General features: G+C 51.2%; 54 protein-coding genes and 1 pseudogene (2 of these 55 running past the window's edge). 15 read left to right on the forward strand and 40 right to left on the reverse strand.

All coding sequences use genetic code 11. The annotated features are described in order from the left end of the window. From ACFQNG_RS02850 to ACFQNG_RS02870, 5 genes are all read right to left on the reverse strand, one after another. Positions 1 to 257 carry the beginning of an acyl-CoA dehydrogenase gene (locus ACFQNG_RS02850; protein WP_379863318.1) on the reverse strand. The gene continues 883 nt to the left of window position 1, outside the view, so the window shows 257 of its 1,140 coding nt (coding positions 1-257); the start codon lies at positions 255 to 257; its stop codon lies off the left edge, out of view. Positions 258 to 303: 46 nt separating this feature from the next. Further along, a complete protein-coding gene (locus ACFQNG_RS02855) occupies positions 304 to 1,446 on the reverse strand; it encodes an acyl-CoA dehydrogenase (protein WP_379863319.1) in 1,143 nt (380 codons plus the stop codon). A gap of 28 nt (positions 1,447 to 1,474) precedes the next feature. Then, on the reverse strand, positions 1,475 to 2,329 hold the full coding sequence (locus tag ACFQNG_RS02860) for a 3-hydroxybutyryl-CoA dehydrogenase (RefSeq protein WP_379863320.1): 855 nt from the start codon (positions 2,327 to 2,329) through the stop codon (positions 1,475 to 1,477). A 15-nt stretch (positions 2,330 to 2,344) separates the two neighbouring features. After that, entirely contained in the window at positions 2,345 to 3,526 is a 1,182-nt protein-coding gene (locus ACFQNG_RS02865) for an acetyl-CoA C-acetyltransferase (protein WP_379863321.1), read from the reverse strand. A gap of 621 nt (positions 3,527 to 4,147) precedes the next feature. Then, entirely contained in the window at positions 4,148 to 6,226 is a 2,079-nt protein-coding gene (locus tag ACFQNG_RS02870) for a heterodisulfide reductase-related iron-sulfur binding cluster (protein WP_379863322.1), read from the reverse strand. 255 nt (positions 6,227 to 6,481) lie between these two features. Here ACFQNG_RS02870 and ACFQNG_RS02875 point away from each other — a divergent pair, with 255 nt between their 5' ends. From ACFQNG_RS02875 to ACFQNG_RS02890, 4 genes are all read left to right on the forward strand, one after another. Continuing rightward, the gene (locus ACFQNG_RS02875; protein ID WP_379863323.1) at positions 6,482 to 6,991 is read left to right on the forward strand and encodes a GNAT family N-acetyltransferase; all 510 of its coding nucleotides are present in this window, start codon (positions 6,482 to 6,484) and stop codon (positions 6,989 to 6,991) included. A gap of 466 nt (positions 6,992 to 7,457) precedes the next feature. Then, a complete protein-coding gene (locus ACFQNG_RS02880) occupies positions 7,458 to 8,252 on the forward strand; it encodes a ParM/StbA family protein (RefSeq protein ID WP_379863324.1) in 795 nt (264 codons plus the stop codon). After that, positions 8,249 to 8,527, forward strand: coding sequence for a hypothetical protein (locus ACFQNG_RS02885; RefSeq protein ID WP_379863325.1), 279 nt, complete (start codon positions 8,249 to 8,251; stop codon positions 8,525 to 8,527). Before ACFQNG_RS02880 ends, ACFQNG_RS02885 begins: the two co-directional genes overlap by 4 nt. A gap of 28 nt (positions 8,528 to 8,555) precedes the next feature. Then, the gene (locus ACFQNG_RS02890) at positions 8,556 to 8,909 is read left to right on the forward strand and encodes a hypothetical protein (RefSeq protein WP_379863326.1); all 354 of its coding nucleotides are present in this window, start codon (positions 8,556 to 8,558) and stop codon (positions 8,907 to 8,909) included. A gap of 288 nt (positions 8,910 to 9,197) precedes the next feature. Here ACFQNG_RS02890 and kamE read toward each other — a convergent pair whose 3' ends face one another. The 12 genes from kamE to speE all read right to left on the reverse strand — a co-directional run bounded on the left by kamE (position 9,198) and on the right by speE (position 24,117). Continuing rightward, positions 9,198 to 9,959 (reverse strand): lysine 5,6-aminomutase subunit beta, encoded by a 762-nt coding sequence (gene kamE / locus ACFQNG_RS02895; RefSeq protein ID WP_379863327.1) that lies wholly within the window; start codon positions 9,957 to 9,959, stop codon positions 9,198 to 9,200. Next, positions 9,934 to 11,538, reverse strand: a complete 1,605-nt coding sequence (kamD, locus tag ACFQNG_RS02900; protein ID WP_379863328.1) for a lysine 5,6-aminomutase subunit alpha — start codon at positions 11,536 to 11,538, stop codon at positions 9,934 to 9,936. Before kamD ends, kamE begins: the two co-directional genes overlap by 26 nt. After that, the gene (gene kamC / locus ACFQNG_RS02905) at positions 11,507 to 13,189 is read right to left on the reverse strand and encodes a lysine 5,6-aminomutase reactivase ATPase KamC (RefSeq protein WP_379863330.1); all 1,683 of its coding nucleotides are present in this window, start codon (positions 13,187 to 13,189) and stop codon (positions 11,507 to 11,509) included. Before kamC ends, kamD begins: the two co-directional genes overlap by 32 nt. Beyond that, the gene (gene kamB / locus ACFQNG_RS02910) at positions 13,134 to 14,165 is read right to left on the reverse strand and encodes a lysine 5,6-aminomutase reactivase subunit KamB (RefSeq protein WP_379863331.1); all 1,032 of its coding nucleotides are present in this window, start codon (positions 14,163 to 14,165) and stop codon (positions 13,134 to 13,136) included. Before kamB ends, kamC begins: the two co-directional genes overlap by 56 nt. Before the next feature lie 164 nt (positions 14,166 to 14,329). Then, complete coding sequence (gene kamA, locus ACFQNG_RS02915) at positions 14,330 to 15,607, reverse strand: lysine 2,3-aminomutase (RefSeq protein WP_379863475.1); 1,278 nt, start codon at positions 15,605 to 15,607, stop codon at positions 14,330 to 14,332. 95 nt (positions 15,608 to 15,702) lie between these two features. Further along, complete coding sequence (gene kdd, locus ACFQNG_RS02920; RefSeq protein WP_379863332.1) at positions 15,703 to 16,740, reverse strand: L-erythro-3,5-diaminohexanoate dehydrogenase; 1,038 nt, start codon at positions 16,738 to 16,740, stop codon at positions 15,703 to 15,705. A gap of 122 nt (positions 16,741 to 16,862) precedes the next feature. Then, positions 16,863 to 18,272, reverse strand: a complete 1,410-nt coding sequence (locus ACFQNG_RS02925; protein WP_379863333.1) for a sigma-54 interaction domain-containing protein — start codon at positions 18,270 to 18,272, stop codon at positions 16,863 to 16,865. Between the two features lie 149 nt (positions 18,273 to 18,421). Then, positions 18,422 to 19,891 carry a protein kinase domain-containing protein gene (locus ACFQNG_RS02930; protein ID WP_379863334.1) on the reverse strand — a complete coding sequence of 490 codons (1,470 nt, stop codon included), beginning with the start codon at positions 19,889 to 19,891 and terminating at the stop codon, positions 18,422 to 18,424. Positions 19,892 to 20,178: 287 nt separating this feature from the next. Further along, a complete protein-coding gene (gene argS / locus ACFQNG_RS02935) occupies positions 20,179 to 21,849 on the reverse strand; it encodes an arginine--tRNA ligase (protein WP_379863335.1) in 1,671 nt (556 codons plus the stop codon). A gap of 1 nt (position 21,850) precedes the next feature. Next, positions 21,851 to 22,267, reverse strand: a complete 417-nt coding sequence (locus tag ACFQNG_RS02940; protein WP_379863476.1) for a YwiB family protein — start codon at positions 22,265 to 22,267, stop codon at positions 21,851 to 21,853. A gap of 134 nt (positions 22,268 to 22,401) precedes the next feature. Then, the gene (gene speB / locus ACFQNG_RS02945) at positions 22,402 to 23,274 is read right to left on the reverse strand and encodes an agmatinase (RefSeq protein WP_379863336.1); all 873 of its coding nucleotides are present in this window, start codon (positions 23,272 to 23,274) and stop codon (positions 22,402 to 22,404) included. 3 nt (positions 23,275 to 23,277) lie between these two features. Next, positions 23,278 to 24,117 (reverse strand): polyamine aminopropyltransferase, encoded by an 840-nt coding sequence (gene speE, locus ACFQNG_RS02950; RefSeq protein WP_379863477.1) that lies wholly within the window; start codon positions 24,115 to 24,117, stop codon positions 23,278 to 23,280. Positions 24,118 to 24,321: 204 nt separating this feature from the next. Here speE and ACFQNG_RS02955 point away from each other — a divergent pair, with 204 nt between their 5' ends. Further along, positions 24,322 to 26,358 (forward strand): transglycosylase domain-containing protein, encoded by a 2,037-nt coding sequence (locus ACFQNG_RS02955; RefSeq protein WP_379863337.1) that lies wholly within the window; start codon positions 24,322 to 24,324, stop codon positions 26,356 to 26,358. Positions 26,359 to 26,424: 66 nt separating this feature from the next. Here the strand turns inward: ACFQNG_RS02955 and ACFQNG_RS02960 are convergent, their stop codons facing one another. From ACFQNG_RS02960 to ACFQNG_RS02970, 3 genes are all read right to left on the reverse strand, one after another. Then, a complete protein-coding gene (locus ACFQNG_RS02960) occupies positions 26,425 to 26,649 on the reverse strand; it encodes a hypothetical protein (protein WP_379863338.1) in 225 nt (74 codons plus the stop codon). Between the two features lie 223 nt (positions 26,650 to 26,872). Next, positions 26,873 to 27,382: a YwhD family protein gene (locus tag ACFQNG_RS02965; protein ID WP_379863339.1), complete on the reverse strand. Its 510-nt coding sequence runs from the start codon at positions 27,380 to 27,382 to the stop codon at positions 26,873 to 26,875. A 224-nt stretch (positions 27,383 to 27,606) separates the two neighbouring features. Then, on the reverse strand, positions 27,607 to 29,802 hold the full coding sequence (locus ACFQNG_RS02970; protein ID WP_379863340.1) for an ATP-binding protein: 2,196 nt from the start codon (positions 29,800 to 29,802) through the stop codon (positions 27,607 to 27,609). Positions 29,803 to 30,065: 263 nt separating this feature from the next. Between ACFQNG_RS02970 and ACFQNG_RS02975 the strand changes: the two genes are divergently transcribed. Beyond that, positions 30,066 to 31,427, forward strand: a complete 1,362-nt coding sequence (locus tag ACFQNG_RS02975; protein WP_379863341.1) for a PTS transporter subunit EIIC — start codon at positions 30,066 to 30,068, stop codon at positions 31,425 to 31,427. Between the two features lie 291 nt (positions 31,428 to 31,718). On the opposite strand, the gene ACFQNG_RS02980 is transcribed toward ACFQNG_RS02975, so the two are convergent. Both ACFQNG_RS02980 and ACFQNG_RS02985 read right to left on the reverse strand, forming a co-directional pair. Then, complete coding sequence (locus ACFQNG_RS02980; protein ID WP_379863342.1) at positions 31,719 to 32,309, reverse strand: hypothetical protein; 591 nt, start codon at positions 32,307 to 32,309, stop codon at positions 31,719 to 31,721. Between the two features lie 220 nt (positions 32,310 to 32,529). Beyond that, positions 32,530 to 33,282, reverse strand: a complete 753-nt coding sequence (locus ACFQNG_RS02985) for a YheC/YheD family protein (RefSeq protein WP_379863343.1) — start codon at positions 33,280 to 33,282, stop codon at positions 32,530 to 32,532. Between the two features lie 281 nt (positions 33,283 to 33,563). Here ACFQNG_RS02985 and yycF point away from each other — a divergent pair, with 281 nt between their 5' ends. The 5 genes from yycF to ACFQNG_RS03010 are packed head-to-tail and all read left to right on the forward strand — an operon-like array spanning position 33,564 to position 39,083. Further along, entirely contained in the window at positions 33,564 to 34,280 is a 717-nt protein-coding gene (gene yycF / locus ACFQNG_RS02990) for a response regulator YycF (RefSeq protein ID WP_379863345.1), read from the forward strand. Between the two features lie 16 nt (positions 34,281 to 34,296). Continuing rightward, positions 34,297 to 36,099 (forward strand): ATP-binding protein, encoded by a 1,803-nt coding sequence (locus tag ACFQNG_RS02995; protein ID WP_379863346.1) that lies wholly within the window; start codon positions 34,297 to 34,299, stop codon positions 36,097 to 36,099. 5 nt (positions 36,100 to 36,104) lie between these two features. Beyond that, a complete protein-coding gene (gene yycH, locus ACFQNG_RS03000) occupies positions 36,105 to 37,499 on the forward strand; it encodes a two-component system activity regulator YycH (protein WP_379863347.1) in 1,395 nt (464 codons plus the stop codon). A gap of 13 nt (positions 37,500 to 37,512) precedes the next feature. After that, complete coding sequence (gene yycI / locus ACFQNG_RS03005) at positions 37,513 to 38,289, forward strand: two-component system regulatory protein YycI (RefSeq protein ID WP_379863349.1); 777 nt, start codon at positions 37,513 to 37,515, stop codon at positions 38,287 to 38,289. Then, on the forward strand, positions 38,286 to 39,083 hold the full coding sequence (locus tag ACFQNG_RS03010; protein WP_379863350.1) for an MBL fold metallo-hydrolase: 798 nt from the start codon (positions 38,286 to 38,288) through the stop codon (positions 39,081 to 39,083). Before yycI ends, ACFQNG_RS03010 begins: the two co-directional genes overlap by 4 nt. 30 nt (positions 39,084 to 39,113) lie before the next feature. On the opposite strand, the gene ACFQNG_RS03015 is transcribed toward ACFQNG_RS03010, so the two are convergent. Then, positions 39,114 to 39,335, reverse strand: a complete 222-nt coding sequence (locus tag ACFQNG_RS03015) for a hypothetical protein (protein WP_379863351.1) — start codon at positions 39,333 to 39,335, stop codon at positions 39,114 to 39,116. A 339-nt stretch (positions 39,336 to 39,674) separates the two neighbouring features. On the opposite strand from ACFQNG_RS03015, the gene ACFQNG_RS03020 reads away from it, so the two are divergent. From ACFQNG_RS03020 to rlmH, 3 genes are all read left to right on the forward strand, one after another. Further along, positions 39,675 to 40,853: a S1C family serine protease gene (locus ACFQNG_RS03020; protein WP_379863352.1), complete on the forward strand. Its 1,179-nt coding sequence runs from the start codon at positions 39,675 to 39,677 to the stop codon at positions 40,851 to 40,853. A 122-nt stretch (positions 40,854 to 40,975) separates the two neighbouring features. Beyond that, complete coding sequence (locus ACFQNG_RS03025) at positions 40,976 to 41,176, forward strand: CxxH/CxxC protein (RefSeq protein ID WP_379863353.1); 201 nt, start codon at positions 40,976 to 40,978, stop codon at positions 41,174 to 41,176. After that, positions 41,173 to 41,652: a 23S rRNA (pseudouridine(1915)-N(3))-methyltransferase RlmH gene (rlmH, locus tag ACFQNG_RS03030; RefSeq protein ID WP_379863354.1), complete on the forward strand. Its 480-nt coding sequence runs from the start codon at positions 41,173 to 41,175 to the stop codon at positions 41,650 to 41,652. The genes ACFQNG_RS03025 and rlmH overlap by 4 nt, the downstream gene beginning before the upstream one ends. A gap of 88 nt (positions 41,653 to 41,740) precedes the next feature. On the opposite strand, the gene ACFQNG_RS03035 is transcribed toward rlmH, so the two are convergent. The 13 genes from ACFQNG_RS03035 to ACFQNG_RS03095 form a co-directional block, all read right to left on the reverse strand. Continuing rightward, entirely contained in the window at positions 41,741 to 43,027 is a 1,287-nt protein-coding gene (locus tag ACFQNG_RS03035; RefSeq protein WP_379863355.1) for an adenylosuccinate synthase, read from the reverse strand. 122 nt (positions 43,028 to 43,149) lie between these two features. Beyond that, positions 43,150 to 44,502, reverse strand: a complete 1,353-nt coding sequence (dnaB, locus tag ACFQNG_RS03040; RefSeq protein ID WP_379863356.1) for a replicative DNA helicase — start codon at positions 44,500 to 44,502, stop codon at positions 43,150 to 43,152. 164 nt (positions 44,503 to 44,666) lie between these two features. After that, positions 44,667 to 45,113 (reverse strand): 50S ribosomal protein L9, encoded by a 447-nt coding sequence (rplI, locus tag ACFQNG_RS03045; RefSeq protein WP_379863358.1) that lies wholly within the window; start codon positions 45,111 to 45,113, stop codon positions 44,667 to 44,669. Next, the gene (locus ACFQNG_RS03050) at positions 45,110 to 47,077 is read right to left on the reverse strand and encodes a DHH family phosphoesterase (protein WP_379863360.1); all 1,968 of its coding nucleotides are present in this window, start codon (positions 47,075 to 47,077) and stop codon (positions 45,110 to 45,112) included. Before ACFQNG_RS03050 ends, rplI begins: the two co-directional genes overlap by 4 nt. 167 nt (positions 47,078 to 47,244) lie before the next feature. Further along, the gene (locus ACFQNG_RS03055; RefSeq protein WP_379863361.1) at positions 47,245 to 48,156 is read right to left on the reverse strand and encodes a DUF2232 domain-containing protein; all 912 of its coding nucleotides are present in this window, start codon (positions 48,154 to 48,156) and stop codon (positions 47,245 to 47,247) included. A gap of 7 nt (positions 48,157 to 48,163) precedes the next feature. Further along, positions 48,164 to 48,475: a MazG-like family protein gene (locus ACFQNG_RS03060; RefSeq protein ID WP_379863362.1), complete on the reverse strand. Its 312-nt coding sequence runs from the start codon at positions 48,473 to 48,475 to the stop codon at positions 48,164 to 48,166. A gap of 114 nt (positions 48,476 to 48,589) precedes the next feature. Next, complete coding sequence (rpsR, locus tag ACFQNG_RS03065) at positions 48,590 to 48,817, reverse strand: 30S ribosomal protein S18 (protein WP_379863363.1); 228 nt, start codon at positions 48,815 to 48,817, stop codon at positions 48,590 to 48,592. A 41-nt stretch (positions 48,818 to 48,858) separates the two neighbouring features. After that, complete coding sequence (ssb, locus tag ACFQNG_RS03070) at positions 48,859 to 49,335, reverse strand: single-stranded DNA-binding protein (RefSeq protein WP_379863364.1); 477 nt, start codon at positions 49,333 to 49,335, stop codon at positions 48,859 to 48,861. 49 nt (positions 49,336 to 49,384) lie between these two features. Then, positions 49,385 to 49,675, reverse strand: coding sequence for a 30S ribosomal protein S6 (gene rpsF / locus ACFQNG_RS03075; RefSeq protein WP_379863366.1), 291 nt, complete (start codon positions 49,673 to 49,675; stop codon positions 49,385 to 49,387). 224 nt (positions 49,676 to 49,899) lie between these two features. Next, the gene (ychF, locus tag ACFQNG_RS03080; protein ID WP_379863368.1) at positions 49,900 to 51,000 is read right to left on the reverse strand and encodes a redox-regulated ATPase YchF; all 1,101 of its coding nucleotides are present in this window, start codon (positions 50,998 to 51,000) and stop codon (positions 49,900 to 49,902) included. 212 nt (positions 51,001 to 51,212) lie between these two features. Next, positions 51,213 to 51,359, reverse strand: a complete 147-nt coding sequence (locus ACFQNG_RS03085) for a hypothetical protein (protein WP_379863369.1) — start codon at positions 51,357 to 51,359, stop codon at positions 51,213 to 51,215. A 146-nt stretch (positions 51,360 to 51,505) separates the two neighbouring features. After that, positions 51,506 to 51,718, reverse strand: a complete 213-nt coding sequence (locus tag ACFQNG_RS03090) for a DUF951 domain-containing protein (RefSeq protein ID WP_379863370.1) — start codon at positions 51,716 to 51,718, stop codon at positions 51,506 to 51,508. 57 nt (positions 51,719 to 51,775) lie between these two features. Beyond that, entirely contained in the window at positions 51,776 to 52,396 is a 621-nt protein-coding gene (locus ACFQNG_RS03095) for a lysophospholipid acyltransferase family protein (RefSeq protein WP_379863371.1), read from the reverse strand. A 460-nt stretch (positions 52,397 to 52,856) separates the two neighbouring features. On the opposite strand from ACFQNG_RS03095, the gene yyaC reads away from it, so the two are divergent. After that, positions 52,857 to 53,447 carry a spore protease YyaC gene (gene yyaC, locus ACFQNG_RS03100; RefSeq protein WP_379863372.1) on the forward strand — a complete coding sequence of 197 codons (591 nt, stop codon included), beginning with the start codon at positions 52,857 to 52,859 and terminating at the stop codon, positions 53,445 to 53,447. Positions 53,448 to 53,507: 60 nt separating this feature from the next. Here the strand turns inward: yyaC and ACFQNG_RS03105 are convergent, their stop codons facing one another. From ACFQNG_RS03105 to ltrA, 4 genes and pseudogenes are all read right to left on the reverse strand, one after another. Beyond that, the gene (locus ACFQNG_RS03105; protein WP_379863373.1) at positions 53,508 to 54,653 is read right to left on the reverse strand and encodes an aminotransferase class V-fold PLP-dependent enzyme; all 1,146 of its coding nucleotides are present in this window, start codon (positions 54,651 to 54,653) and stop codon (positions 53,508 to 53,510) included. Positions 54,654 to 54,671: 18 nt separating this feature from the next. Continuing rightward, positions 54,672 to 55,529: a ParB/RepB/Spo0J family partition protein gene (locus tag ACFQNG_RS03110; RefSeq protein WP_379863374.1), complete on the reverse strand. Its 858-nt coding sequence runs from the start codon at positions 55,527 to 55,529 to the stop codon at positions 54,672 to 54,674. Beyond that, positions 55,522 to 56,163, reverse strand: a pseudogene (locus ACFQNG_RS03115) (ParA family protein); the annotation flags it as partial. The gene ACFQNG_RS03110 and the pseudogene ACFQNG_RS03115, both read right to left, overlap by 8 nt. A 203-nt stretch (positions 56,164 to 56,366) precedes the next feature. After that, positions 56,367 to 57,671, reverse strand: the 3' portion of a protein-coding gene (gene ltrA, locus ACFQNG_RS03120; protein ID WP_379863375.1) for a group II intron reverse transcriptase/maturase. It continues 546 nt past the right edge of the window; the window shows 1,305 of its 1,851 coding nt (coding positions 547-1,851); its start codon lies beyond the right edge, outside the window — the gene reads right to left on this strand; it ends in the stop codon at positions 56,367 to 56,369.

Raw genomic sequence — 57,671 nt, forward strand, 5'->3', positions numbered from 1 at the left:
GTCACTCCGGTCGATCCGCAAACACGGGACAACTCTTCCACGGCGATCACATAGCTGAGGTAATCGGCACCCGCTCCGCCCCACTCTTCCGGAAACGGAATCCCCGTCAATCCGAGCTCGCCCATCTTGTCAAAGATCTTCCTGTCAAAGCGCTCTTCTTCATCCCGTTCCGCGGCGGTGGGCGCAACTTCGTTCAAAGCGAATTCCCGCACCATCTTGCGCATCATTTCATGCTCTTCTGATAAAATAAACTGCATTTTTTACCCTCCTCATGTTGGATGGTGAACTTTCTCTATTCAATCTTCATGCAGATACAAGCTCATCCGCGATGACGATCCGTTGAATCTCATTCGTTCCCTCATAGATTTGCGTCACTTTGGCATCGCGGAACAACCGCTCCACTGGAAACTCACGTGTATACCCATATCCGCCAAAGACTTGAATCGCCTCCGTAGCCACACGCATGGCGACATCGGAAGCAAACATTTTAGCCATCGCCGCTTCCTTCCTGCAGGTCGCCCCGCGCTGACGAAGCATGGCCGCCCGATACGTTAGCAAACGGGCCGCCTCAATCTCGGTGGCCATATCGGCCAACTTAAACTGGATGGCCTGGAAACCGCCAATCGCCTGACCAAACTGCGTGCGCTCCTTGGCATATTTGAGCGCTGCCTCATAAGCGGCCCCTGCGATCCCCAATGCCTGCGCGGCGATGCCGATTCGCCCGCCTGCTAGGTTGGACAGCGCCACTTCATATCCTTGCCCTTCCAAACCCAACCGTCGGCTGGCAGGCACTTCGACTTCTTCAAAGATCAACGTGCTGGTGTTGGACCCACCCAACCCCATCTTCTTCTCCTTCTTGCCGACGATGAGGCCGGGGGTGTCCTTTTCCACGATAAAGGCGGTAATGCCCTTGGTGCCCTTGGACGGATCAGTCACAGCAAACGTCACATAGACATCGGCTTCCCCCGCGTTGGTGATAAACATCTTGGTTCCCGATAACACATACCGATCGCCGACAAGACGGGCTTGGGTGCGAATCCGCGCCGCATCGGACCCGGCTTGCGGCTCGGTCAGGGCAAAAGCTCCCAACATTTCCCCGCGGGCCATCCGGGTCACATAGGTTCGCTTCTGCTCCTCTGTCCCACACTTCCAAATCGGCATGGTTCCCACTGAAGTATGAACCGCCAAAATGACGCCTACCGTGGCACTCACTTTGGATATTTCCTCTAAGGCCAAAATATAGGACAAGAAGTCGGCTCCGGCTCCCCCCCACTCTTCCGGAATGGGAATCCCCATCAATCCAACCTCCCCCATCCGGCGAATCAACTCACGCGGAAACTGATCATGGACATCCATCGCTTCCAAAAAAGGAGGTATCTCATTCGCAGCAAAATCCCGCACCATTCTGCGCATTATTTTTTGTTCTTCGCTTAACAGAAAGTGCATCCTCTCCACTCCCTCCTGATGCGTCACATTAGCTGTATTGGTAAAACCCGCGACCGCTCTTGCGACCCAGCCATCCCGCCTTCACATATTTCCTGAGCAGCGGACAAGGCCGGTATTTGCTGTCGCCAAACCCTTCGTGCAAGGTTTCCATAATGTACAGACAGGTGTCCAGGCCGATAAAATCAGCCAACGTTAATGGGCCCATGGGGTGGTTCATCCCCAACTTCATCACCTGGTCAATCGCTTCCGGCGTGGCCACACCTTCATAAACGGCATAAATGGCTTCATTGATCATGGGCATCAAGATGCGGTTGGAGACAAAACCGGGGTAATCATTCACTTCCACCGGAGTTTTGCCCATCCGTTCCGCCGCCGCCACCACCAACCGGAACACGTCCTCACTCGTGGCCAAGCCGCGGATGACTTCCACCAGCTTCATCACGGGCACAGGATTCATAAAATGCATCCCAATCACTTGTTCAGGACGCTTCGTCGCCGCGGCGATCTCCGTGATCGGCAACGAAGAAGTGTTGCTTGCCAAAATGGTGTGGTTCGGGCAACATTGATCCAACCGCCTGAAAATCTCCGCCTTCACTTCCAACTTCTCCACGACCGCCTCAATGACAAGATCCGCTTCCTGTGCCGCCTCTTCCAGTTGGGTCGTGGTCGCGATGCGATCCAGAATCCCTTCACGTTCTTCTGCGGACAGCTTCCCTTTCTCCACATTGCGCGCCAACAAATCGGCGATTCGCTTTACTCCCGCTTGCACTTGCTCTTCTGTGGTGTCAAGCAAGACCACCTGATATCCCGCTTGGGCGGCCACTTGGGCAATCCCGCTTCCCATCTGTCCGGCTCCGATCACACTAACCCGCTTCCATTCCATCATCGATCACCCTTTCTATCCATCCACTTTCACCAAAATGGCATCCCCTTGCGCGGATCCACTGCAAATAGCCGCCACTCCCAAGCCACCGCCCCGGCGTTTCAGCTCATGGATCAAAGTCAACACGATCCGGGCCCCACTGGCGCCAATTGGATGACCCAGAGCAACCGCACCCCCATTCACATTCACCTTCTCCTCGTTGATTCCCAGCAATTTCATGTTGGCCAGGGCGACAGCGGCGAAGGCTTCATTGATCTCGTACAAATCGATCTCTTGAGCGGTCAGGCCATGCTTCCGCAACAATTTTTTCACGGCGTAAGCGGGTGTGATGGGGAAATCTTTCGCTTCCAATGCGACCGCCGCATGCCCCACAATCTTGGCCATCGGCTTGATCCCCAGCTCTGCCGCCCGTTTGGCCGAAGCCAATACGAGAGCGGCCGCCCCATCGTTCACTCCTGGCGCATTCCCCGCCGTAATCGTCCCGTTCACATCATAAACCGGCTTAAGTCCAGCCAACTTCTCCAAACTCGTATCCGCCCGGATCGATTCATCCCGATCCACCACCACTTCTTGCCGCTTCACCTTGACGGTCACCGGCACCATCTCTTCGTCAAATAGCCCGGCCTCCACGGCTGCCTGGGCCTTATGGTGACTCCTGAGCGCCCACGCATCCTGCTCTTCGCGCGAAACTTCTTGCTCTTTCGCCGTTTGGCTTCCGTGCACGATCATGTGCACATCATGAAACGCGCACCACAATCCATCATGAATCATCAGGTCCGTCAGTTCCCCATGCCCCATCCGTTGGCCAAATCGCGCCCCCTTCAATACATACGGTGCATGGCTCATGCTCTCCATGCCGCCCGCGACGATCACATCGGCGTCGCCCGCCCGAATCACCTGATCACCCAAGGTGATACTGCGCATGCCGGACGCACACACCTTATTGATCGTCTCTGTCGCCACATGCCAAGGTAACCCGGCCAGGCGTGCTGCTTGCCGGGAAGGGATCTGTCCCGCTCCCCCTTGCAACACCATGCCCATGATCACTTCTTCCACCGCTTCATCGGGAATCCCCGCCTTGGACAACGCCCCTCTGATGGCAACGCCACCCAGCTCCGCCGCCGTCACCTCTTTCAATGCTCCACCAAACTTACCAAATGGCGTACGCGCGCCTCCTAAAATCACGGTTTCTGCCATGTTCGGCACCCCCAAAGGTTATAATCTCGTTCTATCGAGCGTTCGCTCGGCACATCGGCAAAATGAAAACGCCTTCAATTCCAGATTACCTTAACCCACCCGTTTTAACAATAGTGAATCCAATTGTTCTATTCAAATAAAATATTCAATTCTGTTTGCGGATTTGTTTCGCTTGGACCCGACTTACACAAAAAATGCCGGAATCACTCCAACAGTCTTCCACATGGCGTATCCGGCGTATAAACCGGGCGCTCAAAGGGAATCGAGACAAAACAATCCTTTTCCCTTTGAGCGGAGAATGAAAAAACAGTCTAAGAGTGGCTAATTTACTGACAACGTGGCCTCCGATTTTTGAGTCTGCGTTCCTTGGTCGCCTTATCGGGAAAGGCGCTTCGTCGCCGAACTCCGGCGCAGGGCCATCCTCGTGAGTTTGAGGGCAAAATCACTGCCGTGCTTAGGGTAACCCGCTTTTCTCCTTCGTTCTTAACGAAGCTTGATTTACAACTCCCAGTAACGAAGCTTTCACCCACAAGGTACAGGCGAAAATCTTCCTCCTCTAGGGTTTGTCATTATCCTGGTAACCTCTACACTTTCACTTGGCAACCATTGATCATTCGCACCCTAGTGCACCCCGTCCGCCACTTCGGCTTCTGTGTGGAATTCAAGCGACAATGCCAGAATTTCCGCCACATCCATCGTTTTCACCTGATCTTCCACTTCTTTGGCTTTGGTTCCATCCGACAGCATCGTGAGACAGTAAGGGCATGCGCTTCCGATCATCGTCGGATTCACTTCCAGCGCTTGTTCCGTGCGCGCCACATTCACGCGCACCCCTTCCGTTTCCTCCATCCACATCATTCCGCCGCCAGCTCCGCAACACATGCCGTTTTCGCGGTTCCGCTTCATCTCGACCACTTCCACCCCGGGAATCTGGCTCAAAATATAACGGGGCGCGCTAAATACGCCATTATATCGGCCCAGATAACAAGAATCATGGTAGGTGATCCGCTCTTTCACTTCTTTTGTCGGCTTGATGCGCCCTTCTTTGATCAAATCGGCCAACACTTCGGTATGGTGGTACACTTCCGCCTTTAATCCCAAGTCGGGATATTCATTCTTAAAGGTATTGTAAGCATGAGGGTCGATCGTAATGATCTTCTTCACCTGATGTTTCTCAAACAAGGCGATATTGTCTGTCGCCAGTTGCTGGAACAGGAACTCGTTCCCCATCCGTCTGGCCGTATCTCCGGAGTTTTTCTCCTTATTGCCCAGAATGGCAAACTTGACCCCCGCATGATGCAATATCTTGGCCAGGGCCCGGCTGATCTTCTGACTGCGGTTGTCATAGGACCCCATCGAACCGACAAAGAAGAGATACTCAAATTCTTTTTCTTCTTTCACCGTGGGTACGGTCACGTCCGCGTCATCCGTCCACTTGTCACGGTCTTTGCGGCTGATTCCCCATGGGTTGCCTTGGCGTTCGATATTGGAGAACGTCCGTGAAGCCTCCGCGTTCATCTTCCCTTCGGTCATGACGAGATAGCGACGCATATCCACAATCTTGTCAACATGCTCGTTCATCACCGGACACGCATCTTCACAGTTGCGGCAAGTGGTGCAAGCCCACAGCTCTTGTTCCGTGATGACATCGCCGATCAAACTGACCGGATACTCGCCTTCCCCCGCCAAGCGGAGGGAGGATTGGTTGGTTTCCGCAAAGACGAAGCCCGGCACCCACGGTGTTTTGGAGGTGATGGCCGCCCCTTTCATGGTCAGATGGTCGCGCATCTTGACCAGCAAATCCATCGGCGACAGCAGCTTGCCCGTCCCCGCCGCGGGGCAAACATTGGTGCAACGTCCGCATTCCACACAAGCGTATAAATCAATCAACTGTTTCTGGTTAAAATCCTCAATCTTCCCAACACCATACTCTTCCACGCTTTCATCCTCGAAATCGACCAACGACAACTTGGCCGGCGGCTGCTGCCGTTTCAAAAAGACGTTGAGCGGCGCCACCAGCAAATGGAAGTGCTTCGACTGGGGCACATAGACCAAAAAGCTGAACAAGACCAGCGCATGCACCCACCAGAATATATAGAAGAGCACGTGGCCCGCACCGGTGCCCATCCAACCGAGGAATAGGCTGGCGATCACAGAAGAGATCGGGGTATCCCAAGATGGGCCATGACCCAGCCAAACCTTCTCAAACGCGGCTGACAGGAGAATGGAGGCCATCAACGAGGTCAAGAAAATGATGACCAAACCGGATTTCAACCCGCGCTTTAACCGCGGCAGTTTCTCGATATAACGGCGATAATATGCATAAAGGGTGGCCAACAAGACGAGAAATGTGGTGATTTCCTGCACCAGGGTAAATGCCGGATAAGCGGGCACAGGCAGATGGTGCCCTGGCGCCAACCCTTTGATGAAGAGGTCAATCGCCCCAAATTGGATGATGATGAAACCATAAAACATCACGACGTGCATGATTCCGCTTTTGGCATCCTTCAACAATTTCTTCTGGCCAAAGACATTGATCCACACTTCGTCTAACGCTTTTCTGATATCCATGGAGTAATCAGCGGGCTTCCCTAAGCGGACATACGTGTACCGGCGATACACCACATAGCCGAAGAGATAAAACGCATAACCCGCAACGGCGACAAACAAAATGAGGTTGATCAGTTCAAACAGCGACATCGTTTCCTCCCCTTTCACACTTGCTTTATAAATGATTGAATTCGCTTTCATACTATTTCGCTAACATTTTAACATAAAAATGAGTGGTTGTTCATTCATTTGTCATTGTATTTTTTATATAGAGAAAATATTTCCTAACAGCAATTTTGATTCTTTTGTTGCTATGATAGCTGGGAGTGGGCTTGCTGGCAATGTGAACACCAAGTTCACCCTCTTTCCATCCGCCTTCTCAAGGTTACGATAAGGAGTGATTTGATGTCTTTTCTTTCTCTGTCGCTGGATTTATCAAAAACCGTGCCTTCGTTTTCGCTCCATCATCCTGAAGTGGCCATCCATTGCCTTGCGGAAATGGCAGATTCCAAGGAAACAAGGCTTCATTTATACCAACTCGTGCGGGAAGGGGTGCTTGATGACCCCGGCAACGAATCCGGCAAGTTCGAAAGTTATGACGAATTCACGAAAAATATCTATCCCCGTTGCTACTGGGCCCAGCGGGGTGGAGTCTTTCTGGCCTTAGCCGGGACGGCTTGGGTTGGGTTAAGCTGCATCACCACACAGGGGAAAACAGGGCACAATGGGTTAACGGTCGTGACCCGGGCTTATCGGGGTAAAGGAATCGCCACTCTATTGAAAAAACGAATCATCGCTTATGGTGTAGCCCATAACCTGAGCCGGATTATGACACGGGTTGCGGAAACCAATCAGGCCATGCTCGCCATCAATCAAAAACTTGGCTTTACGCCAACTCTTCCGCCATCACCATAGATTTTTTCATTCACATTTCCGACACAACCATCTCTCCTTATACTTCAAGCGTTCTCACTTCTTGTTCACGTTTTGTTCGAAAATGTGTCCGGTTCGCGCTCCCGGTAACCGACCATCATGATTAGCCGGAAGTTCAGTCATCCCAACACTTCCCCCGCTTTTGGCCCGCGATGGTAACAAGTTGTTCTTAAAACCGGATCTCTTGTTCACATTTCGCTCACAAAGGCGTCTATATTCATTTTATAAATAATTTCACACTATAAAAACCTGATTTGCTTTATAATATTGACTATAGTCAGGACAATAGTCCTGATCATCTGCTCATTGACTGACTGAAGTCATGACTATCGTACACACCACACCCATTCGAAAGGACGACAGTCATGACTATTGTACACAAAAGAGATGAATGAATGACCACTGTCATGACGATCGTCAACACAACCTAGAAAGGTGGCACCAAATTATGTTAGTGGCAGTAGATGCTGGGCGCGCATATGTGAAAACGATTGTGGGAACCCGCAAGTTTGCATTCCCTTCCAAAGTATCGAAAGCGAGACAGCGCAACTTTATTCAAACGTTGGAAGAAGATATGGAAATCCGGTATCAAGGGAAAGACTATTTTATTGGGCAATTGGCCGAACGGGAGGGTTCATTCACCCGCCAGATGATGACGGAAAGTAAAGTGAATATCGAGACAGTCCTTCTGATTCTGACGGCCTTATTCCAAGCGGGGGCCATCGGGGATGTCAAGTTGGTAACGGGAGTCCCGATCAATATGTATAAAGATGATGAGCGGGCCCGTCTGCGTGCGAAATTGGAAGGCGAACACGAAATCATCTTGAATGGTACATACCGCAAAATCAACATCAAAAAAGCGGCCATCACGATCGAAGGCGGAGCCGCCTACTGGATTCATCGCCGGATGGGAACGGTGCGGATTGTGGACCCCGGCGCCCGCACCACCAACTATGCCACATTTAAAGACGGCATCTTCATTGACCGGGAAAGCGGCACCATTCCTAAAGGTTGGGATAATGTGCGCGAAGCCGATCCTGAAGAGATGGCAGCCATGCTGGTGGGCCATTTGGGCGGCATGTGGGACCCGACCGACGTCGTCGAACTGATCGGCGGCAAAGCGCAAGAGCTGTTGGAACCGTTTAAACGCGTCGGATTTATCTACTCCACCTCCTTTGAAGATCCGCAGTTTGCCAATGCCTTGGGATACTATGCCTTAGGAAAGGAGACGCTTGGTGAATGAGCGGATACAAGAAGCGGGAACGCCGACAAGTCTCGTTTAATACGGAAGATGCGGTTGAACTGGAACTATTGAAGTTTATTGACCGCAAGGATATCAACTTCTCCGGACTGGTGAAAAATCTGCTCTTTGCTTATTGTATGGGCCAGCTCAAAGCTGACGAACCGTCTGCCCCCTTGTTGCAGGCCGCCAGCAACGGAACGCTGAATAACTCCAAAATCGAGCAGTCCTCTTCATTTCAGCAAATTAAGGCAAGTGGTATGCCCTTTGATTTCTAATGTCAGTTGTTTGTAGGAGTGAAGTGCAGTGAAGCGATATGCGTTTAGCGTCCCCCATCATGTGGTGGAAAAATTAACCCCAAAGGAACGCTTTGTTTACTATGAATTGTGCCGCTTGGCCGCCACAGAGCTAACGAAGGATGAATACTTCGGGATCCCTCTTGATCCTGGGTCCCTCATCACCTCCCATTACCGTTTGTCCAAGTTGGTGGACTACGCTTACTCACTGACGGCGATCACCATGGACAACCTGGTTCACAAGGACTTGATTCAACTGCTTCCCATCGAACATGAAGATTACCAATCTTACTATCTCGTCCGGATCAAAGACTTTGATCAAGGGCGCAAAATAAGGCCAGAAGAACGCCTTTTCCCTTTTTGAACAAAAACGGTTTTCTCCCATTCACAAGGAGAAAACCGTTTACTAGTCGTACTTGGCGTGCGTATTTTGCGAGTTTAGTACGACTGTACTCCGCTTGCGGAGTTTCCTTTTTCCGTACTTGGCGAGCGTATTTTGCGAGGCTTAGCACGACTGTACTCCGCTTGCGGAGTTTCCTTTTTCCGTACTTGGCGAGCGTATTTTGCGAGGCTTAGCACGACTGTACTCCGCTTGCGGAGTTTCCTTTTCCCGTACTTGGCGAGCGTATTTTGCGAGCTTAAATCAAGACTTCTACGATCGCGGAATCCGGCTCCGTTCCCTCCTCGCGATCTCCTGCACAAAGTAGGAGGCCACATGCGGCGCCAGTGTGCCCGGTCCAAACCCCGCGTCAAATCCCAGCTCCAACGCCAGTTCATGATGAATCCGCGGACCACCGCAGATCAAGACAAACCGCTCCCGCAATCCCTCTGCTTCCAACAACTCCACCAGCTCCGTCAAGTTGGTCACATGCACCCCTTTTTGCGTGACCACTTGGGAAACGAGAATCACATCCGCCCGCAATTCCAACGCTTTGGCGATCAACTCTTCGTTCTCTACTTGGCTCCCCAAGTTGTACGCATCAATTTCCGGATAACGTTCCAACCCGTATTCCCCGTTATATCCCTTCATATTGATAATGGCATCAATGCCGACCGTATGGGCGTCGGTTCCCGTGCAAGCCCCGATGACGACCAGCTTCCGCCCGATTTCTTCCCGGATAAAGCGATTAATCTCATAAAAGTCCATCACTTCACTGGTCACCTTGGGTACTTCGATCCGGGTATAGTCGACAGAGGCTTGGCACTTGCCATAGACGATAAAAAAGGTATACCCTTCACCCAGGTCTTTCATGTGATACACTTGGGGTTCATCGATTCCCAATTTGGCGACCAGCTGGCGGGCCGCTTCGCGGGCTTCTTCCCCCGTCGGGACGGGAAGCGTAAAACTGAGTTGGATCACTCCATCGTTCATGGTGTCCCCATAAGGCTTAACTCTGGTAAAGTCCACGCTCATTCCCGCTTCCCTCCCGCTTTGGCAATCCCAATCTCTCGCGTAGTTCCGCTTCAAAGGGATTGTAATAATCCAGTTCTTTTTCCAACACGCCCTTAAGTCCCTTGCCACCGGACCGCGACCGTTTCACATCGGCGAACACCCCTTGCTCCAAAGCGGCAAACAAACCCGCTTCCCGAACCCGCTCCAACAGATCACCCGCCTGCTTCAGAACCTGGGCGGCCCGCTGCTCAATGCGCCCGCCTGGCCGGAACTCGATTTCTTCGCCAAGATGGCGCCCACTACGAAAAATGTACTGGGCGTTTTCCAAGGCCAACTGCCGGTCATGCATATGGGGGGTGTGCATCGCCTCCGTCATCATGCCCAACAACTGGATGCCTTGCCCCGTTAAGATGCTCACCAAATTGAATAAGCCATCCTGAATGTGCCCTTTAAAGATATTGCCCGTCATATGCTTTGTCGGCGGCATGTATTTGAGAGGGGCGTCCGGAAACAGCTCCCGCGCCAACTGGGCTTGGGCTATCTCCAACAAGAGGCCGTCCTCCAAGTCCGGATTGATTTCAAAAGCGTGGCCCAAACCCATCTGCGCCGGCGGCAGACCGGATAAGAGCGCCAATTGCTCATTGATGAACTGGGAAGCCGTCACCGTATGGGCGGCCTCCACCGCATCGGCCGTGGTCAAATAGTTATCCTCTCCCGTATTGATGACAATTCCCGCATAACTGTTGATCATGCGTGAAAACGCTTGGTCGATCAAGGTGCGCTGCATATTGATGTCACGAAAGAGGATGCCGTACAGCGCGTCGTTCAGCATCACATCCAACCGTTCCAAGGCGCCCATTGCGGCGATTTCCGGCATGCACAGCCCGGAACAGTAGTTGCACAAACGGATATAACGCCCTACTTCCGCTCCCACTTCATCCAACGCTTGGCGCATGATCCGGAAGTTTTCTTGGGTCGCAAAGGTTCCGCCAAACCCTTCGCGTGTGGCTCCGTAGGGAACATAGTCCAACAAGCTTTGTCCGGTGCTGCGGATCACGGCGATAATATCGGCCCCCTGCCGCGCCGCCGCTCTCGCCTGCACCACATCCTCATAAATATCCCCAGTGGCGACGATCACATAGAGATAAGGCTGTCTCCCCTCACCGATTCGCTTAATCCACGCTTCCCGCTCCATCCGTTTCGCCCAAATGCGATCCAACCCTGCTTGAGCCAACTCCCTGCCCCTGACCCATATCTCTTCTAGCGGGATATAGGGCACCCGCAACAAATGAAGCTCGCCATGGGCCACTTTCTCCGCGACTTCCTGAGCCGACAGCTCATAAGCCAGCATTGCTTGGATCACCCAGACAGCCGCCCCGGAAGCCAGTTTTCCTTCCGCCAGCAACTGGTCGACGATCACATTGGGAAGCGGCACCCCATCCCCGTCAATCCCGTCGATCCCCAATAACCGCAAGACAGTCCGTTCCACCGCCACCGTCGTGCGAGCGGAGATATAGCGATCCACGTCGACCGCGATCGCCTTTGCCGCCTCACGTGCCCGCACAATATCATCCTGATCCAGCCTTAGCTTCCCCCTCATCTTTCCACCCCCCCAATCGTCGTTTGGCATCCATCACAATCTCTTCCGGCAGACCCAGGAGCATGGAAAGGCGGAGGGCTTCCGCTATGCTGGTTCCCGCTTCTTCCATCGGAATCAATCGATAATCCATATGGCGGCTTAAACGCGCTCGCCAAGCCTTGCCATGTTCAAACTCTTCGCCCTCCAACGTCTCCCAACAGAGCCCCGCCACCTGATAGCGCCGGATGCCGGACAATTGATTCACTTCATGATAATGCGTGACATGAACGGTCCAACTGGAACGGCTGCTTAAATGCTTCGTTATCGCTTGCGCCAAAGCCGTTCCTTCCGCCGGATTGGTTCCCCTTCCGATCTCATCCAACAACAAGAGTCCGGCCCCTTCCTGGCCCAACCAGTGAGTTAACCGCATCACTTCGGCACCAAAACGGCTCAATCCCTGTTTGGTTGACTGCTGGTCCCCCAGCATACTGGCAATCCAGCCGACCAGCGGCAGACGACAGGATCTTGCCGGCACAAACAAGCCATAATGGGCCAGAACCGCGATCAGCCCAATCGTTTTCAACGCGACGGTCTTGCCACCCATATTGGGGCCCGTAATCACCGTCACTCCGCGCCGCACTTCCACATCGATCGGCGTGACGCCTTCCCCTTCCGCCGCCAATTCCTCCGCAATCTTCGGATGAAAAGCACCCAGCAAGCCAAAGCGGTCCGCATCCCACTCCGGTCTGACTCCGCCCCACTTCCTGCCCGCTTGATAACGGGCCCATTGCACATCAAAGTGGGTCAGTTTCCGCACCCATTGCCGCAAGCTTGGCTGTACAGGCTCAAACTGCTGGGTTAACCAAACACAAACCGCTTTTTCGCGCGCTTCCACCTGCGCTTGCAACCGCGCCAACGCTCCATCCGCCTCTTCACGCAGCCCAAACGTGACATCGTATAACGTTTCCACATGGCATACCACCCGACCGTCTTTCCGCAACATCTCTTCCAGCGGCGTGTTGCGTGGCACCACCCAGGTCCCCAGGCGGTTGCGGCGGATGCCGTATGCTTGCTCAATCGCCCGTTTGTTTTGCTCAGTCCGTTCCTGTTCCTTTATTTCCAAACGACGCAATTGTTGCCTCAACATCCGCAGATCGTCATCATAAGCATCATCAATCCAAAAGGCGGGGGTCCAAGCAGGCCCGGGATTCAGTTGCGCCAAGTACTGCTCCAGCTCGGCAAACTCTTCCGGACAAAGCAGGGAGAGAGCTGAAAATCCTTGTTCCCGCAGCGTTTTGTTCAATTGACGAAATTGCCACAAAAATTGTTTCATGTGGAACCAGTCGGTCAACCCCAACGTTTCTCCTGACCCTAATTTTTCCAATTGCACTTCGATGTCTGGCATCGCCTCCAAGCACGCTTGGATAACCGATTGATAACGGGGATGCCCCTCAATCCACGCTTGGATTTCTTCCTGTTCGCGCAACACTTGTTGCCACAAACGCTCTTCACCGGGTTGAAAGGCCCGCGCTTGCTGTTTCGCCCGTTTGCCCATGGGGGTGCATGGTTGCCATTGGTTCCAACAATAGGCCACATCCAGCTCCGCCCACGTCGTTTCATCCCAAACGATCGTGATCCCCTCCTTCCTCCAGGGAGTCCCTCCACACATCATAGACCGGCACCTGCCCGCATAGTTCAGCCACTCGTTCCTTCAGCTCTTGCGGCGGAAACGCATGCCCCTCGGGTGAAACGGGATTCACCGCCACGCCGCGCAGATGCACCGGACGCAACGTTTCAATTTTGCCGCCCCGTTCCACATAGCGGCGCAAAAGCACTGGCGCCGCAAAGATGTGCGTCCAATCGGGAACCACCAGATGGGGGCAGATCTCCACCTGCAACAACTTTCGCAGCACCCGATCCGTTAAGGCGCCCGCTATCGCCAGGGCCTCAACTTCCTTTTTTTTGAAATCGAAGGGAAGTTGCGGCAACTCGGCGAAGGATGGCATGGACAATGGTTCCCATTTTCCTGCGCGCTTGCCGTATACTCCCCGGCTGGCCAAGAGTGAAGCGAGCGGCGCTCTCTCCTCCTCCCTGCAGGCAGGCAAGGAAAAGAGAGTCATCCATTCCGCCGTCTTGGACAAAAGAGCATCCATGTTTGCACCCAAGCTGGCTCCCACCACCAAAATCACCGAATCAGTGACCCATGGACTGGCCGCCATCCGTCGGTCATAAGCTCCATCCACCACGATAAGCCTCACACCGGCCCGCTTCAACCGGTCAATCACCAGCTTCGCTTCTTCCCGGGTATGAATGCCAGCCAACTTCACTTGGGTGGGACGAGTCGTTTGCGCGATCCATACCTCACCCAAAGAGGTGATGATCTCCGTCCCTTCCCAGACCGCAAAAGAACCCGGCTGTTGATCAATGTAACTTCCCGTGGTTGCCACCCAAACGCCGCCGGGCACTTTGAGCTGCGGCTTGGCCCTCCCGCTCCAGGCGTCCCGTTCTTCCCCATCAATGCCAATGCTGCACAAGCCGAGCGGCGCATGACGGGACCACGGCTCGATGAAAGCGCTCAAAACCGTGGTTTTCCCCGCATTTTTCGCCACTCCGACGATGGCGACACTCTCGCTGTTGCGCTCTCTCACCAGCCACCACAATCCTTTTCCTTAAGCCCCAGTTCACAGGGTTGCCCGCTTTTCTCCTTCGTTCTTAACGAAGCTTGATTCACAGCTCCCAGTAATACAGCTTTCATCCACAGGGTACAGGCAAAAATCTTCCTTCTCTGGGGGGTTGTCATTATTATTCAGCCTTATCTGCTTCCCATCGCTTCATCGAGTGGTGTCCGCCGTTCTTCACGCGTTAATTGTTTGGGTTCCAGGTTGATCCGCTGGTCGCTCATAAGCGCCGCCACGCCCAATTGGTCTCCGGCCTGCCTACAATACTCGCATGAATCTTGGTCGTGAGGATGATAATGCTCCGGCTCCGGATAGCTGGAAATCACCCCTTCAAAGTTGCGCAATATCGTCTTCGTCGGACTCTGCGAAATGATATAGTTGGGGCTGAGCGGGATTTTTCCGCCACCCCCCGGCGCATCGACCACAAACGTCGGAATGGCGTATCCGGAAGTGTGGCCGCGCAAGTACTCGATAATCTCCAGCCCTTTGGACACAGGAGCCCGGAAGTGCCCGATCCCCTCCGATAGGTCACACTGATAAATGTAGTAAGGTCTTACACGTGTTTTGACCAACTCATGCATCAACTTTTTCATCACATGGGGGCAATCGTTGATCCCGGCCAGAATAACGGCCTGGTTCCCGACCGGCACGCCCGCGTCGGCCAACATCTCACAAGCCCGGCGCGCTTCCGGCGTCAACTCTTTCGGATGATTGAAATGGGTGTTGAGCCAGACGGGATGATACTTTTTCAGGATGGAGCAAAGCTCTTCGGTGATGCGTTGCGGGAAAACCACCGGGGCGCGTGTGCCGATGCGGATAATCTCCACATGCGGAATCTCCCGCAGGTTTTTCAGCAGATACTCCAAAATCCGGTCATTGACCAAGAGTCCGTCTCCGCCCGAGAGCAACACATCACGGACGGTGGGGGTGTTGCGAATGTAATCGATGCAGGCATCCATCTGCTTTTTGGGCACGCCCATCCCGATCTGCCCCGAAAAGCGGCGGCGCGTGCAATACCGGCAATACATCGAGCATTGGTTGGTGATCAGGAAGAGGACGCGGTCGGGATAACGGTGGGTTAACCCTTTCACGGGGGAATCCGTATCCTCCAACAAGGGGTCGGCCATATCATAAGCGGTGCGGTACAGCTCGGAGGATATCGGCACCGATTGCATGCGAATGGGGTCTTTGGGGTCATCCGGGTCCATGAGCAGGGCGTAGTAGGGGGTGATGTTAAGCGGAATCGTCTGGCTGCTGATATCGACCCCTTCCGTTTCTTCCGGGGTCAGGTTGATGACTTTGCTCAAGTCTTCATAGTTGCGAATGGTGTGGGTCAGTTGCCATAACCAATCATTCCACTGCTCTTCCGTCACATCTTTCCACAACTCGATCTCACGCCAATCTCGATTCATCTGATGTCCATCCCCTTTCATATTGTCCATTCTCCACAAGCGTTGCTGCGCATCGGTGCTCTCAAGCCCCATCTACGTTGGACAAACCCCCATCCTTACGAGAACCGGCGGCAAAACCAGTCATACAGTGAAGGACACTCGCGCAGGCTCTCCAGCGCCAAGGCGGCATGCCCCGGCACATACCCATTGCCGATCAGCATTCGCACATCCTTCCCCACACCTTCCGCTCCCAATGCCGCTGTCGTGAACCGGACCGCCATGCTGAAGAAAACCACGACACCGCCCTCTCTGGTCGCCAGGATCGCCGGCAGCTCGGTATGGGGGACATTGACACAGTTAATCGTCAGATCCGCCAGCCCGCCACGCGTATGTTCAGCCACCGCCTCCAAGACCCGCACCGGATCGGTCGCATCCAAACAGATCACATGGTGGGCCAATCCCAACCGCTCAATCTCCCGGCAAGCTTCGGGATTGGACTCAAGCGCAATCACGCACCCCTGTTGGCCGGCTTTTTTCCAAGCCTGGTATAAGGAAAGCAATCCCGCTTTGCCGCCCGCTCCCATAATCACCACCGTATCCGTCGCTTGAACCGATCGTGCGGTCTGTGCCGGTGCCCCGCATACATCAAGCGCGGCCAAAGCCACCGTCTCAGGCATATCCTGCGGCAACACAGCATAAGGGGCACTGGCGAACAAGACCGCTTTGCCCGCCACGCCAACCTGTCCCGTCTTAAGCGCAATGCCGTCAATCTCTTCCAACCGTAGCGGGGTCAACGTCAGTGAAACGAGAGAGGCGATCTTCATGCCCCGCTTCAATGTTTGGTCGGGAAAATCGGAGCCCACTTCCGCCACGGTGCCGATCAACATGCCGCCCGAGCCAGTGACGGGATTATGCATCTTCCCACGTGCTGCCACAATCTCGGAAATGCGCCGCTTGATGCGTTCCGGATCGCCTTCCGCTTCTTCTTTTAACTGTTGGAACGAAGCTGAATCAATATTCAGCCGCTCCACCTCAATCAATAGCTCATTCGTCCACACCTCGGGTGTGGCATCCAATTTCCAAGCCGGTTGGGGCAACACCCCTTTCGGTTCCAACACCCGGTGCAAGCCATAGTGATGACCCTGTCTGCGCAATACCCCTCCTCCTTCCCTCGGCAGTCATTCTTCTAACATGCAAAAACCATGCCACACCAAAACACGGGCGTTTCGGCATACACTTTTTCTCCACAACAAAAAAACTGCCCAATTTCAGGCAGTCATCCTCTCTTTCCCTTATTCAGCTTTTTCAGTTTATATTGCAAGGTCTGACGGGGAATGCCCAGCCGTTTGGCCGCTTGCAGCACATTCTCGTTCGCTTCCCGCATCGCCTCCCTGATCATCGTCGCTTCCACCTCTTGCAAGGCCTCCCGCAGGCAGGTCTGATTGCCTTGAAGCCGAATCACTTGGGCCGGCTTAACCGCGTGAAAATGGCGGGGCAGGTGTTCCTGGCGCAATTCCTCCTCCAACGCCAGATTTAACGCCCCTTCCACAGTATGCTCCAGCTCGCGCACATTGCCGGGCCAGTCATACCGCATAAACGCCTCCAACACCTCATCCGCGATCCGTTCCACCGGCGAATTCCATTGCCCTTTGAATTTCCTGAAGAAGTACCGGGTTAAGCACTCGATATCTTCCGGACGCTCGCGCAGGGGAGGCAGGTGAATCCCCACCACGTGGATTCGGTAATAGAGGTCGCGCCGCAACCGCCCCTCCCTGATGCTGAGGAGCGGATCTTCATTTGTCGCCACCATCACCCGCACATCAAACGACCGCAGCTCCGTGCCGCCCACCCGGCGCACCTGCCCATCCTCCAACACGCGCAACAGCTTCGCTTGCAGATCGATCGGCATGGCATGGATTTCATCCAAAAACAGGGTGCCCCCATCCGCCAACTCAACCAGTCCCGGGCGGTCTTCTGCTCCGGTGAAAGCGCCGCGCGCCGTGCCAAACAGGATGCCCTCCAACAATGAAGCGGGAATCGCCGCGCAGTTTTGGACAATGAACGGTTGACTCTTACGCGCCGAGTCGCGGTGGATCGCCTGCACAAACAACTCCTTGCCCGTCCCCGTCTCCCCGATCACCAACACGGGGGAATGGGTGCGCGCGGCACGCTTGGCCCGCTCAATCTCCCGCAACATGGACCGGTTCTGCGTCACGATGTCATCAAAGGAGTAAAAGCGTTGCGCTTCCTGCCCACGTTGCCCGCGCGGATGTCGTATCCGTTCTTGCAGGTGGAGCACTTGATCCGACAGTTCTTTCATGCGCGTCAGATCCTTGGATATCTCCGCCGCCCCGACCACCCGCCCTTGCTGGGACCGCAACGGAATCGTGCGGTTGATCGTTGTCACCCGCTTGCCGTTGCGATTCATAAACGTTTGTTCCCGCTCTTCCAGCGGCTTGCCTGTCTCCAGCACACTCAATAAGGTGCTGCTCTTTTGCGTCAAGGACGGAAACGCCTCCAACACATGCATGCCGATCACTTCTTCCACATTCATCCCATCCAGCTGCGATGCGACTCTATTGTAATAAATGGTCATGCCCTCAGCGTTGACGATATGAATCCCTTCATCCAAGCACTCCAGAAACTCTACGATCATGTCTTGCTTCATCCCAGGAGTAATCAACAAGTGAGACAACTCCTTTCTTTATCATCTATCCGAGCTGCCGAAAATTGATCAATCCATGACAAGAATTCATCCATATCCCTTCCATTTTAACGAAAGATTCTGTTATTTGTCCAGAAAACCCCCGTGTCCTTAAAAAAAGAAAAGATGCCTCACTTCTCGGCATCTTTTCGCATAAATTCGGGGAGTTCCCCTTTTAATTGCAACAAAGCTTCCGCCGCGCCGACGCGCCTTGACTCCCCGTTCACCTTCTTGGAGCGGTAGACCTCGATTTTCACAATCCCATTCTTCGTTGTTTGCAACATGCTTTTTGGGAATTTCACAGTGAAATTCGTATCCGTCCACTGCTGGTCGGCTTCTTTCTTAAAATGGACGTATCTCCCCATAAACAATGGACGTGAACTGATTTGGTCCACCACGTAAATCGTATAATGAAAACCACTGTCCAACTCATTATTCACTTTTAATGAAACATGATAATTCCCGTCTTTCCCCGACACTTTGATGTCGCGAAAATAAATGCTCTCCTTGCGTGACTCCTTGGGTATCTCTTTCCACCATTTGTAATTGCCTTCCGCATCATCGGCCGGGGCGGCGATGGCCTGTTGCGGGTTGCCCGACTGCCCCTTGGTCGAGGAAGGGGTTGAGGAGGATTCCCCCTCCAAATTGCCCAGCTGAAACCCAATAAACAACAACGACGCCGCCGCAATCCCCGCCACCGCCCACCAGCGCTTCTTCCAGTTGCGCGGGGCCCGCTCCGTCGGCTTGATTTCAAACGTTTCCACATACGCATCCACAGGTTGAAGCGAAGCCAGGACTTCCTCCAAGGCTTCCTGCATCTGCCGCGCCGTTTGGTAACGCTGCTCCGGATCTTTCGTCAGGGCTCTATGAACCACTTCGCACAATGCCGGTGGAATCTCTTTGTTGAACGTTAACGGGTCAGGCACCGGATCGTGTATATGCTTTAACGCGATGGAGACCGAATTGCCTCCGTTAAACGGCACCCGCCCCGTCAGCATCTCATACAGGACCACGCCGACAGAGTAGAGGTCGGAGGCGGCGCTCACCTTTGCCCCTGACGCTTGTTCCGGCGAAAAATAATGCACCGATCCCATCACATACCCCGTCTGCGTGATGGCTGACACCCGGGGGAAATAAGAGATGCCAAAATCGGTCACCTTATACTGGTTACCCGGCGCAACCAAGATATTGTGGGGCTTGATGTCGCGATGAATGATCCCTTTTTGATGGGCATGGTGCAATCCTTCACAAATCTGGATCGCAATTTCAATCGTCTCTTTCGGCTCGAACCGGCCACGTTTCTGGATCATGTCCATCAGGGACGGTCCTTTGACATACTCCATCACCATATAATATATCGAGTCCTCACGTCCCACATCGTACACATTGACGATATTGGCGTGTGACATGCTTGCCGCAGCTTTCGCTTCACGAATAAATCGGCGAACTGAATCTTGATCATGACTGAAAGAGCGATTCATCACTTTGATGGCCACATATCGGTCCAAAAGCAAATCTTTGCCCTTGTAGACGACGGCCATGCCCCCGCCACCGATGCGCCCCAGAACCTGGTACCTTCCAGCCAGTTTTGTTCCTTCCATCGGATTCATTCTCCTTATATCCATTACGTTCAAGTCATCAACTTAACCGGGTCTATTTTTGGTTAGTTGCTCCTATGGGTGTTCCCATCTACTAACAAACTTTCCTGCACTTCTATTATCAATCTAGATTCCCCTGATGGATGTTACATTTTTTTAAACAATTCGCCAATCTTTACTAATGGACTCGGGAAATAGATATTAAAACACAGCAAAGGAAAACCATCAAGGCGCAAAGAAACCCAACCCTGCAGTATGGCAAAGGTTGGGTTTCCGTTTATTTGATACAGTTACATCCGCTCCGGCGCCGACACGCCGATCAAGGCCAAGCCATTTTGCAACACTTGGCGCACTCCGGCAAACAGGGCCAATCGCGCTTGGGAGAGGGCCGCATCATCGGTGATGACGCGATGGGCGTTGTAATAGCTGTGGAACTGGGTCGCCAAATCATACAGATAGCGGACAATCCGGTGTGGCGCCAGTTGTTCCGCACTCGCAACCACTTCTTCCGCAAACTCACCCAGCTTTTGCAAGAGATCCAATTCCTGCTCCAAGGTGAGACGCGCCAAATGGGCCTCCCCCCACGAGGGCTGAATGCCTTTCTCCTCGGCCTGACGGAAGACGCTGGCGATGCGGGCCGACGCATACTGCACGTAGTAAACGGGGTTTTCGTTGGACTGGGACACAGCCAAGTCCATGTCAAAATCCAGATGCGCATCCGGGCTTCTCATGACGAAGAAATAACGCGCCGCATCCACCCCCACTTCACCCATCAATTCTTCCATGGTCACGGCTTTGCCGGTCCGCTTCGACATCTTGACCAATTCGCCGCCTTGGTACAGCTTCACCATCTGGGTGACAACCACTTCCAACTTATCGGCATCGTATCCAAGCGCGCTCAGCGCCGCTTTCATCCGGGGAATGTAACCATGGTGGTCGGCGCCCCAGATGTTGATCAACCGGTCATGGCCACGGTGCAACTTGTCGCGATGGTAGGCGATGTCCGGTGTCAGATAAGTAAATGACCCATCCTGTTTGATCAACACGCGGTCTTTGTCGTCGCCAAAAGCCGTCGATCGCAACCATAACGCTCCATCCTGTTCATAGGTGTATCCTTTTTCCTTCAGTTCGGCGATCGTTTGCTCAATCGCATCCGATTGATACAAGGACAACTCGCTGAACCAGACATCAAATTTCACCCGATACTTTTCCAAATCGGCTTTGATCTTGGCCAATAACTTCTGTTTGCCCACTTCTTTCACATAGGCCAACCGTTCTTCCCGCTCCAGGCCCAAGAGGCGTTCCCCTTCTTCTTGAACCAATTCCCGCGCGATATCGACGATCTCCTGCCCTCGATAACCGTCTTCCGGGAAGGCGACTTCTTGGCCCAACGCTTCCAGATAGCGCGCCTCAAGCGACAACGCCAACATGTTCATCTGGTTTCCTGCGTCATTGATATAATATTCGCGGGTCACGGCATAGCCCGCCGCTTCCAGAATATTGCACAGGGCATCACCCACCGCGGAGCCGCGGGCATGTCCCAAGTGCAGATGGCCGGTGGGGTTAGCGCTGCAAAACTCCACATTCACCTTTTCCCCTTGGCCCGCATTGGAACGGCCATAAGCGGTCCCGCTCTGTCGGATCTCTTTCAACACGTTCACCAAGAAGGACCGATCCATAAAGAAATTGATGAAGCCGGGGCCGGCAATTTGCACTTCTAGAATGTTGCCGGCGCTTCGGTTCAGCTCCGCCACGATTTGCGCGGCGATCTCGCGCGGATTCTTGCGGGCGATGCGCGTCAACTGCATCGCGATATTGGTGGCAAAATCACCGTGCGCCTTTTCCCGTGGCACTTCCAACACCACTTCCGGCACGCTCTCTTCCGGCACCAGCCCGGTGCGGATGACAGCTTGTCTGATTTCTTGCTTCAACGCTTCCTTCATCTGTTCAAGCGGATTCATCTCACTTTTCCTCCATCCACTTCAAACTCAATTGATATTTACCCAAATCCTGGCTACCCATCGACAACATAAATGAAAACTGGATCTCTCCTTCCGCCTCTTCAAGTCGACGCTGATAGGAGAGGGTGGTTACTTCCATTTCGGTCTTGCCCGCTGGGGTATGTACAATACTCTCCACCTTTTTGCCTGGACAATACGTTTGCCTATACGATACGGGTCCTTGCCGTGAAATGGTGATTTGGCCTTCGAACGATCGAACAGAAGTAAACACTTCTTCCGGCGTTCCCTCATACTCCTTGTATTTGAGTGACCATTCCCCATTCTCTTTGGCCTCGAACCGACCCGTCAAGGCTTGTTCAATCACTTCTGGCTCTTGACCCACCTCATGCTGTATCACCGATCGAATATGGATTTTCACCGGGATCAACAGTGCCCGCCTCCCCCATTTTTCTAATACCTGTATCTTAACACTGGTTGGGACTCATTTACCAGCCGAATAAAAAAGCTTCCCTGCCCATCGTGGGAGGGAAGAAAGCCCGTTGCTATCCACATTTATTTGATGAACCCGAGCAGCATTTCCCGAATCAACTTCGCCGCCACCACCGGGGTCTGTTCGCTGTGATCATATACAGGCGCAACCTCAACCAGGTCCGCACCGACCACCTTCACATCCGAACGGGCGATGGCGTGGATCGCCGCCAGCATTTCCCTTGAAGTGATTCCGCCCGGTTCAGGTGTACCGGTGCCCGGCGCATGGGCGGGATCGAGGGCATCAATATCGATCGTCACATAGACGGGGCGACCGGCCAACGCCGGCAAACACTCTTGTAAGGGCTCTATCACATCAAAAGGATAAAAATGAATACCCGCTTCTTTCACATAGGCCACTTCATCCTTGGTCATGGATCGGATTCCAAACTGGTACACGTTTTGCCCACCGATCAGTTCGGCGATTTTGCGCAGGGGGGTGGAATGGGAATAAGGCTCCCCTTCATAATCGGTGCGCAGATCGGCATGGGCATCGATATGAATCACAGCCAAATCGGGATAATCCTTGTACACTTCTTGCACGACAGGCCACGTGACCAAGTGCTCGCCGCCCATCCCGATCGGCATCTTCTTCTTATCCAACACTTGACGCACGAATTCCCCGATTTGCCGCAGGCTTTTCTCCGGGTTCCCGAAGGCCAAGGGAATATCCCCGGCGTCATAATAAGTGATTTCAGTCAGTTCGCGTTGCAAATAGTGGCTATATTCTTCATGGACCAAGGATGACTCCCGAATCCGGGCCGGACCAAACCGGGAACCCGGCCGAAAGCTGACCGTCCAGTCCATGGGCATGCCATACAACACCGCTTGGGATTGTTCCAAGTCATCGCTGGCTCCGATAAAGACATTGCCGGAGTACTTCTCATCAAAGCGCATGGATTACTCCCCCTCTGTCTGCAACAGTTCCAATACGAATTGCGGCAAGGAGAACAGCGCTTTATGCAGTTCCGGACGATAGTAACGGGTATCGAAGGCATGCAGTTTAGACTCATCGACATGCAGCGGGTCATACTTCTTCGAACCGATCGTGAAGCTCCACAGCCCGCTCGGATACGTAGGGATGCTGGCGGTATACAGACGCGTGATTGGGAACGTGCCCGAAATATCACGGAACACCTGACGGATCAAATCCCGGTTAAACCAAGGGGATTCCGTCTGCGCGACCATGATGCCGTCTTCTTTCAGCGCTTCATAAATCTCTTCATAAAATGGTTTTTGGAACAGCCCCACCGCCGGTCCGACCGGTTCCGTCGAATCGACCAGGATCACATCATACTTGCCTTTGTTGTCACGCACATGCTGGATTCCATCGGCCACTTGAATGTCCACGCGCGGATCATCCAATCCACCGGCAATCTTGGGGAAAAATTGTTTGGACGCTTCGATCACCTTGCCATCGATTTCAGCCAACACGGCTTGCTCCACACTAGGATAGCGAAGGATCTCGCGGATGGCGCCGCCGTCTCCCCCGCCGACAACAAGGACGTTTTTGGGGTTGGGATGGGTGTTCATCGCAATGTGGGTGATCATCTCATGGTACACAAACTCGTCCCGATCGGTGGTCATGACCATGCCATCCAACACCAGCATGTTTCCAAACTCGGCGGTTTCAATCACATCAAGCGTTTGAAATTCCGATCTATCGTGATGAAGAGTCTTATTGATCTTCGTCGTGATTCCATGATTTTTCGTTTGCTTCTCTGTATACCAGAGATCCATCTCTCTCATTTCCATTCCTTATTACTCCTTCCTATGTACAACTCTAACTTACTAAGAATAATGCATGATCCACATAGTTACAATCATTTTCACAAACCAGATAAACAACCTTTTTTCAGGTATATTCTTCCTGCGACCTCGGCATAATATTCTTGCCTTTATCGAAAAAAGCTGGAAGGAAATACCGAAAAAGGAGCTAGGATCATGAGGGAACAGCCATCCTCAACCCAATACGAACCAATCAAAATCCATTTGATACTAAAAGGATTATCGTTCCTTTACAAATTAGCAAAGGGACTGACATGGACTCTCGTGGTCGGAGCTCTCTTATCCGGTCTGATGCTCCTGTATCTGAAATCCCGCCCGCTCCCTGTTCCCAACTTTTTTGCCCCATCCATGTTGTACGACGATCAGGGACAAGTATTTGGCCGCTTGGACGATGGAGAAGCACGGATTCCCGTGCGCTTGGCGGACTTGCCTCCTTCTTTGATCGCCGCCACCTTAGCGGCAGAAGATAAAGATTTTTACCGCCATCACGGTTTTTCAATCAAAGGCATTCTCCGGGCGGTCGCCGTGAATGTCAGAGAGGGGCAGATTGAGCAAGGCGCCAGCACGATCACACAACAGTTGGCGCGCAACCTGTACCTGACACATGACCGGACTTGGTCACGCAAGATCAAGGAAGCGCTTTTGACGGTTCAGTTGGAACTCCATTACACCAAAAACCAGATTTTGGAGCTTTATCTGAACCAGATTTATTATGGGCATGGCGCTTACGGTGTGGGACGCGCAGCCAAGCTTTATTTCAATAAAAAGGCCGAAGATCTCACCTTGGCCGAATCCGCCTTTTTGGCGGGCATCCCACGCGGACCTTCCCATTATTCCCCGTGGCACCATCTTGATCGGGCCAGGAAAAGGCAACACCATATCCTCGACTTGATGGCGAAAAACGGCAAGATCACCTCAGCGGAAGCCCAGCAAGCCAAACAGAGCGCGCTCGCCCTTGCGCCGCAAACCAGACCTAAGCAACTGAAGGCCAACTACTTCCGCGATTATGTCATTTCCACCCTGGTTAACCGTTATGGATTGGATGAGGCCATGGTGCGACGGGGCGGATTAAAAATCTATACCACTCTCAACACCAGCATGCAACGGGCGGCGGAACAAGCGGTGAAGCAGTATACAGGGCCCACGCCGGAATTGCAGGGCGCCTTGATCTCCGTTGATCCTCGGACAGGCTCCATCAAAGCGATGGTGGGTGGCAAGGATTATCTCACTTCACAATACAATCGTGTGTTTGCCAAGCGCCAACCGGGCTCTTCATTCAAACCCTTTCTGTATCTCAGCGCACTGCAACACGGCTTCACACCGATTACGCGCATCGAGAGCAAGCCGACCACCTTCGTCTATCAAGGGGGGACGTACAAACCCGCCAATTATCGTGACCAATACGCTTATCGCCCCATAACCATGCGAGAAGCCATCGCCCGTTCCGACAACATCTATGCGGTCAGCACTTTGCTCGCGATCGGGATGGACCGGGAGATTTCCCTCGCTCATCAACTGGGCATCAAAAGCCCGCTCAAAGCGACCCCTTCGTTGGCCTTGGGCAGTTATACCGTCTCGCCTTATGAAATGGCGGAAGCTTATGCGACGATCGCCAGCGCTGGCGTCCGCCATCCCTTAGTGGGCATCACCAAAGTGGTCGACCCGTTCAACCGCATTATCGTTCAGGAGCAGAACCAACCGCAGCGGGTTGCTTCTCCTGCTCACGCCTTTGTCTTGACCAAGCTGATGTCCAGCGTATTGGAACCTGGCGGCACGGGCTATCGGGTCCGTCAACAATTTACCCGCCCCGCCGCCGGGAAAACGGGAACCACCGATTGGGACGGCTGGATTGCCGGTTATACGCCCGATTTGGTCACAATCACTTGGGTTGGTTACGATCAGGGGAAACGCCTTCCCCATCATCAAGCCAGGTTGTCCCAAACCATCTGGGCCCACTATATGAAAGAAGCAACCAAAGGCCAGCCAGTCAACGACTTCCCTGTTCCCGCCGGAGTGAAAGGCGTCTACATCGATGAGGAAACGGGCAAATTGGCGACACCGCTTTGCGATCGAGTCCGGTTTGAATACTTCGTCAGCGGCACCGAACCGAAAGAAATCGCACCGCAACATCGGATGCCCGAGAAAGATCCGACACTCTGGGAACAGTTGGTCGATTGGTGGAGCCGGCTTTAATCCACCTTCCGCTCCGCATTGGAAAACAGCCCCATGCCCTCAATCAAGGGACATGGGGTTGTTGCTCTAGCATTCGGTGCTGCCGCCGATTCGGCCTTCACCGTCGGCCAAAACACCATCATTCAGCAAGGTGATTTTGCCCGCCGCCGCCAGCTCCTTCATCACTTCATACATGCTTTCTCTTTTCTCTTCTGGAAGAGACCGAACATATGCATTGATTTCTTGTTCGGATACATTGGCACGGAAATGAGTGCCACCATGCCGCGCAAAATGTTCTTGGATATTTGCCATCTTTACCGCCTCCCTATCGCTTAGCTTGCGCAAAAGAAGCGGAAATTTACCATTCCATTTGTCAAAATGCCATCCGATTGCGCCAGGCTCGCTTGCAAAACAAAAAATGGCGGACAATTGTCCGCCATTTTTTGTGTCCTAGCAAAAGATTCCGAAACCAATACTAAGTGTACTCCTGCCGGATTTAAGCGGCAAGAGTCATCGAAGTTTGTTCACATTTCGTTCACTTTTGTGATGAGAGCTGTTCTTTTAACTCTGTTTTGCTGTTTGCCCACATTTCCTCATTGTGATTGATGAGCAGCTCCTTCAATGCGGCCTTTTCCACTTCGCCCATCTCCGCCACTTTGATTCGCCGTTTTAACGCATCATCCATGCGGTTGACATGAAAGGCGAGGTTTTTCCAACCGACGCGTTTCTCCCGATCAATCCGCATCGGGCAAGCCGTTACCCCGGCATAGTATGGGCCTTGTTCATTCCGGTCGACAGCCACCCATACGACCCAATACAAGGTGCCTGTGGTCACTTCATCCTCATTGCTGGTAAACTTAATACCCCGTTCCACCGCGCTTTTGGCATGAATCAAGCCCAGGTCGATCTTCGCTTTATCCCCTTCAACCAAGACGGAAGAGAGATTGTTCAGGTTGATCGTTCCCGTATGATAAGCCCCATGAGTGGTGGATTTTTTGCTGAGAATGTTAAATTGAATCTCTTTTTTGTTACTCATATATTCCACTGCTACGAAAGCGCAGCGATGCTTTCGTAACGGTTTACCCCCCTTTCCGGTTCAGGTTGGCCAACCAACGGATGGGCTGACAACCTCCTTCACTTATTTTACAAGATTTATTGCCGAAAATCCCTCGCTTTTTCACACGGGAAATCAACGAAAGGGGGATGATCCGCATCGATCCGGCCTAAACGGAGCGCAACCAACGCATCCATCAAAAAGCCTTCCCATCTTTACCTCCCGGCAAAACCCGCCGCCTCATTGGTTTGGGACATGATCGGTGTTTCTGGGGCAACGGCGGTCTCCGTGCGAACCGTTTTCCCTTTTTTCCGCTTGATCTCTTGCTGTTTTTCCCTGATTGGCTCCACTTTGGCCTCTTTTTTCTTACGGGGCTTCCGCTTCCGACCCGCTTCGCCGGCCGGTGGCTCCATCGCTTTTTGGCGTCGTTGTTTTTTGGCTTGTTCATCTTCGGTTTCCGGTTCGTTCGTTTGGTCTTCTCCCAACACCGCTGCTTGATCGGGCGGCTCGGCGGAAGCCACTTCTTCCAGTGAAGGAGAAGGAGCTTCGTTCTTGTCACTTTGGCTTCCTTCTACCATCGCCGGGCACTCTCTCGCATCTTGCCCTGCGCTCGCGGTTTCTTCCCGGGCTTCGGCGGCGATTCCTTTTTCTTCCGGTTTGCTCGCTTCAAGCCGGGGGGACGGTTCCGGCGCCGTTTCGGGCGGATACTCTTCCGATACAACCACCTCACCCAAGGTCGTCTGTTTCAGCGGAAGCTGGATGTTAAACGAAGTCCCCAAGCCCAAATTGCTCGTGACGCACATGATTCCTCCATGGTCTTCGATAATGCGATGGCAAATGGCCAAGCCCATTCCTGTCCCTTCATCCTTGGTCGTGAAAAACGGTTCAAAGATGCGGTTATACAATTCCGGTGGAATTCCATTGCCGGTATCCAACACCCGGATCTGTACCTGGTCTTCGCACATTTGCCACGAGACCTCCACCGTCCCTTTCTCCTGCATGGCTTCCAACCCGTTTTGCACCAAGTTGATCAACACTTGCTTCAATTGTTCGGCGTCCGCTTCCATCACAACGGGTTGATCCGGCGGATGTCCGATCAGTTCATGCCCCATCAAGAGAGACTTGGGTTGCAACAGGCTAAGCACGTCATTCATCAGGCGATTCAAATTGAACCGGGTCACCTTCACCGGCTTGGCTTCGCTCAAATTAAGGAATTGCTTCAACAAGTCATTGATTCGATCGATCTCCGGCAAGATAATCGATTCCCATTTTTTCACCGCTTCCGACTCGGTGGCGGAGATCTGGACAAAGCCCCGGATCGAAGTGAGCGGGTTGCGGATTTCATGCGCCAATCCCGCCGCCAACTGCCCCAATGCCGACAGCTTTTCCAATCTTAGTCGATGCTCCTCTTCTTTATCGCGCAATTGACGCTGGGCGATCATCAAGCGATCCTCCGCTTGGCGTATCAGTTGAGCCCCCGTCTTCGCCTCGGCGGGGTAGGAGGCGGACGCCAGGCAATAGTTCAACAAAGAATGGCTCGCCTTTAACTCGGCCAAGACAAACTCCACCGTTTCAATCAAGCGCCGCAATACGGCGCCATCGCCCATCAACCCGATCGCGAACTGGTCCCCATCGTAGCGGGCAATTCGGGCCGAAGGGGGCAAATGGCGTTTCAACTGGTTAGCGATCTGCACCAGCAACCGATCACCCGTGTCATTTCCTTCTTTCATGTTGATCTGCCGAAAGTTGGTTAAGTCAAAACAGACGACATGGTATGAAAGCGGATTCACGCACCGGGACAAGCCGCGGGTCACTTGCTCCTGAAACCCATGAAAATTGTACAAGCCCGTCAGGGAATCGCGGAGATACGTTTCTTCCAGTTCTCTTTGGAATTCCCTAAGGCGTTGGTTGGAGACATTTTTTTGGTAGATGATGTGGCGCGTTTTCTCTTTCTGTTTTTTCAGTTCAAAAAATCTGTCCCGCACTTGATCGCTGATCCAGGCAATCCAAATAAACAACAAGCAATGGCTCACCAGCTCAATCACCCGCAAATAGCTCCATTCAGTAAACGAAGATATTAGTATATATGAGATAAAAAAACTAGCAGTTATAATATTGGTTTTTTCATCGGTGGCACGGAATAACACATAACCTAAAACAATTAAATATACCGTTAAAATAGGGATTGTTTGCGTAAAAATATCAAGCAAAGCGATCGTACCGACAATGGTTGCCATATAGCCATAACGCGGAAATTGACTCACTCGTTTTTGGTTTAAGATCAACAGGAAACTTAACAGCGTTGTAATCAATCCCACACTGATCCAATGGAGGGACGGATGAACAGAGAAGAGCTGCTCAATAAATTGATATAGCCAACCTTTACTCTCAACCGCCTGAACATCTAACACGACCATTTCCACCCCTTCATTCATGGTTTTATGTCAAGATTCAACGCCTTTTTACAAGCTATGCTACTTTGCCATTTATTTTCTTCCACTGGTAAATAAAAAATCCTCCTAATTTTCTCTCTTTCGACAAAAGATTTTATGTTTCGATCAGACCTTTGACGATTTTGTGAATTTATGCTAACCTTATCATCAAGGATTCATCTCTTCTGTTTTCTCACCAGTTTTTTTGTTTGCGCTTTCACATCATATACAGGAGGGAAATTATGAACCAATCAGACATCTCCCTTGCCGAATCGATCTTGTCTGTCATCGGAGGCGCGAATAATATTCAGAGTATTGGCTATTGTATGACTCGTTTGCGGGTTACCTTGCGTGATGAGACCAAGTTGCAACTGGAACAGCTCAAGTCACTGTCCGGGGTATTGGGGGTTGTGAAGCAATCGGGTGAATATCAGATTGTGTTGGGACCGGGTGTCGTCACGCGCGTGTCCGCCCACTTAAGCAAGCTGACGGGCAAGGCGGCTGAACGTGTGGCGGAAGATGGGCCAGTTCGTCCGGTTTCCCCTGTAAAACGTTTCTTGCGCAAGCTCGCAAACATCTTCATCCCGTTGATCCCGGCCATCATCGCAGGCGGGATGATCATGGGACTCACCAACGTGCTGATTCATTCTTTCCCCAGCCTGAAAGAGGGAAGTACGGTCATTCCGCTGTTGCAGGCGATGAGCAAAGTGATTTTCGCTTACCTCGCCGTCTTTGTGGGGATTAATACGGCCAAGGAATTTGGCGGGACACCCGCCCTGGGGGGAATCGCCGGGGGGCTTCTCATTCTCCCGGATATAGAAAACATCAAGATGTTCGGAGAAGCTTTAATTCCCGGTCGCGGAGGCTTAATCGGCGTCCTGCTGGCTGCTTGGTTTATCGTCTGGCTGGAAAAAAGCATCCGGCCATTCGTGCCCAAAGCCATTGATATCATCATCACGCCCACCGTGTCTGTCCTGATCACCGGCTTTGCCACTTACATCGCCCTGCAACCGATAGGCGGTTTCCTGTCTGATGCCATCACCGGCGGCATGCAGGCCTTATTGGACCAAGGCGGCTTGTTTGCGGGTGCCATCCTCTCCGGTTTCTTCCTGCCCTTAGTCATGTTGGGACTTCATCAAGGTCTTATTCCCATTCATATGGAATTGTTGAACGCGACTGGAATCGATCCATTGCAACCCATTCTGGCCATGGCTGGCGCGGGCCAAGTGGGAGCCGTGTTTGCCGTCTATGTTAAGACCAAAAACAAAACCCTGCGAAATGTGATCAAAGGCGCCCTGCCTGTTGGAATCTTAGGGATCGGTGAACCCTTGATTTACGGCGTTACCTTGCCTCTCGGGCGGCCATTTGTCACCGCCTGTCTGGGGGCGGCGGTCGGTGGCGCTTTCCAAGCGGTGTTTAAAGTGGCTTCGGTCGGGATCAGCGTCTCGGGATTGCCCCTCACCTTACTGATCAAGCCAAACCAGATCACACTCTATCTGATCGGAATTCTGATCTCTTATGTCGCGGGCTTCCTCATCACCTATTTCTTCGGCTTCAAGGAAGAGATGGCCAAAAACTTTTCCCCTGAAGAGTCCCCGCTCTAAGCGGCACCAACGGCGCCTGATTGGCGCTTTTTTTTGTGCCGCATCCCTTCCGCATCCCACGCCCGCTCTTTAAACCCGCCTCTTTTCACGGACCAAATGAAAAGGAGCCCGCTTGAATCGAAAACGGACTCCCTACTCATTCTAACTGTGTATTTGTGTTTAACCACCGCACTTTTCTCCTCGCTTCTCGTGATGTTAATCTAGGCGCGCCGTGAAGGGATGGCAGATGCCCTTGGTCTTATCTTTTCTCATCCCACCGCAAGTGACCACGGATAAGACCAAAGGCCTCCATTACCCGAGATAGTTGACCAGATGGTTAAAACCTTTTGCCGGTTTGTCCTTGCTTTCCACTTCATTCTCAACGACATGCTTGTTCATCTTTTCCCAACCGTAAGGCTCTTCCATCGCGATATGGTCCCGCTTCAACAAGGTGAACTTTTGCGACTCTTCTGGATACGGATGATAGACGCCTTGCGCTTCATGCGCTTCCATTCCATAGGAAGCTTGTCCAACTGCTGCCCGTGGCGGATAGTGCATCTGTTCGTTCAACAGGGTGTGAACCACCGTCTCTTTCAAGATGTTTTTGATCTCTTCACTGCGGTAACCACTTTCCAAGCTCTTGATCCATTGATAGACCGGACCATCTTCTGGGGTGAACGTCACGTTGCGTTGGGTTGGCACATACTCGCTCCGCTTTTGGATTTGCTCCTTCAACATACGCGAGTCGCAAATCGATTGCAGCGGGAAGTAGTTGTTGCGCAAGTACGATTGGATGCAGTATTTCACCAGCATTGGAAATTGGCCTTTCGGCAGGATCTCATACCAGTAACGAACCAGACGGTCCTTTTTACCAAGATATACGCCAACTGTAATGGATGACATATAAATACACCTCCGGGATTGATCAAAAAATTTTAAATACCTAGAATTAATATTAATGGTAACAGGTGATCTACAAAACCGTCAACGGGAATACTTTGTCGAATCCTGTTATATATTCTCGGAAACGAAAAAAACATGCTTTGCGCATGTACAATCTATACGAACCTAAAAAGCTAAGACTTAAATTTTTATTTTATTGATTAAAGGTATTACCATCTTTTTACAACATTTGTTTGCGAATCCGATTGATTTGCTGATAAGCTGTCTTGTCTTTCAATCTCTGAAACAGTTTGATTACCGGGCGTGTATTTACCTCAAATATCCAGATATTCTCATTTTGGTCAACGGTCAAATCGACGCCAAGCTCCTTTAAACCTGTAAAGCGTTCATTTAAGGTTTTAGCAATTTCTTTAGAAACGAAATATATTTCTTCATTCAGTGATTTTTCTTTTTTATGATCATGATGAGAGATCTTTTTCAATGCTTGGCTCGCTTCCAGTGCCTGCCCGCCTCGACAACGATTGGTCACCAAGCTTCCCGGAGGTGCCAATTTGGCGCAAAAACCCGTGATTAACCAATGATCACGCGGCTTTTGCAGATGAACGCGAAAATCGACATTTCTCCCATCCGCTTGCGCCATCTCAATTCCTTGCTGGGCCATATAGGTTCTTCCCGAAATCATCTGCCGTTCAATCCACGGAAAAACCTCATTGATGCGCAAAACCCTTCTTCCATTCAACGTTTGGCACTTCACTTGATCGCCGCTCAGGGTAAGCTTGATCGCTCCCTTTCCTCCCCCGCCGATATCCGGCTTGAGAAATACAAACGGATGCCGTCGCAACATGCTCAGCACCGCTTGCCTGCTGTACTTTTGACTTTCCGGAATATATGGTTTGAGTTGCTCATTCCGCAATAGGACCGCTGTTTTTCTCAATTTGCTGGCAACTGTTTGATATCTTGGCATTCTCTTCATATGTCACCCACCCTTTCACTCCCCTTATCTTTATTCTCTTCCATCCCGCCCCGGCACTCCGCCTTTACCCAATTTTTCCTGTTTCCGCAAACCATCGATGACGAACCTCCTCCGTCTGCGAGTTAGCAACATGTACGAAAGCGCCATTCATCCCGCCACTTTAGAAGTGGGGGACATCTTGCGCAAATCTGTTAAAATGGTTTAATGGACAGGCGATTGTTTTCCCGATCTTCTTGTGGGACAATGGTTTTACGCTTTTTATGTCCAGGAGGGATCTGAACGTGAGCGCTAAAATCTATGTGGTGGAAGATGAACGGCCCATTGCCGATATTATTAAGTTCAATTTGGAAAAAGAGGGATATCAAGTGGACTGCATCCATGACGGGGATGAAGCCATTCAAAAGGTGTTGAGCGCGCCGCCGGACCTGATGTTGTTGGACTTGATGCTGCCCGGCGCCGATGGAATCGAAGTTTGTCGAAGAGTGCGTCAGCATTTCCAATTTCCCATCATCATGTTGACGGCCAAAGATTCCGAATTGGACAAGGTGTTGGGATTGGAGATGGGAGCCGATGATTATGTGACCAAGCCGTTCAGCAATCGCGAACTCTTGGCGCGGATCAAAGCCAACCTGCGCCGCACCCAGTCGCAACGTCACGAAGCGGTGCGGGAGGAAAACAACAAAAGCAACCTCGTCATCGGGGAATTGACGATTGACCCGCACAGCTTTATCGTCAGCAAGCAGGATCGCGTCATTGACCTAACCCATCGCGAATTTGAATTGCTCCTCTACCTGGCCAAGCATGTCAATCAAGTACTGACCAGAGAACATCTACTGCAATCCGTTTGGGGCTATGACTACTTCGGTGACGTACGCACCGTCGATGTGACGATTCGCCGTTTGCGCGAAAAGATCGAGGATGATCCAAGCGCGCCGAAGTACATCATCACACGGCGCGGAATCGGCTATACCATTCGCGACCCCCATGCGGACAGATAATTGGGTGGTAAGATCAATGAAGAAATGGACGCAATTGATGAACAGCGTGCAATGGAAATTGGTCGTGATCTATATCCTGTTGATCTTCATGGCCATGCAACTGGTTGGCGTCTACTTCATTCGCCAACTCGAATCGGTATTTGTGAATGACTTGCGCGCGCAATTGAAGGAACAGGGGGACGTGCTGTCCCTCATTGTCTCACCCGAACTGGAAGCGGAATCCGACAATGACCGAAACCGCGACAAACGGTTGCGCACCCGCTTGTTGCAAGCGGCGCCCAACACGAGCAAATATTACACCATCGTGCGGTTGATCGATCAAAACAACTGGGTGATCGCATCCAACGAACCGCAAGAGAAAATCTATAAATTGCCCAATAACCTGCCTGATGAAGTGAACGCCAAACAACCCTTCGCCAAAGTGAAGGATGCTGAGGGGAACGACTTTCAAGTCTATGTGCTCAAACTGCGTGATGAGCGGAATCGGGAACTGGGCGCCCTCTATTTGGAAACGCCGTTGCAACCGACTTATGACCGCATTTACAGGATCAGCACGATCCTCGTAAAAATCGCGATGGTGGCCCTGGTGGCAACAGGTTTCCTCGTGATCATCCTGGCCCGCACCATCACCCTGCCCGTCAAAGCGATCACCGAACAGGCGACGGCGATGGCCTCCGGTGACTTTGACCGTCAGGTGGCGGTGAAAAGCGAAGATGAAATCGGCCAGTTGGCCATCGCCTTTAACGACCTGGCCGCCCACCTGCGCACCGCGATCAAGGAAAAGGAAGAGGAGACGGAGAAGTTGGAATCCGTCTTGGCCAATATGAGCGACGGGGTGATCGCGACCGATTTGCAAGGGAAAATCATCGTGAAAAACATCCCCGCGGAGAAGTTGCTGGATCGTCCCATCGCGCTCGGCAGCTCCATCGAGGAAGTCTTATCCCTGTCGGAGCCGTTGAAATTGCCCATCAAGGAACCCCGCCAAACTTTTGTTGAACACTCTCATCCCGAGGCGGAAAACCAAGCGGTGCTGAAGATCAACTTTACGCCCATCAAGTTGAAAGGGGATGGCTTGATCGGGATGGTGGCGGTGCTTGAAGATGTGACCGAACAGGAGAAGCTGGATCGGCAACGGAAAGATTTTGTCGCCAATGTGTCCCATGAGCTCCGCACGCCGCTGACCACGATCAAAAGCTACATCGAAGCATTGGAGGATGGGGCGGTTGAAGAGCCGGAACTGGCGACGCGCTTCCTCAAGGTGGCCCGCCAAGAAGCGGACCGCATGACGCGCTTGATTCAAGACTTGTTGCAACTCTCCCGCCTTGACGCGCAAAAGTCGAAGTTCTACAAAAAACCGTTGGTGCTGACAGAGATTTTGGAAGAGACCATGGACCGATTCCGCTTCCAATGCCAACAGAAACAAATCAGTCTCACCCTCTATGTCCACGGTTCACTCCCGCGTGTCTACGCCGATCCGGACAAGTTGATGCAAGTGCTGGACAACCTCGTGTCCAACGCGATCAAATACACCCCGGAAGGCGGTTCCGTCGCGGTCGTCGCCAAGCGCAAACCCGACGGAATGGTGGAAGTGGGTGTTGCCGATACCGGCATCGGCATTCCCAAGCAAGATCTGGGCCGGATCTTCGAACGCTTTTACCGCGTGGACAAAGCCCGTTCACGCAGCCTTGGGGGCACCGGTCTCGGGTTGGCGATCGCCCAGGAGATCGTGCATGCGCATGAAGGGGAGATCGCCATCGACAGCGTGTACCAAAAAGGAACCGTCGTTACCTTTACTCTGCCCCCCGTCAGTCGGAGGTGATCAAGGTGGAACAAAAATGGGTGGAACACATCAAAACCGTCGTGCTGATCATCCTTGTCACCCTCAGCTTCGTGCTTACGGGATTTCTGTGGTTCTACTCGCCCGGGTACCAACAAAAACCCGATGGTTATAGGCCGCCGACCGTATTAACTGGGGACAAGTATAACGAAAAAAACTCAAGGCAATTTGTCGCCCCCTATCAGCTCATCGTCACCCAAGGCGGCAAAACAACCTGGATCCATCCCGATCGCGAGGAATACCAATCCATTGTCAACAGCATCAGGGACGCCAATATCACCCAGTTTGAGAAGATCAGCCACGTGAAGTCGGAAGAATGGAAGAAGCGCCTGCTTGATGGCCCTTCACTCCAGTTGCAGTTTGCCCGTGATGTGAATGTGGAGTCCTTGGACGCTTTCTTCAAGGCTTCCATCTTGGAGCAGTTTTCGCTTCACCTGCCCGCGGAGACCAGTCGCATCCTGCTCTATGTCAATGGGGGGCAACCGCAGATCTGGCTGATCTCCGACGATACGGGAGAAATTTGGCAGGCGGCACTCCATCTCGATCCTTCCGCGTTGGAAAAAGCCATGGGACAAGCCCGGCAACAGGCGCAAGTGGAGTTGGCGCCAGTGGTGGCCAATGGCAAAATGCCTTGGGATAAGGCCAATGAGAACCTGCCCTGGTCGCGCATATTTTATCTGCCAACGACACCGCCCCCGTTGCCCACATGGAACTACAAAACGGAACAGATCGAGATTGATGATATCAAAGAATGGCTGTTGACCTCGTCCAAGGTGGAACCGATCGTCATTCACGATGAAAATCTTTACATGTCCGAAGACCAACGACTCATTTATAATAAGAGAGTTAATTCGTTGCAGTACAGTGAAGATGTGCCGGCGGAAGAATCCAAGAACCTCATGGTTGAAGACCAATTGTACGATATCAACAAGTTTGTGCAAAGGCATCGCGGCTGGACAGGCGATTATTTGCTGGACTGGGTCGAACCCGTAAAAGAAGAAGCGGAAACCAACCAATTCACCTTCCGCCGCATCATCGCCGGCCTTCCCGTTTACTGGAACCAGCCGAGCGAGCAAACGATTTATCCCGATGTGTTGCAATTCCAAGCGGGAGCCAGCGGTGGCGCTGACGGAATCAAGCAATATGTGCGGTCGGCCTCCTATATGATCGAAGGAACCCGCACCGGTGAAGCCAATCTCCTTGACCGGGATGAAGTGCTTCGCCAATTGAGCGAGCGCAAAATCCCCTTAACCGCGATTGAACAAATCTCCCCCGGTTATGAGGCCAAATTCTATAACGCGAATAAAATCCAGCTCACCCCTGTCTGGGTGGTGCTCACCACGGCTGGAAAACAGTTCTTAATTGGTTCGCCAACGTCATAGGGAGGATTTCTCCATGGATTGGAGTCGTGCCAAAACGATTTTGATCATTGCCTTTATCGTGTTGAATCTCTTTCTCGGCTTACAATTGAATCAATTGGTCAAGCAGCAGTCTGATTATGTGGAAACGGAAGAAATCTCGCTTGCGCAGTTAAAGCAAATCGCCAAAAAGAATAACATCCGCTTTCCTGATGAACCATCCAAGACCCCGGCCAAACTGGCGGCGTTCAATGCCACCGTCACGCCGGTCACGCTGGATGGTTGGAAAAAGAACGAGCGGGGCAGCTACAGCAAAACCTTCGCCGCTCCGCTCGCCTATCGAAGTGATCGGGAATTGGCTGGGCTGTTGAGCAAAGAAGTGCCTGACTTTGGCGATTACAAACCGATGGCCGAAGCCAAAGACAAGCGTGTCTATGTGCAAACGGTCAAAGGAAGACCGATTTGGGATGCCACGTTGGAAGTGGAGTTGGTTGGCTCCGCAATCAAAGCGCTTCATCTGGTTCATTATGAACTGTCCCAGTTGCCAACGGAGGAAGAGCTGTTGACTTATCCAAGCGCGCTTTATCAGGTCATCATCAACTATGACACAAGCGGTCCTGCGTCAATTTCCCAGCCCAAACTGGGTTATCGCGCCAAAGCCTACAGCGGGGAAAAAGATATTCTCGTTCCTTATTGGCAATTTGAAGTCGGGGACAATCTGATCTACTTGAATGCCACCAAACGCGGGGCCAACGAAAAAATGGAGATCACGCCCAAGCAACAAAATGAAAACAAAGGAACGAAGACGCTATGAAGTTTAGTGTGTTGGCCAGTGGGAGCACTGGCAATTCCACTTTTATCGAATCGGATGGCGTCAGGGTCTTGGTGGATGCGGGCCTAAGCGGCAAACAGATTGAACAGCGCTTGCGGCAGATTGATATCGATCCCTCCACCTTGTCCGCCATTTTCGTAACCCATGAGCATATTGATCATGTGCGGGGATTGGGGGTGCTGTCCCGCCGCTACCAGATTCCCATCTATATGAACGAGGCAACTTGGCGTCATCTCCCCAGCAGCGTGGGGGAAGTCCCCGAACCATTGCAACATGTCTTGGAAACAGGCGCGGCACTGGAACTGGGGGATTTGCGAATCGAGTCGTTTGCCATCTCCCATGATGCCGCGGAGCCTGTCGCGTTCCATATCCAACATGGTGACGACATCCTCTCCATCGTCACCGACCTGGGCTATGTGAACCAACGAATTATCGATCGGGTGAGCGGCTCCCATGCGATTGTCTGGGAGAGCAATCACGATGTGGAGATGTTGCGCATGGGGGCTTATCCATGGAATGTGAAACGGCGCATTTTAAGCGATACGGGACACCTGTCCAATGAAGATGCCGGCGCGGCGCTGACGGAAATCCTCAAAGGATGGGGCGAAAACGTCTATCTGGCCCACTTGAGCCGGGATAATAACTTAAGTGAACTGGCACATCTGACAGTCAAAAACATCATCGAAGAGACCGGCATGCAGGTGGGGCGCGACGTTCATCTCTGGCCCACCTATGATGACCGCCCGACGCCACTGAAAGCCGTAAAAGCCAAATAAAGGGTAGCCCCATCCAAGGATGGGCTACCCTTATTCTTCGATTGACGCCGTGATCTCCTTATCTATTCTTGCCGCCAGTTCCGCCAGTTCCTCCGGCTCGATCAAGCCTTTATCGACAAGATGGTCAATTAATGCCGACAACAGTAAACTCTGTTGATAAAACGCCAACTTCAGGTCAGCCAGCTGCGCTCCCAAATCCACCTCAGCAAACCGCTCCAACGCATTGATGGGAGGTTGCTTTCTCCTTTTCATTCTCTCATCTCCTAATGACTTGTATAGTTATCTTCTATTATTCTCCTCATTTTTCCTATTTTTCAAACTTATATATGAGAAAAGACTTGACGCCGTCCATTGAGCTTGCGGTCTTGACACACACAGAACAATCCTTCTCCACATCAACTTCACATAACCTCTTTACAATGGAACTAACAAGACCGCATAGCCACCGATCCCCCTCTCTCCATCCGTCAGTATCCTTATGGTGGGGTGAAAATCTACTCGTCCGATTGGAGATTTAGTATAATACATGTAAGTTGTTCAAATAATGAGAGCGAATCGATTCCATACATATTGGTTAAGGAGGGAAATGACATGGGTTATTATGATCATCAAGACTACCATCAACCAAAACGCCCTTCCTCACCCATCATGACTGCGATCATATCCGCGGTCATCGGGGGGTTAATCGTCTTATTGCTCAGTCCAACCTTATCGCGTCTCGGTCTTTTCCCATCGCTTGATGGCAACCTGCCGCAGACGACGGTGGGCAACAAACAAGTGACCACCGTCAAAGTGAACACCAACGTCACCGATGCGGTCAAAAAAGCCGCTCCGGCTGTGGTTGGTGTCATCAATCTAAAGCGTTCCTTCAATTTCTTCGAAACAGAGGAAATGCAGCAAAGCTCCGGTTCGGGAATCGTTTTTGAAAAAACGGGTGGCAAAGCGCGAATTATCACCAATTACCACGTCATTCAAGGTGGCAGCCGTTTTAAGGTGATCATTCCTTCCGGAGGCGAGAAAAACAAAGAGGTTGAAGCACGCCTTCTGGGTGGCGACCAATTGACTGACTTGGCCGTTTTGGAAATCAGCGACAAGTATGTGACCGCGGTCGCCGACTTGGGCAACTCTGATCAGCTTACGGCCGGTGAGCCCGCCATCGCCATCGGAAACCCGCTTGGGTTGGGCCAATCCGTCACCACCGGCGTCATCAGCTCCCCCAAGCGCGCCTTTAGGGTCGATGCACAAACCACCACAGATGTCATCCAAACCGATGCCGCCATCAATCCGGGCAACAGCGGCGGCGCCCTGGTCAATATCGCCGGCCAAGTGATCGGGATCAATACCCTTAAAATCGCGGAACAGGGAGTGGAAGGGCTCGGCTTTGCGATCCCCATCAATGATGCACGTCCGATCATCGAGAAATTGATTCGTTACGGCAAAGTGGCCCGTCCGTATCTGGGAGTGCAAATGGTCGATATTTCCGATCTCACCCAAGAAGCCCTGCAACAACTCAATCTTCCCAACAGCATCACTTCCGGCGTGGCGATTTATGAGTTGGAACCCGGCTCCCCAGCTGACGCGGCGGGAATGGAACCCGGAGATGTCATCGTCGCATTGGATGGCCAAGCGGTCAAATCCGGCTCTGATGTGAGACAATATATGTACAGCAAAAAAGCCGTCAACGATAAGATGGAAGTCACCTACTATCGGGATGGCAAGAAACAAACGGCCACAATCACCTTGGCTGAAGCCCCAGGCGAACTGAGATAAAGGTTGCCGAAAAGCCCCGTGAATGAAAACGGGGCTTTTCCTTTTCTCCGTCTTTTGATAAATTTGTGGATATTGTGGATAACCTATGAATAACTTATGTCGTCTAAGGAGTGAAACGGTGGATGGCTTCATCGGAGACAAGAAAATGGTATGCTTGTGACGAACACATCAATATCGTATTGGATGAAATTGTGGATAACTACGCGCAAGCCCCCCTCATGGAAATCATGGAGGAACCAGACGCCAAAGCCGCGTGCTTTTGGTGTGGGGGACGCCCCCGTTATCAATTGCAAATCGAACAAACCGAATCGAGGAACTTATGAGAATCCAAATCATTACCGTAGGCAAATTAAAAGAAAAATACTTAAAACAAGCATGTGAGGAATACTTAAAGAGGCTCACCCCCTACGCCAAAGTGGAAGTGGTGGAAGTAAACGAGGAGAAGGGGCAAGACCCCGTTCATGATGCGGAAGTGGCGCTGATCAAACAAAAGGAAGGGGAGCGCATATTAAAAGCCCTCTCCCCCGATGCGTTCGCCATCGCCTTAGCCATTGAAGGGAAGTCCCTTTCATCCCCGGCGTTTGCCAAAAGACTGGAACAATTGGGCACCTACGGACAAAGCCAAGTCGCCTTTGTCATCGGCGGGTCTTACGGAATCGCGCCGGAGGTGTTGAAACGGGCTGACCTGCTGCTATCTTTCTCCGCCATGACCTTCCCCCATCAACTGATCCGCGTTTTTCTTCTGGAGCAAATCTATCGGGCCTTTAAGATCATTCGGGGCGAAACATACCATAAGTAAAAAAGCACACTGGCCGGGAGTGACTCAGTCACTCCCATCTCCAGCGTGCTGCAAAGATGCTCCGCCAAGCGGAGCTTTCTTTCATTTGTCAGGCATATACAGGACGAACTTGAATCGTTTGGTCACGACCCGGTCCCACAGAGAAGATCGCCAATGGAATGCCCGTCAATTGCGCCACGCGCTCCACATAGTGTTGGGCTTCCAGCGGCAAGTCATGGAATTTGCGCACCCCTGTGATATCTTCTTTCCAACCCGGCAACTCTTCATAGATCGGTTTGCACTTCGCCAGCGTTTCCAAGTTAGCGGGATAGTTCTCTATGATTTGACCTTCGCATTCATAAGCGGTGCAGATTTTAACCGTGTTGAGACCCGTCAAAACATCGAGCGAGTTAAGGGACAGGCCGGTAATTCCGCTCACACGGCGCGCATGTCGTACCACCACGCTGTCAAACCAGCCCACACGGCGCGGGCGTCCTGTGGTTGTACCGTACTCGCGGCCCACTTCCCGAATCAACTGGCCGGTTTCATCGAACAGTTCCGTTGGGAATGGGCCATCGCCCACACGGGTGGTGTACGCTTTGGCTACCCCAACCACTTGATGAATCTTGGTTGGGCCCACACCAGAACCGATACATACGCCCCCTGCAACCGGATTGGACGAAGTGACGAACGGATAAGTCCCTTGGTCGATATCCAGCATCACCCCTTGTGCCCCTTCAAACAGGACACGCTTACCTTGGTCAATCGCATCATTCAAGACAACCGACGTATCGACGACATAGGGGCGAATCCGTTCCGCACACGCGAGATATGGCTCATAAATCTCCTCGAAGGTAAACCCTTCTTGTCCATAAAGACGTTCCAAGATACGATTCTTCTCTTCCAGATTGCGCTTCAGTTTGTCCTTGAACAATTCCTTATCCAACAGATCGCTGATGCGAATTCCCACGCGAGCCGCCTTATCCATATAAGCGGGACCGATCCCTTTGCCGGTTGTCCCGATCTTGTCGGAGCCTTTACTCGCTTCTTCCGCCAAATCCAAACGCAGGTGATAAGGCATGATGACATGGGCCCGATCGGAAATGCGCAAGTTATCGGTAGATACGCCATACTCATGCAAATAGTCCAGTTCCCGCACCAGCGCTTCCGGATTCACCACCATCCCGTTTCCCAACACGCAAATCTTGTCACTGTAGAAGATACCGGACGGAATCATATGCAGTTTATACCGAGTGCCACCAAACACAATGGTGTGGCCAGCATTGTTTCCTCCTTGGTAACGCGCGACAACCTCCGCCTTTTCTGCCAAGAAGTCCGTAATCTTCCCTTTACCTTCATCTCCCCACTGGGTACCTACAACAACCACCGTGGACATCGTCTTGTTCCCCCTCAGCGGTACAAATTCCGAACATCATATTCATGTACCGCTTCATTTTACCAGTATTGTAGCGAATTTGTCAATAAAAATACGAACATTAATAGAAATATCACAAAGAATCATTCGGCTATGGCTGGTTGTTTTATATCCAAACTTAAAAATTTGTTGTAGTTCTTAAGGAAAAGAAGTTCCACCTTTCCGACGGGACCGCTCCGCTGCTTCCCAATAATCAGCTCAGCGATATTCTTTTTCTCAGAATCCTCATTGTAATAATCATCCCGATACAAAAAGGCCACCACGTCGGCATCTTGCTCAATCGATCCCGATTCCCGCAAGTCAGACAGCATGGGACGCTTGTCTTGACGCTGTTCCACCGCGCGTGACAGCTGCGACAACGCAATGACGGGAACATCAAATTCCCGCGCCATCAACTTCAACGACCGCGAGATTTCGGAAATTTCCTGTTGTCTGCTCTCGCCCCCACCACGCCCCGAAATCAGTTGCAGATAATCGATGACCACGAGTCCCAATCCGCGTTCAACCTGTAAGCGGCGCAATTTGGCGCGAATATCATACACCGTCACACCAGGTGAATCATCGATAAAAATCGGTGCCTCACTTAGCGTACTCATCGCCATTGTTAGCTTTTCCCAATCTTCCTCATTTAAATTCCCCGTCCGAAACGCTTGGGCATCAATATTCCCTTCGGAAGCCAGCATCCGAGACACCAATTGAGAAGCCCCCATCTCCAAACTGAAGATGGCTACTGTCTGTCCACTCCGCACTGCCGCATTTTGGGCCAAGTTAAGCGCAAAAGCCGTTTTCCCCATCGCCGGTCTTGCGGCCAAAATAATCAGCTCTGACCCTTTCAAGCCAGAAGTCATCCGATCCAAATCAACAAATCCCGTAGGAATCCCACTGATGCCACCCTTGTTGAAGTGCAACGCTTCAATCTGCTCATAAGACTCCATTAATGCTTCCTGGATTGGAATAAATCCGCTGCCGCGTATGCGGCGTTGGGACACTTCCAAAATCCGCTTTTCGGCTTCATTGAGCAATTGGTTCAATTCATCGTTGCCACCGTAACCCGACATCGCAATCTGGGTCGCAGTCCGGATCAACCGGCGTAGTACCGCTTTCTCCTCTACAATCTTGGCGTAATAATCGACATTGGCTGCGGTAGGCACGGCACTGGCCAATTCGTTGAGATAGGTCACGCCCCCAACTTCCTCCAACAGCTTCCGGTCTTTCAGCTCAGCTGTCAGGGTGACCAAATCAACGGGTTCTCCTTGTTCTCCCAATTCATTCATCACTTGAAATAAACGTTGGTGGGCCTGGCGATAAAAGTCATCTGGCTTTAAGCGCTCGTTTACGGAAACCAGCACACTGGGTTCCAGCAAAATGGCACCCAACACAGCTTGTTCCGCTTCATGATTGTGCGGAGGTAGACGATCAGCAAACAAGTCACTCATCGTTTCTCCTCCTTTTCCCATAAAAAAGCACTCCAATGAAGTGGAGAGCTTTTAAGAACATCTTTCTTGCAAGGGCAAGGCTCACTCCCACCCAACCTGTACACGGGAGTGAGCCAACCTGCTTCTGATCCACACATTTGGAACCATCCGGTTGTGACACTTGTTTATTCTTCCACCACATGCACAGACAAGGTTGCCGACACTTTGGGATGGAGCTTCACAGGAACTTTGGTCACTCCCAGCGCACGGATCGGCTCGTCCAACAAAATCTTTTTCTTATCGATTTGCAGTTGATGTTGCTGTTTTAAGGCTTGACTGATTTGTTTGGACGTGATAGAACCAAACACCCGTCCACCTTCCCCTGTCTTGGTGGACAATTTCACCGTCAACGTGTCGATCCGCTTGCCCAGCTCTTGCGCTTCCTTTAATTCTTCCTCTTTGCGCTTCGCTTCCAGGCGCTGCTTCTCCTTTAGGGTGTTCATATTCCCTTCGGTCGCGGGAATCGCCAATTTCCGCGGAAACAAAAAGTTGCGCGCGTATCCCTCAGATACTTCCTTGACTTCCCCTTTTTTGCCTGTTCCTTTGACGTCTTGTTGTAAAATCACTTTCATTTCTCCGGCCCTCCATCCAAGTTCTCTTGCAACACGTGAATGAGGCGTGATTTTGCCTCGCTCAGTGACCCGTTTTTCAATTGGCAAGCCGCATTGGTCAAGTGGCCGCCGCCACCCAGTTGCTCCATGATGACTTGGACATTGATTTCTCCTTGCGATCTCGCGCTGATCGAAATCAGTCCGTCACCGCGGCGACCGATCACAAAGGAGGCGCGAATGCCTTGCATATTTAATAGTGTATCTGCCGCTTGCGCAATCAGCAATTGATCATACTCTTCCGTTTCTTCACCAACCGCAACCGCGATATCGCCGCGCACCAATTCGGTGGACTTGACGATCTCCGCCCGTTTGACATACTGGTTCAAATCCTCTTTTAGAAGGGATTGCACCATCATGAGATCAGCGCCATGCCTCCGCAGGAAGGAGGCCGCTTCAAAGGTGCGTGAACCGGCGCGAAAAGCAAAGTTCTTCGTATCGACAACAATCCCTGCCAGAAGCGCCGTCGCCTCCAATGTATCCATGGATAACCGCTGATCCTGGTACTGAAGAAGTTCCGTCACCAGTTCGCTGGTCGAGGACGCGTAAGGCTCCAAGTAAACCAAGACGGGATCCTTCACAAAATCCTCCCCGCGGCGGTGGTGGTCAATCACGACGACACGGCGGGCCCGTTCCAACAAGCGAAGGTCCATCGCCAACGACGGTTTGTGCGTGTCAACCAGAATCAAGAGCGTATCGGGATCGTCAACCAAAGGAAGCGCCTTTTCAGGTTGGATCAGCATATCCCCCAAATAAGCATGATGGCGTACGGCGGCCAACAAGCGTTCAATGGAAGGATTCTCTTCGTCCAACACAATGTGCGCTTCGCAATCATGAATCAAAGCAAACTTGACCACGCCGATGGCTGCGCCCAACGCATCCATATCCGGCTGAGTATGACCCATGACCACCACTCGCTTGCTGTCTTGAATCAAATTGCTCATCGCATGGGATATCACGCGCGCGCGGACTCTTGTCCGTTTTTCAACCGCATTGGTCTTGCCGCCAAAGAAAATGGTTTCCTCGCCTTGCTTTACCGCGGCCTGATCCCCTCCGCGAGCCAAAGCGATGTCCAGAGCGGCATGGGCATTTTGCGTTCTTTCAATCAGCGTCTCACCGACACTGGCAATCCCGATGCTCAGCGTGATCGGAATCTTGTTCTGCCTCGTCATCTCCCTAACAACGTCCAATATCTCAAAGCGCGACTTCATCAGACGCTCCAGCGATTGTTGCTCCGCCACCAAAAACATCTTATCTGTATCGAGACGTTTGAGGGTGATATCATAATCCAGTGCCCATTTGGAAATCGTCCCCGTCACATTAGATAACAAAAGCGTAGCCTCTTGATCCGTCAATCCTTGTCCAGCCTCATCAAAGTTATCCAAATGGATGAAACCAAATATCACACGTGCGTCGTGAAGCTCTTTCCTCAAGCTCTCCAATTGCGTAATGTCCCGGAAAAAATAAACCCGTTCCTCCGGTTGATGGGTCACTTCATAAACACGCTCGTCCAGCTGAATCGTGAAAGGGGTCTCCCGCTCTCCCTCTTCCTTCAATTGCGGGAAAAGCTCCTCCAGCGATTCCCCGATCAATCGCTCACGATCGCCCATCATCCCCACAATAAACGGATTGCACCATTCGACATGACCAGACCGATCATATAGGAGAATCCCAATCGGCATCCCATCGATCGCCGTTTGTCCCGCATTCTTCACCCGATGGTTCAAGGTCAACACATACTCAGTGAAATCATGGCGAAAGGCCCGTTCCGCCCGATATAAAACCAGGGCCAGTGCCACAAAAAACACGAGTCCGATCAGGCCGTAGATCCATTTGTATGTGGAAAGCAAAGCGATTAAGATCAGGCTAAAACACATGGCAAAAATCATATGATATCCATGCCATCTTTGTATAACAAACTTCGGCATCATTTCTATCCCCTCAAACTATCCACCCTGCATTTGCATCTAACTCTTATTTTACCCCAGTTGCGACATAGAGCAACTATTAGCCTCCCATCACCACCGCCAAAACTTGGATTGTCAGGCATGTTGCTTTATCATATTCGGCTTGTTGAATGATTGTCACTACGGGCTTATCTTTTGTCGATACGGCTTCGAAGATCTATGCCCGTGTCGATAAACCCGAGTAACATGAAGAGCGGCGAAAACGGAAGCACAAGCACAAACAACAGCACATAGATTCCCCAATGGATGCGCCCGCACTTACGCTGCAGGAGAAATAGCACAAACGAGCAGCCTTGCAGCACCATCAAGATTTGCATTAGGTAGAAAAAACCCAGCATCCACTTGCCGGATGCCCCGCTGTCCGCCTGAAACAGCATGCCGATCATCAATAACAGATAAGCGGTAAAAAAGATGCGGGGCAAACGCCACTCATAAAACGGCGGCAACGATTTCCCGGGAAATCCTGCGCGAATCAACCAACGGCGGGCCACCATAAACGTTGCGATCGCCGTAGGGACGATCAGCATAAACAACAAAATCGGAAACGCAATCGAGAGCGGTAACCCCGCCGCTCCATCCTGCAAAACGACCCCATTTGCCTTCATAAGGCGAATCGTTTCTGTCCATTCTTGCATCCAAATGGCGGTCAAACGGGAGAATAATTGAAAAACCAGTTGTCCCACCAGGAGAATGAGCCAAGAACTGATTAACCCAGCCACAATTCCCCCCAACACAATATCCGTTCCCGTCGTCTCTTCTTTACGATATAAATACCCCATCACACTGCCGCTCAGCCAAGCAAAAAGAAACAAACAAATGAAAAACGGAATCGGAAAAAAGAGAAACAGAACAACCAACAAACCGAGCGGAACGAAGGTGACTGACCAAGGTTGTTTTACCTTGAGCAGGAGGAATGGGAGGGGAAGGAGCCAAAGGGCAACAAACTGAAGAATAGGGATAAATAAAGAGGCAAGAAGGAAGAGAAACCCCCCGCAGGCAAGAAGGCTGTCCTTCCATCCCCCTTTTAACTCTTGAGACAAAAGCTTGTCACCTCTTGTTCACATATTCTTCCAAAGAAGACAAATCACCGTACCATTGTTCTAATTGATGACCTTCATGTACATGCTCACGCAATTTGTGAATGACTGCCTGATCGAGCTCGCGAAAAGAAAAACCCATGCGTCTCGCCATCACATATACCGAGATAACCAAACTAGACAAACTATCTATCATCATATGCTGATTGGCATGAAGAATTCCCCGAAATAGGTTGGCAATCTGATCAAGGATCTCCGTCTTTAACCACTCGATCACCTTTACGCTTTTGGCGAATTGCACTCCTCGTTCAGGCCGACTCATATGGTTGCACTCCTTCAAATGTAAACAAGTTTAGGAGATGCTTCCACACTGAACCATTATTTTCCTTCTTTTGCATACGAAAAACAGGGGCGACGCACACCCCTGTTCTGCCGATTAATCGTTGGTATATGGTAAGAGAGCCATTTGGCGAGCTCTTTTGATTGCACGGGTCAACTGACGTTGGTATTTGGAGCTGGTACCCGTTACGCGACGTGGCAAGATTTTGCCACGCTCGCTGATGAATTTACGCAGCAAGTCCGTATCTTTGTAATCGATGTACTCGATTTTGTTCACAGTGAAATAGCAGACTTTGCGACGCTTATTTCCGCGACGACGAGCCATGGGAAATTCCCTCCTTCCTTATTTAGCAAGCTGAGCGAACGTTAGAAAGGCAGATCATCATCAGAGATGTCAATGGGTTGGCCATCATCAGCAAAGGGGTCATCCATCGATTTGCGGCCATAATTGTTGTTTTTCCCTCCACCGTAGGAGTTACCACCATATGAACCACCACCGAAATCAGAAGCGGACTCGCTTCGATTTTTCGGCTCCAAGAAACGCACATCTTCAGCCACCACATCGGTGGTATAGACGGTACGCCCCTCTTGGTTTTCATATTTACCCGTCTGCAAACGGCCATCGACTCCAACCAAAGAGCCTTTTCTCAGGTAATTAGCGCAATTCTCCGCTAATCCACGCCACGTGACGATATTGATAAAGTCAGCTTCTCTTTCCCCTTGCTGATTCGTATAGTTCCGGTTTACCGCGATGGAGAAGCGCGCAATGGCCACTCCGCTTGGAGTGTAACGCAACTCCGGATCGCGGGTAAGCCGTCCAACTAAGATGACCCGATTTAACATTGAACCTCTCTCCCTTGCTAATGATCAACCTTATCTATATAAAACAATTTTATTTTTCGTCGATGTTGATGATCAAATGACGCATAATGTTGTCATTGATGCGAATCACGTGATCCAGTTCGTCAACCACGCCAGCTTCACCTTTGAAAGTGTAAACGCTATATAGACCTTCGCGATGGTTGTTAATCTCATAAGCAAGACGGCGTTTACCCATGTCGTCGATGTTGGTCAGTTCTCCACCGTTTTCCGTGATGGTCGCTTGTACCTTTTCACGGGTTGCTTTTACGGTTTCCTCATCCACATCTGGACGTACGATGAACATGATTTCGTAGTTATGCATCCTCTACACCTCCTTCTGGACTTTAACGGCCCTGCTTTGCAGCGCAGAGCAAGGAGAAAACGTCTAATACGTACGATTAGTAATTGTAGCAGAAAACAAGAAATAAATCAATGAACAACCCGAACGAAAGAATAAAAAAGCGGTAGCGAACAATCTGTTTCTCGTGCGACAAGACGCTCACACCAAAAAGCTTTTTCCGCCATTTTCCCATTTTGAAATAAGCTCTACACATTGAAGCGGAAAGTCATGATGTCCCCATCTTGAACAACATAATCCTTTCCTTCCAAACGCAGCAATCCCTTCTCCCTGGCCATGGCTTGCGATCCGCAGGCAATCAAGTCTTCATACGCCGTCACCTCGGCGCGGATAAACCCACGTTCAAAATCGGTATGGATCACCGCTGCTGCTTGCGGCGCTTTGGTGCCCTCGCGGATGGTCCAAGCCCGCACTTCTTTTTCACCCGCGGTAAAATAAGTGATTAAACCAAGCAACTTATACGCAGCCCCGATCAAGCGGTCCAGTCCGGACTGCTCCAATCCCAACTCTTCCAAAAACATGGCGCGTTCATCCCCTTCCAGCTCGGCGATTTCCGCTTCCACTTGGGCGCTGATCGGCACCACTTCGGCTCCCTCACCCGCGGCGATTTCCCTCACCACCTGCACATAGGGGTTTTCATCCGCATTGGCGATATCCTTTTCACTTACATTGGCCGCATAAAGGACATTTTTCATCGTCAAGAGGTTCAAGCTCTTAATCACTTTACGTTCTTCTTGATCCAACTCCACCACGCGCGCCGGCTTTCCTTCCGCCAAGGCTTGTTGCAATCGCGCCAGGATGTCATACTCTTGCGCCGCCGCTTTGTCCCCGCTTTTCTTCTGTTTTTGCACTCGTTCCAACCGTTTTTCAACCGTTTCCAAGTCAGCCAACACCAACTCAAGGGTAATCGTCTCAATATCGGCAGCCGGGTCCACTTTGCCGGCCACATGAGTGATATTCTCGTCTTCAAAACAACGAACCACATGAATAATCGCATCAACTTCGCGGATATGGGAGAGGAACTTGTTTCCCAAGCCTTCACCACGGCTTGCGCCTTTCACCAATCCGGCGATGTCGACGAATTGAAAGGATGTGGGAACAACCCGTTGCGGCTTAATCAATTCCGCTAATTTATCTAAACGCTTATCCGGCACGTCGACGACTCCCACATTGGGGTCAATCGTGCAAAATGGATAGTTGGCAGACTCTGCCCCGGCTTGTGTGATCGCATTAAACAGCGTGGATTTTCCCACGTTGGGTAATCCGACGATTCCTGTAGCTAACGCCATGTTTTTGGCTCCTCCTCTTAAGTCCGAGTTTTACCGAACACCGTCCTGATATTCGAATCCTTGTCCATTATAGCGAAAAGTGAGAAGGAGTTCCATTGAGTAAAATGGGGCTGTCCACCAAGCCTTTCAAGAAAAAAGAAACTCTGCCCGGCGGAGCGGAATGATGGTGGCAAGCACAGCGATGAATCCAACAAGGAACCCACGTGTCATCCTTAATGCAAGGTGACGGTTACAGGCGGCATTTCCACAAACGGGGCGTCATAGGAGATGCTTCCGCCTTCACCCGGGGGCAGTTGCAAGGCAAATGCTCCCGCAACAGCAACCAACTTATGTATGCGACCCCGCGCTTTTTTAGACATAAACAATTTCTCCTTTGACATGAATATTCAATTCTATCTTTCGTGAAAACAAAAGGGAAATCCTATCCAATATTTACAATATATAAGGCGATCTCTTGAACGGAGAGATCGCCTTAGCCCGCGTTGCGGAGAGAACCGCCACCCTCTTATTCCATTGCATCCGGTTCATTCGCCGAAGCCAATATGCGCTTCAATCTTTTTTCAAACCGGCTGCGAGGGAGCAATACACTGTGCTCACATCCTGTGCACTTCATGCGGATATCGGCCCCCATGCGAATAATTTTCCATGCATTCGTTCCACAAGGATGCGCTTTTTTCATTTCTACAATATCACCAAGACCAAATTGCTTCATTTGCAATTCAGATCACTCTCTCTTCTATTCATGCTACAATTATAGAAAGGCATCGATTAAAATTCAACCTGTTTGTACATGTTGCGTCCCTTCTTTTAATAGCCGCAATTGCCGTTGCATCGCCAAGCTGACGGCCTTTTGCTTTTCCTTTGCTGTCCCTGACTGGGGAGGAGTGATGGCTTGGCCGATTTTAATCGTAATTTTCACTGGTCGAAGCCAGAAGCTCCCTTTGGGCAAGGCGCGTTCAGCTCCCTGGATGAATACGGGGATAATCAAACAATTCTTTTTTACGGCCAGATAACTGGCTCCCTGCTTAAGCTCTTCAAAATGATTGTCTCCGCGAATCCCGCCTTCAGGAAAAATGCCTACAACTCCCCCCCGATCCAGATAGCCCAAGGCCGTGCGAATCGTTTGCGCTTCCGGTTTTTCCCGATTGACCGGAAATGCGCCCGCAAAGTGGAGGAACCACCGAAACAGCGAGATCTTAAACGCTTCTTGCTTTGCCATAAAATGAACTCTTCGATCTATCATTGCTCCGATATAAAAAGGGTCGGCATAACTCACATGATTTCCTACCAATATAAAGGCGCCGTTGGTTGGGATTCGATCCAATCCTATCACTTCAATCCGATGATACAGAGCTAAAAATTGGCGCAACAACCGCTTAAGAAACGCATACAACATCGCTCAATCCCTCTTTTCCCCACCATCCTACTTCCGTTGATGCACAATGTTTCCCACCTGTTGGTGATAGATTTGTTTCGGGTCATGACAACTTAACCTCATCTTTCAAGGCGCAAAACACCTTGAAAGGCCTGGTCTTGCCTTCTTCACCCTGCGGTTCTCTCTGTTTTGCCGCTTTTGCACCACCTCCGGAAACAAGTGAAGCGGTTGGCGATGAAGTCACCCATCCAACACCGGTGACGCTGTTTTACCCACTTCCACAAGCGTCGAAAAATCCTTGTCTTACGCGCCAGGCGCTTGTCCAATCACGTTGACCCAGGCCCCCTCTTCCATTATATATTCTCTTTCTTTTGCTCGTTGGCTAAACTTCGGTTAAATCCTTTCCTCTCTATCAACCTATGTATATTTTCTCTCGCAAATCCGTATACTGTTAAAGAATTTATTCTCGGAGGGTTGTTAGATGAAAGAATATGCCTCTGCCCATCCAGTGCATAAAACGGCCTTTCCCTTTCGGGTTGAATATACACATCCCTTGGCAGATGAAGATTTTGCGAATCAACTCGCATTCGCTTGCCGTTCCTTTACCCCTTGCCCTGAAATCATCTGTGTTTGCATTGGTACTGATCGTTCGACTGGCGACTCTTTAGGTCCGCTTGTCGGCACTCTCTTAAGCAAGGATCCCCTGCCAGGTCTTTGGGTTTATGGCACGCTGAATGACCCCGTTCATGCACTCAATCTCCAAGAAACGCTGGAGAAAATAGCCTGTGAACATCCCCATTCGCTCGTCATCGCCATCGACGCTTGCCTGGGACACTTTAAAAGCGTAGGCTCGATTCAACTGGGATTGGGCCCGTTAAAACCAGGGGCCGGTGTGAATAAAACCCTTCCCGAAGTGGGGCACATTCACATCACCGGCATCGTCAACGTATCAGGATTCATGGAATACTTTGTACTACAAAACACCCGACTGAGTTTAGTGATGAATATGGCTGAAGTCATCTCCGCTTCAATCAAAAAAGCACTTTCGAAACTCCCTTCTCTCTCAGCATAAAAGGCATCCGATGAAACGAAAAAGACCGTCTCCCCTTTGGCAGACGGTCTTTTTCCATGATTACAGGAGATATTGCCGAATCTCAGCAATTGCGCGGAGAAACGCATCCATCTCGGACGAGGTATTAAAATACCCGGGACTGACCCGAATCGCCCCTGCTTCCGTTCCTAAACTCCGATGCTTCAAGGCCGCGCAATGATAACCAGCGCGAACCGCAATATCATAATGTTGATCAAGAATCATCGCCACCTCTTGCCCATCTAAGCCAACCAGATTAAAAGAGAACAAGGGAAGCGGCGGCATCTCTTCCGTTGCCAACCGCACACCCTCTTGCGCTTTTAACCCTTCCCACAACAACCGAGCCAATTCCATTTCATGTTGGTAAATTTGGTCTATCCCTGTGTTCAGGACAAAATCCAGCCCGGCACCCAACCCGGCAATGCCAGGAGTGTTGGGGGTCCCACTTTCAAAGCCTCCCGGCCAATCCATCGGCTGTTCCACTTCCTCAGAACGACTCCCGGTGCCCCCGAATAGCAATGGTCGCAAGGAAACCCCAGCAGCAACATAAAGGCCACCCGTCCCTTGCGGGCCATATAGGCCTTTATGTCCTGGAAAAGCGACAAGATCGACCGGCCATTCATCTAGCTGGAACGGGAGCAAGCCTGCCGTTTGCGCGGCATCAACCATATAGGTGATCCCACGTTCACGGGCAAAGTGGCCAATATCCACAATGGGCAATACTTCCCCGGTTACATTGGAGCCATGAATCGTGATCAGGAGCTTCGTTCTATTTGTCACAGCGGCTTTGATCACAGCGAGCCAGTCCCCCGACTCACCTGATTCAGGCGGCTCCACCACGCTGACCTCAACTCCTCTGGCTTGCGCAAGCCATGTGACCGGGCGGGCTACCGCATTGTGTTCCCAACCCGAAATGATCACATGATCTCCTGTTGATAAGATTCCTTGAATCGCCAGATTAGTGGCATGTGTCGTATGGAAGCAAAAGAGAAAACGATCGGGATCCCGCACGCCAAACAAGCGAGCCAATTTGGCTCTTGTTTCCGCTATCGTCTGTTCCGCCTTGCGCGCCAAACGATGGCCGCCCCGACCCGGATTAGCGCCGAAATCCACAATCGCTGCCTTCGTCGCTTCCGCTACTTCAGATGGCTTGGGCCATGTTGAAGCAGCATTATCCAAATAGATCAACGTGCTCTTCCTCCTGTTTTATTCAATCACGCGCTCGCCATTTAACATTTCAATCAAGCGCTCCAACTCCCGCTCCGAGAAATATTCGATTTCGATTTTCCCTTTTTTTCGCCCATGCTTAATTCGGACTGGCGTACTGAATACTTGCTGCAACACATCTTCATACCGTTTAATAAACGGATCGGTGGCTGGCGCTTTCGGCTTTTCTTTTTTGGGGGCGACTTGGTTCATCTTCTGAACCCACTCCTCCAACTGTCGGACACTCGGTTTTTCTTTTTTCACTTTCTCAGCCAGCTTTTTTAACATGTCCGGGTCTTTGACCCCCAACAAGGTGCGGGCATGACCCATGGATAATGTTCCACGTGAAACATCCTCTTGAACCTCTGCCGGCAATTGAAGCAAACGCAGAAAATTGGCCACATGCGGACGGCTTTTCCCTACACGCTCAGCCAGCTCTTCTTGCGTAATCGACAAGTGATTCATCAGCTTTTGGTAAGCAAAAGCGACTTCGATTGGATTTAAGTCTTCCCGTTGCAGGTTTTCGACCAGCGCAATCTCCATCATCTGCTCATCGGTAAAATCACGCACCACAATGGGAACTGTGGTCAATCCCGCCAGTTTGGCCGCACGGAAACGACGCTCTCCAGCCACAATCTCATAGCCGCGAATGCTTTTGCGCACAACCAGAGGTTGGACGATCCCATGCTGCTTAACCGATTCCATCAGTTCTTTTAACGCATCTTCATCAAAGTTTTTGCGCGGTTGATACGGATTGGGGCGAAGATCTTGGATCTCCGCCTCATTTACCACATCTTCCTCTTTCACATCAACTTGTGAAAACAACGCATCTAATCCTCGGCCCAGACGTTTACTCATTTTGCATCACCACTTCTCTTGCCAATTCATTGTAGCATTCCGCTCCACGTGAACGCGCATCATACAAAATAATGGGCTGACCATGGCTCGGCGCCTCGCTTAAACGAATATTGCGTGGAATCACCGTGTCATACACCTTTGTTTGGAAGTACTTCTTCACCTCTTCCATCACTTGCAACGAGAGATTGGTACGGGCATCAAACATCGTTAGCAAGACCCCTTCAATCTCCAGTTCTTTATTTAAATGCTTCTGTACAATCCGAATTGTATTGAGAAGTTGCCCCAATCCCTCCAATGCATAAAACTCACATTGAATCGGAATCAACACCGATTCGGCAGCGGTTAAGGCATTGAGAGTAATGATCCCTAAAGACGGCGGGCAATCAATAAAGATGTAATCAAAGCGGTTCTTTACCGTTTGCAACGCACTTTTTAAACGTTTCTCCCGCGAAATCACTTGCGACAGTTCAATTTCCACCCCCGCCAATTGAATCGTGGCGGGAATCAGGTAGAGGTTTTGCAACATGGTCGGCAAGATGGATTGTTCCGCTGGTGCTTCATCTATTAACACATCATAAATACAATGCTTCACATCCGCTTTGTTGATGCCTAAGCCGCTCGTCGTATTTCCTTGCATGTGATGCATCCTCTATCCTCGGCAGATTCCGTTAGGAATCGAGGGTAGCATCTGCCCATTTCGGGTCGGATAGGTAAGAGTCATCCTCAGCTACCGTGACCTTCGGTCACGTTTCCTGTTAGGAGCCCTTTTCCCCCCGCTCACACCGTGCGTGCGACTTTCATCGCACACGGCGTTCCATCAATGAAATTCGTAACGGTTTAAGCTGATTTAGCTTTCTTTGGTTTCTTCGACAGTCTTTCTCTGAACCTTAAAAGTCTCTTCTTCGCCTTGCTATCTAGGGTTTCGTAAAGTTCAATGTCCACTTCGGAATGTACCTTGCTGTGCCAGGACTCACATAGACTAGCCAAGTTGAAGACCTTATTTACCAACTCTATAGGAAGCTTTGGGTTTACATGGTGGCTGTGCAAATTATCTTTGGTTAGATTACATCCGCAGATTTTGCATTTGCCTTTGTCCCTATTGAATGCATAGGCTCTGTTCATATAATACTCGAAGTTGTATAGACGACTTTTGTGATTGATGTAGACCCATGGGTCTTCGTGAAAGAGTTCGTCAGCCCTCAATCTCGGTGGGCGTTTCCCCTTCCTTTGATAGAACATCGTTCTACCTTCTTCGGTATAAGGCGTCTCCGTTTGTGTCTTGCCAGTTTGTCGTCTCCATTTGCAGAATCCTAACAGGGTTACACCTAGCCATGTTCCATTGATGTTAACTGCTGGAATGCCCGTGGTGTATTGGCTATGTACTCCTGGTAGATTGTTCGTTTCAGCGTTGAACGCCGCAAGTTGAAGTTTTCGATTGTGCTTGGACAGGTATGTGTTTACTAAGTTTGCAATTTCGTAGTATTCGATGAGTCCTCTTATTTTGTTGTTCAACCTGTTAATGTCATAGGCTAGATAATCCTTCGTCCGGCAGTGCCTTAGCTTCTTTGTGGCTTTCATGATTTCTTTTACTTTTAGCTTCAGCCTCTCCCTATTTGGAGCAATAACTGGTATCCTGTTGCCAGTGTCCCGATCTTTCCTGTATTTGATCTCATATCCAAGGAAGTAAACCTTCTTGCTATAAACGTTGGTGATTTTGGTTTTCTCCTCAGATAATTTGATTTTAAGTTTCTCAGACATGAATTTTGCTATTTTATACTTCAGCTTTTCAGCGTTGCGTTTGCTGTTTGTGATGATAACCCAGTCGTCAGCGTATCTTACCAGATACGCTGGCTTGAGGTTTGATTTCTTCAAACAAACTCTCATTGACTCCCTTGTCTTATACGGGAATTTCATTTTCTTTTTCTCCCACATGCTTGCAATCCATTCATCGAATTTGTGTAAGTAGGCGTTGGCGAGCAAGGGGGATAATATGCCCCCTTGGGGCGTACCCATTGGGTTCGCCCCAATCTCATTCATGATCCCCGCCTTTAACATTTTCTTGATGATCATCAAGACTCTTCGATCTCTTATTCCCATGTGCCATAACTGTTTCAGGAGTATTCTATGGTTGACTGTGTCAAA

The sequence above is a fragment of the Laceyella putida genome, assembly GCF_042665195.1.
Classification (GTDB): Bacteria; Bacillota; Bacilli; order Thermoactinomycetales; family Thermoactinomycetaceae; genus Laceyella; species Laceyella putida.

Bases quoted from the DNA above. Each gene is read 5' to 3' on its own strand.
- ACFQNG_RS02855 (WP_379863319.1), bottom strand. From the start codon at position 1,446: ATGCACTTTCTGTTAAGCGAAGAACAAAAAATAATGCGCAGAATGGTG.
- ACFQNG_RS02860 (WP_379863320.1), bottom strand. From the start codon at position 2,329: ATGGAATGGAAGCGGGTTAGTGTGATCGGAGCCGGACAGATGGGAAGC.
- ACFQNG_RS02865 (WP_379863321.1), bottom strand. From the start codon at position 3,526: ATGGCAGAAACCGTGATTTTAGGAGGCGCGCGTACGCCATTTGGTAAG.
- ACFQNG_RS02870 (WP_379863322.1), bottom strand. From the start codon at position 6,226: ATGTCGCTGTTTGAACTGATCAACCTCATTTTGTTTGTCGCCGTTGCG.
- ACFQNG_RS02875 (WP_379863323.1), top strand. From the start codon at position 6,482: ATGTCTTTTCTTTCTCTGTCGCTGGATTTATCAAAAACCGTGCCTTCG.
- ACFQNG_RS02880 (WP_379863324.1), top strand. From the start codon at position 7,458: ATGTTAGTGGCAGTAGATGCTGGGCGCGCATATGTGAAAACGATTGTG.
- ACFQNG_RS02885 (WP_379863325.1), top strand. From the start codon at position 8,249: ATGAGCGGATACAAGAAGCGGGAACGCCGACAAGTCTCGTTTAATACG.
- kamE (WP_379863327.1), bottom strand. From the start codon at position 9,959: ATGAGCGTGGACTTTACCAGAGTTAAGCCTTATGGGGACACCATGAAC.
- kamD (WP_379863328.1), bottom strand. From the start codon at position 11,538: ATGAGGGGGAAGCTAAGGCTGGATCAGGATGATATTGTGCGGGCACGT.
- kamC (WP_379863330.1), bottom strand. From the start codon at position 13,189: ATGATGTGTGGAGGGACTCCCTGGAGGAAGGAGGGGATCACGATCGTT.
- kamA (WP_379863475.1), bottom strand. From the start codon at position 15,607: ATGAATCGAGATTGGCGTGAGATCGAGTTGTGGAAAGATGTGACGGAA.
- ACFQNG_RS02930 (WP_379863334.1), bottom strand. From the start codon at position 19,891: ATGGAAGGAACAAAACTGGCTGGAAGGTACCAGGTTCTGGGGCGCATC.
- argS (WP_379863335.1), bottom strand. From the start codon at position 21,849: ATGAATCCGCTTGAACAGATGAAGGAAGCGTTGAAGCAAGAAATCAGA.
- speB (WP_379863336.1), bottom strand. From the start codon at position 23,274: ATGCGCTTTGATGAGAAGTACTCCGGCAATGTCTTTATCGGAGCCAGC.
- speE (WP_379863477.1), bottom strand. From the start codon at position 24,117: ATGGATCTCTGGTATACAGAGAAGCAAACGAAAAATCATGGAATCACG.
- ACFQNG_RS02955 (WP_379863337.1), top strand. From the start codon at position 24,322: ATGAGGGAACAGCCATCCTCAACCCAATACGAACCAATCAAAATCCAT.
- ACFQNG_RS02960 (WP_379863338.1), bottom strand. From the start codon at position 26,649: ATGGCAAATATCCAAGAACATTTTGCGCGGCATGGTGGCACTCATTTC.
- ACFQNG_RS02975 (WP_379863341.1), top strand. From the start codon at position 30,066: ATGAACCAATCAGACATCTCCCTTGCCGAATCGATCTTGTCTGTCATC.
- ACFQNG_RS02980 (WP_379863342.1), bottom strand. From the start codon at position 32,309: ATGTCATCCATTACAGTTGGCGTATATCTTGGTAAAAAGGACCGTCTG.
- ACFQNG_RS02985 (WP_379863343.1), bottom strand. From the start codon at position 33,282: ATGAAGAGAATGCCAAGATATCAAACAGTTGCCAGCAAATTGAGAAAA.
- ACFQNG_RS02995 (WP_379863346.1), top strand. From the start codon at position 34,297: ATGAAGAAATGGACGCAATTGATGAACAGCGTGCAATGGAAATTGGTC.
- yycI (WP_379863349.1), top strand. From the start codon at position 37,513: ATGGATTGGAGTCGTGCCAAAACGATTTTGATCATTGCCTTTATCGTG.
- ACFQNG_RS03010 (WP_379863350.1), top strand. From the start codon at position 38,286: ATGAAGTTTAGTGTGTTGGCCAGTGGGAGCACTGGCAATTCCACTTTT.
- ACFQNG_RS03015 (WP_379863351.1), bottom strand. From the start codon at position 39,335: ATGAAAAGGAGAAAGCAACCTCCCATCAATGCGTTGGAGCGGTTTGCT.
- ACFQNG_RS03020 (WP_379863352.1), top strand. From the start codon at position 39,675: ATGGGTTATTATGATCATCAAGACTACCATCAACCAAAACGCCCTTCC.
- ACFQNG_RS03025 (WP_379863353.1), top strand. From the start codon at position 40,976: ATGGCTTCATCGGAGACAAGAAAATGGTATGCTTGTGACGAACACATC.
- rlmH (WP_379863354.1), top strand. From the start codon at position 41,173: ATGAGAATCCAAATCATTACCGTAGGCAAATTAAAAGAAAAATACTTA.
- ACFQNG_RS03035 (WP_379863355.1), bottom strand. From the start codon at position 43,027: ATGTCCACGGTGGTTGTTGTAGGTACCCAGTGGGGAGATGAAGGTAAA.
- dnaB (WP_379863356.1), bottom strand. From the start codon at position 44,502: ATGAGTGACTTGTTTGCTGATCGTCTACCTCCGCACAATCATGAAGCG.
- rplI (WP_379863358.1), bottom strand. From the start codon at position 45,113: ATGAAAGTGATTTTACAACAAGACGTCAAAGGAACAGGCAAAAAAGGG.
- ACFQNG_RS03050 (WP_379863360.1), bottom strand. From the start codon at position 47,077: ATGCCGAAGTTTGTTATACAAAGATGGCATGGATATCATATGATTTTT.
- ACFQNG_RS03060 (WP_379863362.1), bottom strand. From the start codon at position 48,475: ATGAGTCGGCCTGAACGAGGAGTGCAATTCGCCAAAAGCGTAAAGGTG.
- rpsR (WP_379863363.1), bottom strand. From the start codon at position 48,817: ATGGCTCGTCGTCGCGGAAATAAGCGTCGCAAAGTCTGCTATTTCACT.
- ssb (WP_379863364.1), bottom strand. From the start codon at position 49,335: ATGTTAAATCGGGTCATCTTAGTTGGACGGCTTACCCGCGATCCGGAG.
- rpsF (WP_379863366.1), bottom strand. From the start codon at position 49,675: ATGCATAACTACGAAATCATGTTCATCGTACGTCCAGATGTGGATGAG.
- ychF (WP_379863368.1), bottom strand. From the start codon at position 51,000: ATGGCGTTAGCTACAGGAATCGTCGGATTACCCAACGTGGGAAAATCC.
- ACFQNG_RS03085 (WP_379863369.1), bottom strand. From the start codon at position 51,359: ATGTCTAAAAAAGCGCGGGGTCGCATACATAAGTTGGTTGCTGTTGCG.
- ACFQNG_RS03095 (WP_379863371.1), bottom strand. From the start codon at position 52,396: ATGTTGTATGCGTTTCTTAAGCGGTTGTTGCGCCAATTTTTAGCTCTG.
- yyaC (WP_379863372.1), top strand. From the start codon at position 52,857: ATGAAAGAATATGCCTCTGCCCATCCAGTGCATAAAACGGCCTTTCCC.
- ACFQNG_RS03110 (WP_379863374.1), bottom strand. From the start codon at position 55,529: ATGAGTAAACGTCTGGGCCGAGGATTAGATGCGTTGTTTTCACAAGTT.